Origin of the sequence: Gordonia sp. NPDC003585 (assembly GCF_040610755.1) — a bacterium.
Classification (GTDB): Bacteria; Actinomycetota; Actinomycetes; order Mycobacteriales; family Mycobacteriaceae; genus Gordonia.
In genome coordinates this window covers 1-57,671 of sequence record NZ_JBEXMX010000004.1, presented here as the reverse complement: position 1 = coordinate 57,671, position 57,671 = coordinate 1, and the positions used below count along the sequence as shown (strand labels likewise).

Sequence of the window (57,671 nt, the reverse complement as noted above, 5' to 3'; positions counted from 1 at the left end):
GTTCGTCGAAGACGTAGGTGACGTCGGTCAGCGATGACCCGAGATGGCGGATCAGCTTGGTGCGCTGGGCTTCTCCCCCGGACAGTGTGCCGGCCGGACGTTCGAGGGACAGATATCCCAGACCGATGTCGACGAAGGAGTCGAGGGTGGCCTGCAGGGTCTCGATGAGCGGTGCGGCGGACGGCTCGTCGAGGCCGCGTACCCATTCGGCGAGGTCGCTGATCTGCATCGCGCACACGTCGGCAATGCTGACACCCCCGATCTTCGACGACCGCGCCTCGGCGGACAGCCGACTGCCGTCGCATTCGGGACAGGTCGCGAACGTGATCGCCCGGTCGACGAAGGCCCGGATGTGCGGCTGCATGGCGTCGCGATCCTTGGACAGGAACGACTTCTGAATCCGCGGGATCAGCCCCTCATAGGTGACGTTGATGCCCTCGACCTTGATCTTGGTCGGTTCCTTGTAGAGCAGATCGTTCAACTGCTTCTTGGTGAACTTGGCGATCGGCTTGTCCGCGTCGAAGAAGCCACACCCCCGGAAGATCCGCCCGTACCAGCCTTCCATGCTGTAGCCGGGGATGGTGAGAGCGCCCTCGTTGAGCGACTTTTCGGCGTCGTACAGTGCGGTCAAATCGAAGTCGGAGACCTCACCCCGGCCCTCGCACCGGGGACACATTCCGCCGGTGATGCTGAAACTGCGGCGTTCCTTGACCTTCTGGCCGGCGCGTTCGATGGTGACGGCCCCGGCTCCGCTGATGGATGCGACGTTGAAGGAAAACGCCTGCGGGGATCCGATGTGCGGTTTTCCGAGGCGGCTGAACAGGATTCGGAGAAGTGCGTTGGCATCGGTGGCGGTGCCCACGGTAGACCGCACATTGGCGCCCATCCGTTCCTGGTCGACGATGATGGCGGTGGTGAGACCTTCGAGGACGTCGACGTCGGGCCGCGACTGGCTGGGCATGAAACCCTGGACGAAGGCGCTGTAGGTTTCGTTGATCATCCGCTGGGATTCGGCGGCGATCGTGGCGAACACCAGGGAACTCTTGCCCGAACCGGAAACCCCGGTGAACACGGTGAGCCGACGCTTGGGCAGTTCGACACTCACATTCTTCAGATTGTTCTCCCGGGCGCCGTGCACCCGGATCCGATCATGCGAGTCTGCGACGTGGTCGCTCTGTGCCACAGCGGATTTGGAAGTTCTTGCAGGCATGTGTCGATGGTCCTGTCGGGTCTGCGGAACGGTGGGCTTCAGGGGCGCTGCTGGATGCGGATCATGTTGCCGGCCGGGTCACGAAAGGCGCAGTCGCGAACACCGTAGTCCTGGTCGGTGGGCTCCTGTACCACCTCGGCCTCGCGGGCCGCGATGCGTTCGAAGGCGGCGTCGACGTCGGCGCTGGCAAGGAGCAGACTGCCGTAGGTGCCCTTGGCCATCATCTCGGCGATGACGCGCTGCTCGTCGTCGCCGATACCGGGAGTCGCGGTCGGCGGATACAGGACGATCGAGGTGTCCGGCTGGTCGGGCGGTCCGACGGTGATCCACCGTAAATCGTTGTAGCCGACGTCCATTCGGATCTCGAAACCGAGTGTGTCGCGGTAGAAGGCGATCGCGGCCTCTGGGTCGTTCTGTGGGAGGAAACTGGCGTGAATGGTGATGTCCATGTCTGCCACGCTAGCGACCGGGGAGATTCGACGCTTCTCGATTCCTGATCGGTCTGCCGACCTGCTTGGCCACGCACCCGGGCAGGTCTCCGACGCCCGTGGTGTGCTCGCGGCGATACGTGCTGGGCGACATGCCGACCAGTTCGGTGAACCGCGTACTGAAGGTGCCCAGCGACGAGCAGCCGACGGCGAAACACACCTCCGTGACGGTCATGTCGTCGCGCCGCAGCAGCACCATGGCCCGTTCGATCCGCCGCGTCATCAGATACGAGTACGGGGACTCGCCGTAGGCGGCACGGAACAGACGACTGAGGTGTCCGGCCGACATGTGTACGCCGCGCGCAAGGGCTTCGACATCGAGGGGCTGCTCGTAGTCGCGGTCGATCCGATCACGGACCCGGCGCATCGCCGTGAGATCGCGGAGACGTTGCTGCGAGCCGGTGCTGGTCACAATTTCGATCGTGCCATGCGATCGGGGGCTTCGGAACAGGTGCGCTCACAGGTCGAGCGCCGCGGCGACATCGCGCCGAAGGGTCGCGAGCCGATTATGGGCCGCGGCAAGCGGAATCGGCGCGGCAGCGTCGTCGCAGGGCCGCACGACCTCGAGATAGCACTTCAACTTCGGCTCGGTGCCCGACGGGCGAATGATCACACGATCGTCGTCTGCGGTGTGAAAGACGAGCCCATCGGTAGGCGGTAACGAACCGCCGTCTGCCAGATCCACCACCTCGGTGACCGCTGATCCGGCGAGTCGGTCGATGCCGTCGCGCCGGAGCCTGCGCATCACCTCGGTGATGGTGTCGGTGTTCTCCACTCGAAAACTCAACTGCCCGGTGGCATGCACACCGTGTCGGCGGGCGAGATCGTCGAGGAGGTCGTCGAGGGCGCGCCCGCCGGCGGCCGCAGTCTCCACGAGCGTGAGGACACGGATCATCGTGCTGATCCCGTCCTTGTCTCGCACCGCGTCCGGGTCGGTGCAGTACCCGATGGCCTCCTCGTACCCGAACCGCAGGCCGGGCGTACGGGCGATCCACTTGAAGCCGGTCAGCGTAACCGCGTGGCGCAAGCCGTGGGACTCGGCGATGTGCGCAAGCAGGCGGCTCGAGACGATCGAGCAGGCCAGAGTGTCTCCGGCTCGGTCGGGATCGGTGGCCGCTTGCTCGGCGAGCAGCGCACCGACCTCGTCGCCGGACAACTGCCGCCATCGGCCGTCTCGACCGGGAATCGCGACCGCGCAGCGATCCGCGTCCGGATCCAGCGCGACAACCACATCGGCGACGGTCTTGCGGGCCAGGGCGATGGCGGCGTCGAGCGCGCCGGGCTCTTCCGGATTCGGGAAGGCGACGGTTGGGAAGTCGGCGTCGGGATTGAACTGCGTGACAACCCGGTGGACATCGGCGATACCCGCCTTCGTCAGAACCCGGGTGGCGATCTCTCCCCCGACGCCGTGCAGGGGTGTCAGCACCACACGCACCGGTGAGGGTGCGATCGCGGATCGCAGGCTGGCGACGCGGTCGATGTATGCGTCGACCACGTCATCGGCTACCTGCGTTCTCGACGCGGCGTCGCTCATGGGCACCTTGTCGGCAGGCGGCGCGGCGTGGATGTGTCGCGCGATGTCGGCGTCGGCGGGCGAAACGATCTGGACCCCGCGGCCGGCGGCGTCGGCCGCCCGCCCACCGAGGTACACCTTGTAGCCGTTGTCGGCGGCGGGATTGTGCGATGCGGTGATCATGATCCCCGCGTCGCAGTTCAACGCTCTGGTCGCGTACGCGACCACCGGCGTGGGCAACCGCGGTGGTAGTGCGATGACGTCCACACCGGCGGCATCGAGCACGCCGAGCGCCGCATTCCGGAAATCGGCCGAGCCGTGGCGCGCGTCGCAGCCGACCACCACGCGGGCGTCGTCTCCGGCCACGTCGCGCAGGTAGCTCACCAAGCCCGCCGTCGTCCGCACGATCACCGCCACATTCATCCGGGATTCACCTGCGCCGACGGCCCCGCGCAGTCCGGCCGTGCCGAACTCCAGGGGGCCGGAGAAGCGGTCGGCGAGGTCGGCGGCAGCGTCTGCGTGTCCACGAGTCGCCGCGTCGATCACAGTCGCGAGTTCGGCCCGCGTGGCGGGATCGGGATCGTGTGCCAACCATTGCTGCGCGCGTTCGACGACGCCATTCACCGAATGAATCCTCTCGTCAGCCAGATCGACCCGCCGACCGTATCAATGCCCGCAGACGCCCGCGCATTCAGTGAACAGATGTACACTCAGAAGTATGTCGCAGCTGCGCAAGGATGCCCGCCGGGCCGAGGTACGGGCCGTCGGCCGTCTCGGCTTCACCGAACTGGGCCGAGCCACCCGGGGAATCGCTGCGGTCCATCGCTTGGTATCCGACGGAGTCTTCTCGGGATTCGCGCGAACACCGCTGCGCGCGTGGACGCAGCCGTCGCATCGAGCTCACGACGCGGTGGCGGGCGGTGTGTACACCGCAGTCGCGAGCAGCCTCGAGGTCGCCGCCGACATCGCCGGCGGACTGCTCGACACACCCGGGCGGGCGCCGTCGGCCACACCTCGCGGTGCGGCGATGATCGGCGTGTTGAACGGACTGATCGGTGACGAACTCGAAGCTGCGGGATCTCCGCTCGCCCCGGGCATGGATGTACGCGTCCACGGCGAGCCGGTCGCGGTGTCGACGGATGCGCTGGTGCGAGCGTTTCCGGACCCCACCGGCCACCTCGTCGTCTTCCTCCACGGGCTCATGGAGACCGAGCATGCGTGGCGCCGCGAGGCCCGCGCCACCTATGGCCGACGACTCCAGAGCGACCTGGGCGCGACACCGATCTTCGTGCGGTACAACACCGGTCGGCACATCAGCGACAACGGACGCGACCTCTCGGAGTTGTTGAATCGGCTCGTGCTGTTGTGGCCGACCCCGGTCACCACCTTGACGCTGGTCGGTCATTCCATGGGCGGGCTCGTGATTCGCAGTGCGTGCCACGCCGCGAGTGAGTCGGGCGCGTACTGGCCCGAGGTACTTCGGCACACCGTGAGCCTCGGGACGCCGCATCACGGAGCACCACTGGCGCGCGGTGTGCATGCTGCCACCGCAGCGCTGCGTTCGGTGCCGGTGACGCGTCCGTTCGGCGAGTTGCTCCGCCGACGGAGTGTCGGCGTGCGAGATCTGTTTCACGGCAACCTCATCGACGACGACTGGCGATGGGCGGAGCCCGATGTACTGCGGCAGGCACCCGGCGCCGACATACCGTTGGCGCCCGGCGTACGGCACCTCTATGTGACGGCTTCGGTGACGCGTGATCCTCGACATCCGGTGGGCCGAGTCATCGGTGACGGGTTGGTGCTGATCCCGAGCGGGCGTGGCGAAAGCCGCACCAGGCGTAGGGGATTTCGCGTCGACGACGGACTCCATGTGGGCGGTGCGCATCATTTCACGCTGCTCAACAACGAATCGATCTACCGCTGGATGCGTGCGCAACTGGCACCGCGGCCGCAATTGCCGGTGGGGAGAACCGCCTGAGAAGATGACGCCGTGGAACGGGTGGATTGCCTTGTCGTCGGAGCCGGCGTCGTCGGACTCGCCATTGCGCGCAGGCTCGCTCAGTCCGGGCTCGAGGTGGTGGTGGTCGAGGCCGCCGACGACGTCGGAACGGGTACGAGCGCACGCAATTCGGAAGTGATCCACGCGGGGATCTACTACCCCGCCGAGAGCCGCAAGGCTCGACTCTGCGTCCGCGGACGCGAGTTGCTCTACCGGTACTGCGCCGACCGGGATGTGCCCTACCGGCGGGTAGGCAAGCTGATCGTGGCCGCGACGCCGGACCAGATTCCGGCGCTCGACAGTGTTCGTCGTCGGGGCGTCGACAACGGGGTCCACGACTTGCGACAGATCGACGTGGCCGAGTTGCGCGACCTCGAACCAGCGGTGTCGGGGGCGGGCGCGTTGCTCTCCGGATCGACCGGCATCGTCGACAGCGCCGGTCTGGTGCACGCATTGCGACGCGACCTCGAGGACGCCGGCGGCGCGGTCGCCTTGCGGACCCGGTTTCTGCGCGGTTCGGTGGCCGGGTTCCGGATCACCGTCGAATTGTCTGGGACGCAACAGGTGTCGTGCGGCATGGTGATCAACAGCGCCGGACTGGGCGCCTGGGACGTGGCACGCTCACTGTCCGGTGCGCAACTACCGATCCCACCGAGATATCTGGCCAAGGGGAACTACTTCCGGCTCGAATCGGGTCGCGCGCCGTTCTCACATCTCGTGTACCCGCTGCCCGTCGACGGCGGACTCGGTGTGCACTACACGCTCGACCTCGGGGGTACCGGGCGGTTCGGTCCCGACGTCGAATGGACCGACGCGGTCGACTATGTCGTCGACGACACGCGCGCACGCGCGTTCGAGGATGCGATCATCCGGTATTGGCCTGCGCTGCCCCGCGATTCGCTGACACCCGATTACGCGGGCGTTCGACCCAAGATCAGCGGGCCCGGTGAACCCACCGCGGATTTTCTCGTCCAGGGTCCGCGCACGCACGGCGTCGAGGGTCTGGTGAATCTGTTCGGTATCGAGTCACCAGGCCTGACGTCCTGCCTCGCCCTCGCCGACGACGTCGCAGACGAGTTGACCGCCTCCTGACGTGATCCGGCGGTAGGGCGTCGGCGAGCGACCCCCCGCTGGTCGATCCGACTCACTCAGGCGGGGACGTCCGCTGCCTTCACGCGGCGGCCAGGGTGACGCGAACGGTCACCTGACCCTTCTCGTCGCGGGTGCTCACCGCGTGGCCGCTGTGCTCTTCACCCTCGAGCGTCAGGGTCAGTGGTGCGCCCTCGCCGGTGAAGTTGCGCCACCAGTTCTTGCGGTCGGGCATCGCAACGCCGATGTTGACTTCGTCGCCGTGACGTCGATAGGCAACGGGCAACTCGAAGGATTTGCCCGACCGTCGTCCGGTGTATCGCAGCACGGTGATCGTGCGTGCCGCTCGTTCGCGGATGAAGGGCAGCTTCAGGATCGGGATCGTGATCGCGTTGTTGACCCGGGCAGCTTGCTGAAAAAGGCTCACGCCGGATTCGTATCACGCATGCGGGTCGGGTGCATCCCCGCTGGGCTTGATGAACGCCGCACCCTTCTGTTCGCGACGCTTCATCGCCTGGATCGCGGCGTGCTGCCGGCGGGCGTGATACGCGAGCGGGAAGTACGTGAGACGCTCGGGCAGCACGCGATACGACCCACGCAGGACGGTGTGCATCCGCTCGAGTTGCTTTTGCTCACGATCGCTCCAGGACAGGCCCAAGATCTCGCGCACACGCGGATCCATCACCCCCACCGTCGTGAGGTAGTTGAACTTCTGCATCGGAGCGGCAGCGGTCGTCGCAACCCGCTTCACCGCGGGCCGCATCGCGCGCGGAACCGCGCGCGGCACGGGCGGCGCTGCGCGCATCTGCTCGATGAGCTCGACCGCCACCGGATGCCGGGTCAGCTTGTTCTCGATGAAGTCGTCGAAGTATTCGTCGAACTCCTCGACCGTCTCGGGATACCCGCGCATCGGGACCTGCACGATCTTGGCGATGCGCCGGTTGTCGACGAGTAGCTCACGCTGCTCGTCGCGGCTGAACTCCCGGCCCACCAGCAGCGGTGCGGCGCTGAGCAGCGTCGGGAACGCGGTCGCGATGACCCACTGGTAGGCCTCGGGATTCAGTGCGCTGATGTGCTTGCCCGCCTTGTTGCGCATCTGCAGGGGCTGATGCAGCTTTCGGAGCCGTTTGCCCTCTTCGATCGCCTCCTGGCCACCGTAGATCCAGCGCATCACCGAGTCCGTCGAGCGGATGGCCCGCCCGAGTGGGTCGGTGCGAAAGACCGAGTACTTGTCGACCACATCACCGATGACCGGATGCATCACCTGCATGACGAAGGCAGCGCCGTTCACCGGCAGAAAGGTCAGGTGACCGGCGAGGTCCGCGGTCAACGAGTCGGCAGGCACCAGCTCGATCTCGTCGTCGCGGTTGTTGATGAGGTGGTCGCCACCGGCGAGCCGATCGTCGGTGCTGGGCGGTGACGCGACAGCCTCGTCGGCGCTGGACTGCTCGTGAACCGCGGTCATGATGCTCCCTTGGCGATCGGACAACGAATGTAGTCAGATTACATGACCCGTCAGTTAATGAGAACGAATTCTCGTATTCGAGAGTGTTTCCCGTATCAGGCCGGGCCGATGACCACGGTCCGAGTCCCGAGATCGGGTTCGGACACGGTAAAGATCCTGGTAGCGGGTTTGCGTCCCGGGCGGACCTCGGTCACCTCCATGCCGGCGTCGGCGAGGCGTGCGTGGCTGCGTTCGATGTCGACCGATCGCCACGCGAGCCCCCACAGCGAAACCGGTGCCTCGTCGACGGCACCCTCTACGGCATCGGCGGCATCGAGCGGTGCGCCGTCGTTCGCGATCACTTCGAACACGAGGTCCGACGCGCGGAAGAAGAGCTGATGCACGTCCTCGGCGATGGCTCGGTCGAGCCGGAGATCGAGACCGAATGTCGCGCCGAAGAGTGCCAGCGCCCGATCGCGTCCCGTACACATGAACACCAGGTGGTCGAGACCCGAGATGTCATCGTCGGCAGCGGTCACCGGACGTGGAACGAATGTGGTGATGCCCAACGGAAATCCCACGGCTCGTTGCGAGTTGTCCGCCGCCTCGAGCGCAAGCCCACGACGACCGAGCTGCCGCGCAGCCGGGTCGACGTCATCGACCTCCAGCATCACCGCATGTGTCGACGTCGCCGGCACCGCCTGGATTCTCGTGTTGCCACGCACGAGACGCTCGGTCTCGGTCGCGAGCAGTGTCGCGTGGGCAGCTGCGCACGGTGCGTTCGCGTGCGCGAGATCGACTCGGGCCCCCCTGATCTCGAGTGGGTTCATCGCCTGCGCCCGCCCTTGCGTCCGGAGCTCTTTCGGCCGGTTCGCCGCGCCGTCGGGTCGTCGAGTGCCGGACGTGGTGGCGAGCTGGTGATGTGCCACGCGCCGCAGACACAGTGATACGACCGCAGGTCGGGTCCGCGCGGCCGTTCGCGCCGGGCCCGATCAAGGGCGTCGGCAACCTCCGTCGAGGAGGAAAAGTCGCTCTTGTCAGGAGTCGGACACGGTATGTGGGTGGGCTGCGGAACACGAGGCCGCCGCGGCGGGCGTTCACCGGCGGTGCGTCGTTCGATGTCGCGGTAGAACTCCCCGAGTTCGTCGTCGGAGAACGGGGTCACCGCTCAGCGGGCCATCCACAGGCGCCGCCGGATGACCTCACGCATCCGCCGAAGTTCGGACCCGCTCAACGCTTCTGGCGGTTCTGTCTCCACGAGCCGGCCGACCTCGGAGAAGAAGTCGCGGTCAGACAGACCGAATTGTTCGCCGATCTCACGCGACGACCCACCGCCGAGCGGGTACCAACTCGTCTCGAACTGCAGCATCTGCTGCTGCTTGTTGTCCATTGTCACCGTGCGCCACCGCCAGAGTTGTTCCGAGCACCCGATCTTCCGGTGCTGTTGGGACCGGCGTCGCCTCGTCGCAGTCGAGTGTCACGGCCCCATCGACGTCCTTTGTACACCCGTCGGGCACAGGAATACAGGCGACAACCCACACTGATCTCAAACGTGTCGAAGCGGTGATGAACGGACGGCGAAAAGCCCGCGATCTCAGTCCGAATAGCGCGGAATGACCGAGAAAACCTCCAGGTCCGACGGCACACCTTTCGCCTTGAAACGACGACGCCGCTTGACGTAGTTGTCGTCGTCGGCGACGGCCAGCGTGTCGGCGCTCACGAGCAACTCCCCGGCACCGGCAGCCGCGGCGACTCGTGCCGCGATGTTGACGTCGACACCCAGATAGTCGTCGCCGACCGCGCGAGGTTCGCCCGTGTGCAGGCCGGCCCGCAACTGCGGCCGGTACCCGTCGATCGTCAGGGCACTCACCGCGCAGATCGCCTCATATCCCGCCTCGATGGCCTGGGTGCCGTCGGCGAACACCGCCATCGCGCCGTCCCCGAGGTGCTTGACGATCTTTCCGCCCCGTCGGACCACCACCTCCCGGGTCGCCTCGTTGACCTCGGCCAGCAAGCGGAGGACCTGCTCGTCGCCGACCCGCAGCGCCCAGGTGGAGAATCCGACCAGATCGGTGAACAGAATCGTCGCCGACACCGGACGGTCGTCGCTTCGCATTCCCCGACGCACCAGCGCCTGCCAGATCTGGACGGAGGCCAGGCCCAGCTCCCGTACCGCGCTGGGACGATCGGCCCCCGCCTCTGCGATGAGGCGCGCCAGGCGAGCCGACGCACGATCGCCGGAGACCGGTGGCGGGGCGTCGGGAAGAAGCCGTCGGACCGCTTGCGCCGCCTTGACCGCTCCCCCGCTGGAATTGGTGCGCGCCAAGAACTGTGCGGCTCGACGGGCCGGACCCGGTTCGTCGGAAGCCCCAGCAGGCGGGGCATCGGATCGCCGACCGAGATCACGGTTGTCGCGCGTCGGGGGCTCGTCGTTGGCGACCACGCACCGAAGTGTACGGATATCCGACGAGGACGTGTCCGGCTGTGGGCGCAACGTTTCAGCCGATCGAGCCCGTGGTGGCATGAACCGTCTGGGCCTCACGCCGATTGGCGCGAATGCTGCTGAAGAGCGAAGCGCCGATGAAGGCGACGCCGATGAGTCCCGTGACCAATTCGGGAATGTGCACCTTGACGCTGAGCAGAAGGATGACTGCGAGAGCCCCGATCGCCCAGTGGGCGCCGTGCTCGAGGTAGCGGTACTGCGCGAGCGTGCCCCGGCGCACCAGGTAGATCGTGATCGACCGGACGAACATCGCGCCGATGAAGCCGAGGCCGAGGGCGATGAGGATCGGGTCGGAGGTGATGGCGAACGCGCCGATCACGCCGTCGAACGAGAACGAGGCGTCGAGGATCTCGAGATAGAGAAAGAGAAAAAAGCCCGCCTTACCGACTGCCCTGGTGACCGCAGTGGGTGGGGCGGTCCCGTCGTGGTCGGGACCGTCGATCGCGAACAACGAGCTGAGGCCGTCGACGAGGATGTAGGTGATCAGGCCGAGCAGTCCGGCCACGAGCACGGTGGCGACCTTGTCGTCGGGTGCCAGGAATTCCGCGACGGCGAGCAGCGTCGCTGCCGCGATGACCACGGCGAGTTGGTCGAGCTTTCCGATCGCCGCCAGTGGCCGTTCGAGCCACGTCAACCAGGTGCGCTCGCGGTCGCTGAACACGAAGTTCAGGAAGAGGAGCAGCAGAAACATCCCGCCGAAGGCGGCGATCTGCGGATTCGCCTCCTGCAGAATGACCTCGTAGCTCGGGCTGCCGTCGGCGAAGTGGTCGGCGCCGTCGGGCGGCGGATTCATGGCCAGCCGGAATGCCTCGGCGGGAGCGAGTCCCGCCGTGGCCCAGACGACCGCCAGCGGGAAGAACAGCCGCATCCCGAAGACCGCGATGAGCACGCCGACCGTGAGGAACATGCGCTGCCAGAAGTCGCTCATGCGCTCGAGGACCGTTGCGTTGATCACCGCGTTGTCGAACGAAAGCGAGACCTCCAGGATGCCGAGGATCGCGCACAATGCGAGGCCGGTCCAGCCGCGGTAGGCGAAGGCCGCCGCCAGCGACGCCAGGGTCACCAGTGCGGACAACCCGAAGACGCGAACGATCAACGCAATTTCTCGGCTTCTCGCGCGAGGTTCAGCACCTCGGCGGCAAGTTCGGCCAGTGTCGCGTGATCGGCCCGCTCGGCGAGGGCGGTGCCGAGGTCCTCGGCGGCACACCGCAATGCGAACAGCCGATCCCCCAGCTCAGCCCCTTCGGCCGCCGACAAGATGATCGCGTCGGCGGGAATAGCCGTGCCCTCGACGAGCGTTCTCTGTTCGTAGGCGCGCTGCCGACACGACCGCTTGCAGTACTTGCGGCGTCGGCCCATCTCGGAATCGACCATGCTTCGACCGCACCACGCGCACGCGTACGGACGTTCACGGCGTCGGACGGATTCCACCCGGCAAACGTACCGCGGATGGCCGGGCCTGCGCGCCCGACGTTCGACGGAGTGTCGGGCGGGTAGAATGGGCCTGTTGACGTCCGTCGCAGCGGCCGATGCCGCCTGCGACCCCCGCTGGGACGGATTCCAGGCGGAGCAGAAGAGAACCAGAAACAGCCGACGACGAAAGCTGGAGGACAATTCCATGGCAGATCGAGTACTTCGGGGTAGCCGCCTCGGTGCGGTGAGCTACGAGACCGATCGCGACCACGACCTCGCGCCCCGTCGCATTGTCCAGTACCGCACCGACAACGGCGAGATCTTCGACGTGCCTTTTGCCGACGACGCCGAGGTGCCGTCGAAGTGGCCCTGCAAGAACGGCATGGAGGGCACCATCCTCGAGGGCGCCGAGCCCGAGGAGAAGAAGACCAAGCCGCCGCGCACCCACTGGGACATGCTCCTCGAGCGCCGCAGCGAAGAAGAACTCGAAGTGCTGCTGAACGAGCGCCTCGAACTGCTCAAGCAGCGTCGCAAGGGCGTCACGAACTAAGTGGTGGCCGCCGGCGAGCTCAGGGCCGGCGGCCGACACCCCATCGCTCGAGACGGCTCTGGATGCCCCAGCGCGCGACCATCGTGAACGCCTCGGTCATCACACCGCCGCTCATCTTGGACTCGCCGACTTCCCGTTCGGTGAAGGTGATCGGAACCTCACGCACGTCGAACCCGGCGCGTACGGATCGCCACGCGAGGTCGATCTGGAAGCAGTAACCGGCCGACTCCACCGTGTCCAACTGGATCTTCTCCAGCACGATGCGGCGATAGGCACGGAAACCCGCGGTGATGTCATGCACCCGGGCCCCGAGCGCCAACCGCGCGTAGGTGTTGGCGCCGCGCGACAAGAACTCCCGGCGCCGCGGCCAGTTCACCAGCTTGCCGCCCGGCACGTAGCGTGACCCGATCACCAGGTCGGCGCCGTCGTTGATGGCGTCGAGCAGCCGCGACAACTGCTCAGGGGCGTGACTGCCGTCGGCATCCATCTCGACGATCACCTGGTAGTCGCGATCCAGTCCCCACGCGAAACCGGCCAGGTACGCACGCCCCAGACCGTCCTTCTCCACACGATGCAGCACCTGGATTCGAGACTTGTCGTCGCGCGCGGCCAGATCGTCGGCGACGTCACCCGTGCCATCCGGGCTGGAGTCGTCCACCACCAGAACGTGGATGCCCGGCAACGCAGTGCGGAGCCGGCCGACGATCAGCGGGAGGTTGTCGCGCTCGTTGAACGTGGGTATGACCACGAGCGCACCCGCACCGTCGCTCCCGACGACTTGCCGGGATGCGTCGTCGGGACCGTTGCGCCCGGACGTTGCATCAGTCCCCGCTGCCATCAAGCTCCTTTGTTCCCGACGCCGTATGTGCGTCCTCGTGTGGTCGGCGGACAACTCCGTTCCCGACAGTGAACCTAGTACGCCATCCGATCGCGAACAAAAGCCCCACCAGCGCCACGATCACGGCCACCGCCTGTGGCCAGGCACCCAGCCTTGTTGCCATCGTCTTTCCCTCGTGCAGTGGTAGACGACTCGCCAAGATGGCGGGACGGAAGATGCCGGACTGTGACGCGACTGTGCCGTCGGGTTCGACGAGCGCGCTGACCCCACTTGTCGCAGCGACCACGACCGCCCGACCATGCTCGACAGCGCGCAACTGCGACATCGCCAGCTGCTGGTAGGTCATCGTCGACCGCCCGAATGTCGCGTTGTTGGTGGGCACGAACAGGATCTGCGCCCCGTCGTCCACCGCGTCGCGCGCGGCTCGGTCGAAGGCCACCTCCCAGCAGGTCGCGATGCCCACGTCGACCGTCCCCGATGCGGTGGGCACCGTGACGGCAGAGCGGCCCTCGCCGGGGCGGAAGTTGCCCGCCAGGTCGGCGTAGGACGAGAACATGCGGAAGAACGGCCGCCACGGGAGATACTCGCCGAACGGCTGCACGATGTGCTTGTCGTACCGGTCGACCGGACCTCGCTGCTGATCCCAGACCAGCACGGTGTTGGTGGGCCGACCATCTCCGTTGCGCAACAGGGTGCCGACCAGGATGGGCGCACCGACGGCGACGGACGCCGCGGTGATCTCGGCAGCCGCGTCGGAGTTGTCCAACGGCGAGATGTCGGAGGCGTTCTCGGGCCAGAACACCATGTCGGGACGTTCGGCACGGCCCGTGTTCACCGCCTGCGCCAGGGCGAAGGTGGTACGCACGTGGTTGTCGAGGACAGCGCGGCGCTGCGCGTTGAACTCCAGCCCGAGCCTGGGCACATTGCCCTGAATCGCCGCGATCTTGGTCGACGACGATGACACGTTCCGGTCGAGAGTGGCCGGGGTCAGCGCGATCGCGGCCATCGGAGCAAGCAGTGCGACGACAACAGCGAACGCCGCCACTCGGATGCCCGGTCCGTCGGTACGGCCGTCGGCGCGATACGCGCGGATCAGCACGGCCACCAGCCACGCCACACCGGATCCGAAGAGCGCCACGGCACCCGACACACCCGGGGCCCCGAACACCGACGCGAGCGGCAGCAGCGGGCCGTCGACCTGGCTGAAGGCCACCCGACCCCAGGGGAACCCGCCGAACGGGAATCCGGATCGCAGCGCCTCCACCAGCAGCCACGATGCCGTGAACCAGATCGGCGGACACGGCAGCCGAGTGGTGAGGACTGCGATCGCACCGAAAAGTGCCTGGTAGACCGCAAGTACGGTGGCCAGGGCCAGCCACGGCAGCGGCCCGACGTACTCACCGATCCACGGCAACAAGGGCACGAAGAAGCCGAGTCCGAACACGAATCCGAGCCACGCGCCGGTACGTACTCGCGGACGGCCGATCGTCAGGACCATGTACAGCAGGGCGATGGAGATCACCGCACAGAACCACCACGATCGCGGCGGGAACGCGCCATACATCAGTACACCGGCAACCGCCGAGAGCACCGTGCGCGCGGCCCAATCCATGCGGGCCGAGGTGGCGTGGTCGTAGTCGTCGGTTGAGTGATCTCGACACGGTGCCTCGCTGCGCTCGGTACCGGCTCGATCAGCGGGAGGGCCAGCTCGATCAGCGGGGGTCGCGGCTCGATCAGCGGGAAGGTCGGCTCGATCAGCGGGGGCGCTCGGTTCGGTGCCGGTCATGTGTCATCCCCGGCGTACAACACCCGTCCACGGTGGACGGTGCGGACGCACTCCGGCAGCCGGGCGCCCGGGGACACGTCAGGGAGTGCGGGTACGCGCGAGCGAGGATCGGTGGACCAGCGCTGCACCCCGGCGTGGGAACCGGCGACCACCAGGTGATCGGCCTCCCAGATGGCGTAGCTTGCCGGTGCACCCGGTTCCAGCGTTCCGGTGAGACCGTCGTTGATGCCACCGGCCCGCCAGCCACCCCGGGTGCACGCAGCAAACGCGCCTCGAGCCGAGATCGCGTTGTGGTCCTGGTGATGGTGGACGGCCGCCCGAATTGTGGACCACGGATCGATCTCCGTCACCGGCGCGTCCGACGAAAATGAAAGCGCGACACCCGTTTTCGCCAGCATCGCAAAATTGTTGAGGCCGGCGGCGCGATCGGGGCCGAGCCGCTGGTCGTACAGGTCACCCGTCCCGCCCCACGCCGCGTCGAAAAGCGGCTGCATGCTGGCGATGACACCGCACCGCGCCAGCACCGCGGCTTGTTCGACCGACACCATCTCGGCGTGCTCGATCCGGTGGGCGCATCGCGCGATCGCTGGGGTCCCCAGTTCGTCGGCGAGGGAATCGAGCGCGTCCACCAGCGTCTGGGTACCGGCGTCGCCGATCACATGGAAACCCGCCTGGATGCCGGCAACGGTGCACGCGGCAAGGTGCGCACGTATCTGTGCGTCATCGAGGTAGCAGTTGCCGACGGCCGACGGATCGTCGGTGTACGGCGCTGAAAGCCACGCGGTGCGCGACCCGATCGCACCGTCGATGAACAGGTCTCCGCCCAGTCCATCCGCGCGGCTGATCGCCGCCAATTCGGCAGCGTGGTCGGCATCGGTCACCGACTGACCCCAATAGCGGCGCACTTGCACCTCATGATCGAGATCGGCGAGCCCGAGGAAGTCGTCGAGCCCGCTGATATCCGGCCCCCCGTTCTCGTGCACGGCCACCACCCCGTGGGCTGCGGCGAGGTCGAGCGCCCGACGCTGCGCGCGGGTACGGGTGTCCGGTGTGATCAGCTGGCGGGCCGCCCCGCGCACGAGGTGGTGGGCGTCGGCGGTCAACGGTTCTTCCGGGTGGAATCCGGGAGCGTCGGCGAGGTCGGGAACGAGCCGTCGCAAAGCTGTGGAGGCGACCGCAGAATGCTCGTCGATCCGGGTGAGATATACCGGCCGATTGCCGACCGCCTCGTCGAGCTCGGACGTGGTGGGGAATCGGCCGTCTGCGCGTTCGGCACCGTCCCACGCCGAGTCGTCCCAACCGAGGCCCCACAGCACTTCGCCCTCGTCGAGACCGGACACGGCCTGGACCACGCGGGCGAGGCAATCGCGTCGATTGACGGCGTCGTTGAGGGTCAGACCCAGCAGCGCGAGGCCCGTGGAGGTGAGATGCACGTGGGAATCGACGAATCCCGGAGCCACAAAGCGCCCGTCGAGTTCGGTGATCTGGGCGTCCGGGTGCAGTGCCCGACCGACGTCGTCACTGCCCACCCAGACCACGACGCCGTCGCTGACCGCCAGCGCGGTCGCGTCGGGCGCGGAAGCGGAGTACACGGCTCCGCCGAGGAGCAGTTCGGTCGCCACGATCGTCAAGTGTGCCCTGCGCCGAGGCGGCGACGGTCAGCGGCCCTGCGGCAGCTGACGGTCAAACCTCTCGTTGGGAAAGCGCTCGTCGGCATAGCTCGCGTCGACGACCGTCCCGTCGATCACGTCGGGACCGGCGTACCTACCACCCGCGTAGACACCGGTCGCGTAGATACCGGCTCGGTCCATCGCGGTGGCGGCACGCCGCGCACCCAGCGCGACGACCGCCGGCCGGGCCAGCTTGCGCAGCGGCGGCGCCAGCATCAGCACGCCGGCGACGGTGGTCACCACCCCGGGCACGATCAGCAGGATGGTCGCGAGGGCGAGCAGTGCGCTGTCGGCCAGCGGTGCGGCGGGATCGACCTCGTTGCGGGTGGCGCGGCGAAGCTCGCCGAACACCTTGCGGCCCTGCCACTGGAGCATGACCAACCCGAGCACAGCGGCGCCCAGGCTGATGAGCACCGCCCAACCGAAGCCGAGTGTCAACGCCATGGCGACGAACGCCGCCAACTCGACGAGGACGTAGAGGAAGAACATGTGACGCAGGCGCATGATGGTCCTGCCTTTCTGCGACTCTGGGGCGTCGGCACGCGGTGTGCCGAGATCCGATCGCATTCGAGTCTCCCCCGGTGAACGAACGACCGCCCGGTTTTGCTCCCGAACGGTGTCAGTCGGCTCCCCGACCCTCGATATCGCCTTCGGTCTGCAGATACACGGCCCGTAGCTGGTCGAGCATCTCGGCGGGCGGTGCGGCCCACATGTCGCGTTCGGCGGCTTCCAGAAGGCGCTCGGCGATGCCGTGCAGCGCCCACGGGTTCGACTGCTGCATGAACTCCTGATTGGTCTCGTCGAGCACGTAGGCCTCGGTCAGCTTCTCGTACATCCAATCGGCGACCACGTCGGTGGTCGCGTCGTATCCGAAGAGGTAGTCGACGGTCGCGGCCATCTCGAACGCCCCCTTGTAACCGTGGCGCTGCATCGCCGATATCCACCGCGGATTGACCACCCGGGCGCGGAACACCCGGCTCGTCTCCTCGGACAGCGTGCGCGTCCGGACCGCGTCCGGGCGGGTGCTGTCGCCGATGTAGGCCTCGGGTGCGGTTCCGGTGAGCGCCCGCACCGTGGCGACCATGCCGCCGTGGTACTGGAAGTAGTCGTCGGAATCGGCGATGTCGTGCTCGCGGGTGTCGGTGTTCTTGGCGGCCACCGCGATGCGTCGGTAGGCCGCTCGCATGTCGTCGACGGCCGGCACGCCCGCGAGATCGCGGCCGTAGGCGTACCCGCCCCACTCGGTGTAGACGCGGGCCAGATCCTCGTCGCTGCGCCAATCGCGCGAGTCGATCAACTGAAGAAGTCCCGCTCCGTACGTACCGGGTTTGGACCCGAACACTCGGGTTACCGCGCGACGGTGGTCGCCGTGATCGGCCATCGAGGCGCGCACGTGGGCGGCGACGAAGTTCTGATCGTCGGGTTCGTCGGCCGCCGCGGCGAGCGCGACCGCGTCGTCGAGCATGGTCACCACGTGCGGGAACGCGTCGCGGAAGAAGCCGGAGATCCGCACGGTCACGTCGATGCGCGGACGACCCAGTTCGTCGAGGCCGATGAGTTCGAGACTGGTGACCCGCCGCGACGCCTCGTCCCACACCGGCATCACCCCGAGCAGCGCAAGGACCTCGGCGACGTCGTCGCCCGAGGTGCGCATCGCGCTCGTCCCCCACACCGACAGGCCCACAGACGCCGGATGGTGACCGTGATCGTTCACGTAGCGTTCGAGCAGCGAGTCGGCCATGGCCCGGCCGGTCTCCCATGCGAGCCGCGACGGGACCGCCTTGGGGTCGACGGAGTAGAAGTTGCGCCCGGTGGGCAGCACGTTGATCAGACCGCGCAGCGGCGATCCGCTCGGTCCGGCCGGGATGAAACCGCCACCCAGGGCGTGCAGAACCCGCGGCACCTCGTCGGTGGTCTGCCGCAGCCGGGGCACCACCTCGTGGGCGGCAAAGCGCAGTACGTCGGCCACGGCCGGCGGATGATCCGCGGACACCAGAGCGACCGTGTCGTCGCTCCAGTCGCCCTTCGCGCAAGCGGCAACCAGCTCGCGTGCCTGCGCCTCGACGGCGTCCACGTCACCGCGCGCGGATGCGCCGTCCTCGGTGAGGCCGAGGGCCTCGCGCAGTCCCGGCAGTGCGCTGGTGCCGCCCCAGAGTTGGCGCGCACGCAGCATGGCCAGCACGAGATCGACCTCGGCGTCGCCCTGCGGGGGCTCGCCGAGCACGTGCAGGCCGTCACGGATCTGGACGTCCTTGATCTCGCACAGCCATCCGTCGACGTGCAGGAGCATGTCGTCGAAGACCTCTTCGTCGGGCCGTTCACTGAGCCCGAGATCGTGATCCATCTTGGCGGCGGTGAGCAGGGTCCAGATCTGCTGGCGGATCGCGGGCAGCTTCGCCGGGTCGAGGGTGGAGATGTTGGCGTGCTCGTCGAGAAGCTGTTCGAGACGGGCGATGTCGCCATAGGACTCGGCGCGTGCCATCGGTGGGATCAGATGATCGACGAGGACGGCGTGGGCGCGCCGCTTGGCCTGGGTGCCCTCGCCCGGGTCGTTCACGAGGAACGGGTAGACGAGCGGCAGATCGCCCAGCGCCGCATCGGTGCCGCATCCGGCCGACATGCCCAGCGTCTTGCCGGGCAACCACTCAAGGTTGCCGTGCTTGCCGACGTGCACGATCGCGTCGGCCGCAAAACCCGCACCCTCGGACTGCGATGCCAGCCAGCGGTAGCTCGCCAGGTAGTGATGCGACGGCGGCAGGTCGGGGTCGTGGTAGATGGCGACCGGGTTCTCGCCGAAGCCGCGCGGCGGCTGAACCATGATCGCGATGTTCCCGAACGTCAGTGCCGCGATCACGATGTCGCCGTCGGCGTTGTGGGAGCGGTCGACGAAGAGGTCGCCGGGAGCTGGCCCCCAATGCTGCTCCATCCCGGCACGCAGTTCTTCTGGCAGGGTGCGATACCAGTCGTGGTAGTCGGCTGCCGACATACGAATCGGGTTGGCGGACAACGCTTCTTCGGTCAGCCAGTCCGGGTCCTGACCGCCCGCCGCGATGATCGCGTGGATCAGGGCGTCCGAATCGTCTTCGGCGAGACCGGGAATCGACGACTCCCCGCGCTCCGGCCCGATGTCGTACCCGGCGTCGCGCAGGGCGGTCAGCAAACGCAGGAGGCTTCGGGGGGTGTCGAGGCCGACGGCGTTGCCGATGCGGGCGTGCTTGGTCGGGTAGGCCGACAACATGATCGCGATGCGACGCTGCGCGGGCACGATGGACCGCAGGCGGGCGTGCGCAACGGCGATACCTGCCACGCGGGCGCAGCGTTCGAGGTCGGGCTGATACCAGGGCAGCCCGTTCTCGTCGAACTCCTTGAAGGAGAACGGCACCGTGATGATGCGGCCGTCGAACTCGGGAACCGCGACCTGGGTGGCCACGTCTAGGGGCGAGAGGCCGTCGTCGTTGTCTGCCCAGTCCGCGCGCGAACCCGTCAGACACAGCCCCTGCAGGATCGGGATGTCCAGCGCGGCAAGACGTTCGATGTTCCAGGCCTCGTCATCACCGCCGGCCGACGCAGTGGCCGGGGTGGCACCGCCTGCCGCGAGGACCGTCACCACGAGCGCGTCGGCGGTACCGAGCAGATCGATGAGATCGTCGGGCGCGGTACGCAGCGACGCGCAGAAGACGGGCAGGGCGTGTGCTCCGCGTTCCTCGATGGCGCCACACAGCGCATCGATGTAGCGGGTGTTGCCCGCGAGGTGTTGCGCGCGGTAATAGAGCACTGCGATCCGCGGGGCGTTCTCGGGCAGATCGGACCGGGCCGAGCGGTCGAGCACCCCCCACGCGGGCGTCTGCTGCGGCGGCTCGAACCCCAGCCCGGTCAGCAGCACGGTATCGGACAGGAAGTTGTGCAGACCCACCATGTTCTCCACCCCGCCGAAGGCGAGATAGTTGTGGGCTTCGGCGACCACACCCGACGGGACCGTCGACTGCGCCATCAGATCAGGGTCCGGTTGTTGCTCTCCCGAACACACCACGAGGGGTTTGCCGGTCGCGGCCACCGCGGCGAGGCCGTCCTCCCAGGCTCGTGTCCCGCCCAGGATGCGCACGACCAGAAGATCGGCGTCTGCGGCCAGGTCCGGGATGTCGTCGGCGAGGATGCGCGACGGATTCGCGCCGGCGATGTCGACCCCGTCCCGTTCGGCAGCCGCGGCGGCGGTGAGCAGATCGGTGTCCGAGGTCGAGAGCAGCAGGATCATCAGATCTCCTCGCCGGGATGTCGCGCCCGGAGCGTGTCGTAACGGTTGTGTCGTGATGCGGTGACCGGGGGCGCAGGTCTGACTTCGGTGCCGCGGAGTCGCTCTCACGACGCAGGGCTACCCGTCACAGTGGCGCGACCGTGCCGGACTCACACCGGCTTCTGTGCTCTCGGTGCATCGAGACTACCGAACCCGCAATCGCGAGCCGACCGGTGTAGAGCAGGGCATGCTGCGCGCGGTCGTACGCTGGACTGGTGAGCCAGCCTGCCGGACGATCCGCCGCCGACCGCTGCCCCGGGGTGTTCAGCACGCACCCGGCCGCCGACGGTCACCTCGCGCGCATCCGGCTCCCCGGCGGAGAGATCACCGGCCCCCAACTCGAGACCCTGGCCCGCGTCGCAACCGAGTGGGGCGACGGCCATCTCGAGCTCACGGCGCGAGCCAATCTGCAGTTGCGCGGCATCACCGATGTCGAGGCCGTCGCCGCCGCTGTCACCGGCGCAGGGCTGGTCCCGAGTGCGTCGCACGAGAAGATCCGGAACATCGAGGCAAGCCCGCTGTCGGGCCGCATCGGCGGTGTCGTAGACGTACGACCGATGATCCGGCTTCTCGACGAGCGGCTGCGAGCCGACGATCGATTCGCGGCGCTGTCCGGGCGATTCCTCTTCGGTCTGGACGACGGTCGCGGCGACATCACCCGACGCTCACCCGATGTCCACGCGGTGGCTCGCGCGAGCACCGACCATCGATCAGCCCGGCCCGGCCCGCTCGCCGACATAGTCGTCGGCGGTGCGACGCTCGGGTCGGCCACCGGGGCGGAATCGATCGTCGACGCGCTCCTCGTGGTCGCCGACGCGATGCTCGAGGTGGCGCCGACCGCGTGGCGGTTCGCCGACCTAGACGCCGCAGATCAGGCCCGCGTCGTCGAACGCGCTGGTAAAGGCCTAGATCCGGTCGGTGATGGCTACCCTCGGCCGGAAACCGAGACCGAACCGATCGTCGGGTGGTTCGAGCAGGACAACGGGATGGTGCTGCTCGGGTCGGTTGTCGAACTCGGCAGGCTGCCGGCCCGATTGGCCGAATTCCTGGCCGCCATCGGCGCTCCGATCATCTTCACGCCCGATCGCGAGATCCTGGTCTGCGACCTCACCGAGGGCGTCGCGGAGACCGTGGTGCGGGTGCTCGCACCGATGGGGCTGACCTTCGACGCGTCGTCGCCGTGGGCAGCGGTCAGCTGCTGTGCGGGAGCACCCGGCTGCAGCAATGGGCTGGCCCCGGTACGCGAGGATCTGCTCGCCCGTGTGGCGTCCGGGCAGGAGGTCACCGAGCGAGAACACTGGGTCGGGTGTGGCCGCGGGTGCGGTTCCCCGGTCACGCCACACCTGCGCGTCGAGGCCGGTCCGGACGGATATCGCACGACCGAACGCGGGCAGTAGCCGTCGAGCCCGGTGCGGGCGGCTCGATACACTGAGCCCACCATGACCGACTACCTGCGTGACGGCGCCGCGATCTATCGACAGTCATTCGCCACCATCCGCGCCGAATCCGACCTCACCGCATTTGCCCCCGACGTCGCCACGGTGGTGGTTCGGATGATCCACGCCTGCGGACAGACCGACCTGCCGGCTGACGTCGTGGCCACCGACGGGGTGGTCGAGGCGGCGCGGGCCGCGCTGGGTTCCGGCGCACCGATCCTCTGCGACGCCTCGATGGTAGCCGCCGGGGTCACCCGCAAGCGCCTGCCCGCCGACAACGACGTGCTGTGTTACCTGGGCGAACCCGGGCTGCCGGAACTCGCCGAACGAATGGGCACAACGAGAACTGCTGCGGCGCTGCAGTTCTGGCTTACACGCCTGGAAGGATCGGTGGTGGCGATCGGCAACGCGCCGACTGCTCTGTTCGCGCTTCTCGATCTGATCGACGACGGCGCACCTCGGCCCGCGGCCATCGTCGGCGCCCCGGTCGGCTTCGTCGGCGCCGCCGAATCGTGTGCGGCCCTAGCGGAACGGACCGATCTGGAATTCATCACGGTCACCGGTCGCCGGGGTGGGTCGGCGATCACGGCCGCCGCCCTCAACGCCCTCGCGTCGGCCCAGGAGTGAGCGTGACCGGCAAACTGTGGGGCGTCGGACTCGGCCCCGGCGACAGCGAACTCGTGACGGTGAAGGCTGCGCGGGTGATCGGCGCGGCCGATGTCATCGCGTATCACTGTGCGCGACATGGCAACAGCATCGCTCGGACGGTGGCGGAACCGTACTTCAGCGATGGTCAGATCGAAGAACGGCTGATGTATCCGGTGACCACCGAGACCACCGACCATCCGGGCGGCTATCAGGGAGCTCTTGACGACTTCTATTCCGCCAGTGCGGATATCCTCGCCGCGCATCTGCGGGAGGGTCGCAGTGTCGCACTGCTCGCCGAAGGCGATCCCCTCTTCTACAGCTCGTACATGCACATGCACAAGCGTCTCGCCGACGAGTTCGATGCCGAGATCGTCCCGGGCGTCACGTCGGTGAGCGCTGCGTCGGCCGCGACGGGCGTCCCGCTGGTGGAAGGCGACGAGACCCTGACGGTGGTGCCGGGTACGGCTGACGCCGACGAGTTGCGTCTGCGCTTCGCCTCGGCCGACGCCATCGTGGTGATGAAACTCGGCCGCAATTTCGAACGCGTCCGACAGGCTCTCGCCTACGCAGGCCGCCTCGACGAGGCGTGGTACGTGGAGCGTGCATCGACCACCGTGGAGCGGGTGGCACCGGCTGCGGAGGTGGATCCGGCGCAGGTGCCGTACTTCTCGATCGTCGTCGTACCCGGTCGCCGCAACAACCCGCGGTATGCCGAGTCTGCGTCGACTGCAGGCGAAGTGGTGGTCGTCGGCCTCGGACCCGGCCGGGAGTCGTGGACCACCCCGCAGGTCCGTGCGGAACTGGCCGCGGCGACCGATCTCGTCGGCTACACCACCTATCTCAAGCGGGTCACGCCGCGGCCCGGCCAGCGGATGCACGCCAGCGACAATCGGGTCGAGGCGGAACGTGCAGAGTTCGCGCTCGATCTTGCGCGGCGCGGTGCTCGGGTCGCGGTGGTCTCGTCCGGTGATCCAGGGGTATTCGCGATGGCCGCGGCGGTGGCGGAGGTGGCGGCCGAATCACGTTGGCAGGATGTCCCGGTTCGCGTGGTGCCCGGGATGACTGCGGCAACCGCCGTGGCGGCCACGGTCGGGGCTCCGCTCGGCCACGACTTCGCGATCATCTCGCTTTCGGATCGGCTCAAGCCGTGGGAAGTCATCGAACGACGGATTCGCGCGGCGGTGGACGCCGATCTGGTGATCGCGATCTACAACCCGGGATCGGCGAGCCGCGCCTGGCAGGTGGGCGCGCTCAAAGAGATTCTGGCCGAACAGGTCTCACCGGACCGGGTAGTCATCGTCGGACGCGACGTCGGCGGGCCGGACGAGTCGGTGACGGTGACGACGGTCGGCGATCTGGAAGCGGCCACCGTCGACATGCGTACGTTGCTCATCGTCGGATCGTCGTCGACGACGGTCGTCGATCGCGCGGCCGGGCCGCTCGTCTACACACCGCGTCACGCGTCGGAGTAGGCCGGGACCAGGCCGCTATCCTTGTGCGGCCGTGCACGATCAACGATTCGGGACGCGCGGTCAACGGTTTTCGACGCACGGTCAACGTGGGCCAGGAGTCGGGAACTTCCGACGAAGCCACGTCATGGCGTCGGCGACGTCGGACACGGTGTCGAGACCGTCGGGTTCGGCGGGGCGATCGACCATGATGACCTCGACGCCCAGTTCCCGGGCCGCGTCGAGCTTGGCGTGTGTGAGCGCTCCCCCACTGTTCTTGGTGACCAGCACATCGATTCGATTGTCGTGCAGCAACTGTCGCTCGCCGGCCAACTCGTACGGCCCGCGCGACCGCAGAATCTCGTGGTGCGGTGGCAGCGCGACCGTCGGGGGATCGACGACGCGGATCAAGAACCATGCGGTGTCGACGCCGGCGAACGCCCCGACGTCTTGACGACCGGTCGTCAGGAGAACCCGCCGAGGTGATGTCCCGATCGCGCCTGCGGCGGCGTCGATGTCGGTGACCCGCGTCCAGCGGTCATCGGGACCCGGCGTCCAGGCGGCGCGACGCAGCGCAAGCAGCGGGAGATCGAGTGCCCTCGTCGCCGTAACCGCATGTGCGGTGATGGTGGCCGCGAAGGGGTGGGTCGCATCGACAACCACACCGATCCCATTGTCTGCGCACCAACTACGCAATCCTTCGGTCCCACCGAACCCGCCGATGCGGACCTCTCCGACGGGCAGGCGGGGGTTACGGACACGCCCGGCCAGCGAGCTGATGATCGGGATTCCGGCTCCGGTGGCCGCCGCCGCCAATTCCCGGGCCTCCCCCGTTCCGCCGAGGATCAGCAGACGGTCTGTCCGGCTCACCGATCGTGTCCGGGTTCGGAACGCAGCTTGCTCATGCGGGCTCGCGAGTACAGGTAGCTGTCGGTGACAGACGGATCGGAATGAGGGTCGAGGACTTTGCCGACGAAGATCACGGCTGTCTTGCGGATGGCTTCCGCGGCGAGCGCTTCCGGCAGCTCCCGAAGTGCACATCGGACGATCTTCTCACCGGGCTGACTCGCGAAGGCGACTGTCGCGGTTGGGCATTCGAGACCGTAGTGCGGGGCGAGCGCGGCCACGATCTCCTCGGTCCGGTGTGCGGCGAGATGCAGTGCGAGTGTCACCCCGCACGACGCGAGACTGGCCAGGTCCTCACCGTCGGGCATGTCGGTGGACAGCGTCGACACCCGAGTGATCAGCAGACTCTGCCCGACGCCAGGGGTGGTCAATTCGATGTCGAGAGCGGCGGCCGCGGCGGCGAAGGCGGGCACACCGGGCACGATCTCGTGATCGATCCCCCGCTCGGTGAGCTCGCGGCACTGCTCGGTGAAGGCCGAGTAGATCGACAGGTCACCGGAATGCAGCCGGGCGACGTCGTGCCCGGCCTCGTGGGCGGCCACCATGTGGGAGATGATGTCCGGCAGCGGCATTCGCGCGGTGTCGATGAGCGTGGCGCCGGGCGGACACAGGTCCAGAAGTTCGCGGGGCACGAGAGACCCGGCGTACAGACAAGTGCGGCAGCGGCCGAGAATGCGGGCGCCGCGGATGGTGATCAGGTCGGCTGCGCCGGGTCCGGCACCGATGAAGTAGACGGTCACGGTTGTGGCTCGTTCAGATCGGTGGCCTTCCCCTTGGCGGCCTTGACGTGAATCCACTGAACGATCGGCAGTGCGGGTCGCCACGTGGTCATCGAGCCGAGCGGTTCGGCGGACTCGATCATCACCCTGCGCATCTGCCCCCCGTGCGTCCGGTGCCACTCGGCGAGAAGAGTCTGACTCTCCACTGTCACCGCATTGACGACGAGACGGCCACCGATTCGGAGTGCATCGTAGGCAACTCGCAGGACGTCCCCGGTGAGTCCACCACCGATGAACACCGCGTCGGGTGTCGGTGCGCCCGAGAGGGATTCGGGTGCGCAACCATGAACCGAGATCGCCGCGCCGACCCCGTGCCGGTGAGCATTCTGCGCAATACGCTCTGCGCGTTGGGGATCGCGTTCGAAAGCGACGACGCGTCCGCGAGGGTCGGCGCGCACCCATTCCACTCCGACACTCCCCGACCCCGCGCCGATATCCCAGAGCATCTGTGCGCCTGCGGGTTCCAATGCGCAGACGGTGAGTGCCCGATGCGCGGACTTGGTGATCTGCCCGTCGTGGACGAAGTCGGTGTCGGCGCGGCCGGGAACCGTCGTCCGAGGTGGCCCGACGCACTCGACCGCGATCACGTTGAGCGGATCGCCGGGTGCATGCGCCCAGACCCCGGCCGTTCCGCTGATCACCCGCTCCCGGGGTCCGCCGAGCTGCTCGAGCACTGTCAACGTCGACGAACCGAAACCGTTGTCCCCCAACAGCGCCGCGACGGCAGCGGGCGTGTGTGCGTCCCGGCTCAGGACCAGCAGGCGCTGCCCGTGGGTGCTTTCGGTGAGCAACGACGCGGGGTCGGCCGTGACGAGGCTGACGACACGGACAGAGGTGAGGTCCCACCCGAGGTGAGCGCACGCCAGACTCGCGCTCGACACCGCGGGTAACACCCGGGTGCGTTCGGCGCCGACGCCCTTCACGATCGTCGCACCCACACCGTGGAACATCGGGTCGCCACTGGCGAGAATGTGCACCACCGGGTACGCGGGTTCATCGAGCACCCGGGCGAGATGTGCCGACATCGGTGAATCCCACGCGATCAGCTCGGCGTCGACGTCGTCAAGCAGATCGAGCTGGCGTCGGGCGCCGTAGATCACCGTAGCCGTCACCAGTTCGTCCTGGGCCCGACGGCCGAGACCCGCCCAGCCGTCGGCACCGATCCCCACGACGACGAATTGTGGCCGGACACTCACCTCGCTCACCGGCTCAGTCGTCGCCAGATCGGGCGTGGAATCATCCGGAGAGCGACGGAGAGCGGATGCAGCGCCCACGGAATCCAGACCTCGCGTCGGCCCTTGCGGTAGGCGCGTGCCACGTCGTCGGCGACCCGATCGGCATCGATCGACAGCGGCGCGGGCTTCACACCCGATTCCATCAGGTCGCGGGTCATCTGACCGATGACGAACCCCGGCCGGACCAGGAGGAGGCGAACTCCGCTGCCGTGCAGGGCATCCGAGAGTCCACTGGCGAAACCGTCGAGGCCCGCCTTGGTGGACCCGTACACATAGTTGGCCCGCCGGACGCGCACTCCGGCGATCGACGAGAACACGATGATGGTGCCGCTGCCCTGGGTGCGCAAAGCTGTGGCCAGCGGCGTGAGCACGCTGATCTGGGCGAGATAGTCGGTGTGCGCGATCGCAAGCGCATGCTCGACCTCGGTTTCGGCACGGGTCTGGTCGCCCAGAATGCCGAATGCGACGATCGCCGCCTCGACGGGGCCGAAGTCGGTGACGATGCGTTCGATCAGTCCGGGATGCGAGTCGGTGTCGTCGGCGTCGAATCCGACCGTGTGCACCCTTCTCGCCCCGGCGTCGGTCAGCGCCTGCACCTGGTCGGCGAGGTCGTCGGGCCTGCGAGCTGCCAGAACGACGACACGGCCGGGTGCCAGACGTTGTGCGAGTTTGACACCGATCTCGCTGCGACCGCCGAGTAGGACGATGGTGCGGGCCGAATCAGGCATGTGCAGCAGTATCCCATCCGCCCGTTCGGTGGCTGACTCGGCGGGTGTGCGGTTGATCTGCGGGAACCGATACCGTTGCCGCATGACCGAACCCACCACGAAGCCCCGACTCGGACCCACCGCGTTGGAGTTCCTTTCCGAACGGCACCTGGCGACGATGAGCACCGTTCGCAGCGACGGCACCCCGCACGTGGTCGCGGTCGGATTCACCTATGACCCCGAGACGGGCATCGCGCGGGTCATCACCGTCGACGGCAGCCAGAAGGTACGCAACGTCGAACGAGCCGGCTACACGGCGTTGACCCATGTCGACGGCCCGCGCTGGATCACGCTGGAAGGCCCGGCCACGGTGCATAGGGAGCGGCCGCGCGTCGCCGAGGCGGAACGGCGCTACGCGGCACGCTACCGCGAGCCGAAGCCGAATCCGCGGCGAGTTGTTGTCGAGGTGCAGGTACGGCGGGTACTGGGATCGAAGACCTTGCTGGACTGAGTCAGCATCCCACTGTCCGGAAAGCTGGACCTGGGAGACCGACGAGATGCACAGTGCATTTCGGTGGGTTCCCAGGTACAGATTCCCGCAGGCCAGACTTCAAATCGGGTCAGAGAACCGTCAGCCCGTGTGGTCGGGTGTTGAGCGCCTCGCAGCCGTCGTCGGTCACCACCACGATGTCTTCGATCCGCGCACCCCACTGCCCGGAGAAGTAGACGCCCGGCTCGACGCTGAAGGCCATTCCGGACCGGAGCTCGATGTCGTTTCCCGCGACGATGTAGGGCTCCTCGTGGACGGAAAGGCCGATGCCGTGCCCGGTGCGATGGATGAACTTCTCTGCCAGTCCCGCGCCACGGAGCACGTCGCGCGCGGCGGCGTCGACGGACTCGGCGGTGACCCCGGGACGAACCGCTGCGACTGCCTGCTGCTGAGCACTTTGCAGCGCTGCGTAGGCGTCGGCGATCTCGCCGGATGGTTCGGCAAAGCTGTAGGTCCGCGTGGAGTCGGAGTTGTACCCGGGCTCGACGGGACCGCCGATGTCGATGACGACCACATCGTCGGCCGTGATGGTGCGGTCGGAGTACTCGTGGTGGGGGTCGGCGCCGTTGGGTCCCGAGCCGACGATCACGAACTCGGCACCCGTGTGGCCTTCGGACACGATGGCGTCGGCGATGTCGGCGGCCACCTCCCGTTCCGTTCGGCCGACCCGCAACCATTCACCCATCCGGGCGTGCACCCGGTCGATCGCTGCGCCGGCCTCGCGCAACGCATCGATCTCGCTGGTGTCCTTGATCATTCGCAGCTCACGCAGCACCGCGGTGGCCAGTGCGGGGGTCGCGGACGAACGCTGCGCGATCGGCACGACGTGCAACGCGGGCATCGCGTCGGAGACAGCCAGGCGGGGTCGCGCGCCGAGACCGTCGAGCGCGAGCGCGTAGGCGTCCTGACCGTCCACCCAGTCGCATACCTCGATACCGAGATCCCCCACCGCGGAGGCCTTCAGCGACGGCACCTCGAGGCGCGCCACCACGATTCGCGGTGTGCCGCTTGCAGGTATCACCAGGGCCGTCAAACGCTCGAATGTGTTGGCCCGAGAGCCGGTCAGGTATCGCAGATCGGGTCCGGGGCTGACGACGAGCGCGTCGAACCCCGCGTCGGCGGTGAGCTGTGCGGCCCGTGACACGCGGCTGGCATAGACATCGGAGGTGAAGCGCGAATCCCCGGTCGTGGTCATGTCGCAGAGCCTACGCGGTACGTGCGTGACGGATGGTGCCCGTCGATGCGAGAGTGTGGGGGTGACCGATTCGCTGATGCTGCTCGACGGTGCGAGCCTGTGGTTCCGTTCCTTCTACGCCCTGCCGGAAAAGCTGACGGCACCTGATGGCCGCCCGGTCAACGCGGTACGCGGGTTTGTGGACACCATCGCCAACCTGGTGACCCGCGAGCGACCCACCCGGCTGGTCGTGTGTCTGGACCTGGACTGGCGACCCGCCTTCCGGACCGACCTCATTCCGTCGTACAAGGCGCATCGCGTCGCGACCACCGACACCGCCGGCGGCGATCCGGTGGATGTGGAGGAAGTGCCCGACACGCTCACTCCGCAGGTCGACATGATCATGCGCGTGCTGACGTGCGCGGGCATCGCAAGTTCCGGTGCCCTGGGCTGCGAGGCCGACGACGTGATCGGCACGCTCGCCTACGAGGAGGCGCGCGACCCGGTCGTGGTGGTCAGCGGCGACCGCGACCTCCTGCAGGTGGTCGCCGACGATCCCGTCGCGGTCCGCGTCCTCTACGTCGGCCGCGGACTCGCGAAGGCCGAGATGATGGGGCCGGTCGAGGTCGGCGAACGTTACGACCTGCCCACCGACCGCGCGGGTATGGCCTACGCCGAGATGTCTATGCTGCGCGGGGACCCGTCCGACGGTCTCCCTGGTGTCAGTGGCGTCGGCGAGAAGACCGCGGCCAAACTGATCTCCGAATACGGCAGCCTTGACGCGCTCGAAGCGGCCGCTGCCGATCCGGCGTCGAGCATCCCCACACGGGCGCGCAAGGCGATCCTCGCGTCGGCCGACTACCTGTCGGCAGCGCGGACGGTGGTGCTGGTCCGGACCGACGCCGACACCATCGACAGCTGGGCCCCCGACGATGGTTCGAACACCGACGACGCGTCGAACGCTTCCGATGCACTGCCGAGTGAACCCGCCGATCCCGAAGGCCTGGCCGAGCTCATCGTCGAACTCGGGATCGGCGCGTCGGTGAGTCGGCTCGCCAAGGCTCTCGACTGGGACTTCTCCGCGCCCTGATCCAGAGACCTTCTAGGTCTTGGGCCCGGGCCGCGACACCTCGTACTTGCCCTCGTCGTCAAGGACGGTGACGGTGACCTGCTGGTTCTCCTGATCGCCGACGGTCAAGGTGCAGGTGAACGAGGCGCCCTGCTCGATCTTCTGACCCGACGGGCACGACACGTCCTTGACCTCGGTGGCCTGGTAATCCTCGGTCAGCACCTTTTCGACGCCACTTTCCACGGCGGCCTGGTCGAGGGTCTTCGGTGCCCACCCGGGCAGCCAGAATGCGGTCACCACGATCACGATCGCCGCGAGAAACAGCACGGCGCCGCCGATGATCATGGCGAGACGCAGGCCCTTACCCGACGAACCCTGCTTGGCCATCGATGCGAACTGGTCGCCGCCGAACTGTCCGGGGGGCTGCTGGCCCGGCTGGCCGTATGGCTGCTGCCCGTAAGTCGGCTGTCCGAATGACGCCGCGCCATAGCCTGGGGCGCCCTGCGGCTGTCCGGTGCCTTGTGGGCCGGACGGCTGACCGTAGCCTCCGCCCACGTGCTGGGTCGCGTTCGGATCGGTGCCCGGTTGAGCACCGGGGTACTGACCCGAGCCGTACTGTCCCGGCGGAATCTGCTGAGTCGATCCACTCGGTCCCCCACCTTGCGGCGGGGCACCGAAGGTTCCGGGTGCCTGGCCCTGGTGGTACTGACCCGGCATCTGTGTGGGCGCGTACTGTCCCGGAATCTGGCCGCCCGGACCTGCTTGCGGTGGCGGAGGCGCCTGCGGTGCTCCATAACCCGGTTGCTGCGGGTATCCAGGCGGCGGTGTCTGCGATGTCGTGGTCGGCGGGGCCACCGAACCGGGTGCGGGACTCACCGTCGTCGGGTCAGCCGGCGGGCCCTGGGGCGCCGCGGGTTTCGCTCCCCCGACGTTCACGACCTCCGTCTTGCCATCAGTGTTCCCGCCATCAGCGTTGTCCGGACCCGGTTGCCCGCTGCCCGGAACATTCGACCCTCCGGCTGGTGGGTTGTTCGGCTCGCTCATGAGTCTCTCCCCGCTGGCCGCGTCCTCCGACGCCCGTAGTTGCGCGTCGTCCGACGCCTGTGTTTTGACAGTGCACTTCATCCGTGCCACGGATCGCCAAGAACGTTACCCCAGCGCGACACCGCAATCAGCCAAGGACGTCATGTCGGAGGGCAACGTCGTTCAACCGAGTTCGACCGCCACGACCCCGCGCCGGATAGAAGTGACTGCCGAGCGCGCGGTCGATGCAAGTGGGGTGTCGGGTCCGGCGCCGAGCCGTATCTGCTCCAACAGATCGACGACCTGGCGATTCCATCGGACGAAGTCACCGGGCGACAGCAACTGCCCGCGTTCACCCGCGGCCGCCAGCGCCTCGGTGAGCGATCGGCCCATCGCCCACATCGACACGGCCACACTGAAACCCGTGTCGGGTTCGCGGGTGGGTGCGACCTGATGCCGTCGTTCGACATCGGTGACCTGCGACCACACCTCGGCGGTCGCGGCCATCGCGTCGCGCACCCCCGCAGTGCCGGGCATCGAGTCGATGCCGCGGTAACTGTCGCGCCGACTCTCGTACACCAGCGATGCGACGACTGCGGCCAGCTCGTGCGGTGCCAGCCCCTCCCACACACCGGCCCGCATACATTCGGCGACCACCAGATCGCTCTCGCTGTAGATGCGTCCGAGCAGACGTCCGGCGTCGGTGACCCGCACCGTGTCCGGCCCCTTCGCGCCGGCATCGCGATGATCGTCGAGATAGCCGAGCTCGCGCAGCACCGCGACGATGCGATCGAAGGTCACACCGAGCGTCGACGTACGTTCACCAATGGCGCGCTCGGCGTTGACGATGTCGCGGACGAGTCGGTTGCGGCGTTCCGCGAGCCGGAAGAGCTCGTCACCGGGCGGCAGTTGATGGGCAGGATGCGATCTCAGGTCGCGGCGCATCTGTGCCAGCTCGGTGTCGTCGGCCGCTTCCGCGCGACGTTTCTGGCGTCCGCGGGGCGCCTCGATCCCCGTCGACCGAAGAGCCGACGCGAGGTCGCGGCGTCCGCGTCCCGTACGCCGATCGGCGTTCTTCGGCAGCCGCATGTTGCCGAGCACGTCCGGCGGATTCACGAAGTCGCGGATCCCCACCCGGCCGCACCAGGCATCCTCGCTCAGTACCAGTGGTTTGGGGTCCTGCGCTTGCGACGCGGGTTCGATCACCACGGCGAGACCGCGATGGCGACCGTTGGGCACGCCGATCACATGCCCGCGTTTGAGCGCCGCGAGGTCGGCGGCGATCGCGTCGTGGGTGGTGTTGCGCCGCCGGAACTTGAGGTCGCGTTCCCGTTGCCGGATGTCTTCGCGCAACGTCACATACCCGAGGAATCCCTGATACGGGTCGGCGGCACCCTCATCGTCGGCTTCGACCCCGTCCGCTTCGACTGTTCCCGGGTCGATACCGCGCTTGGCCGCCGCCCCGGCCAACTCGACGTCGAGCTTGCGCAGCGCCCGATAGGCGTCGTCGACCTTGCGTGCCTGCCCGACCACCGAACGGTCTGCCTGGAACTGAGCGAACGAGCGGTTCAGCAGTTCCCGCGACCCCGCCATCCCCAGGCGCCCGATCAGGTTGACCGCCATGTTGTATTCGGGCGCAAACGAACTGCGCAGTGGGAAGGTTCGGGCGCCCGCGAGGCCGGCCACCTCCTCGGGGGCGACTTCGGGCGTCCAGACCACCACGGCATGCCCTTCGACGTCGATGCCGCGCCGGCCGGCCCGTCCGGTGAGCTGCGTGAACTCCCCCGGGGTGAGATCGACGTGCGACTCGCCGTTGTACTTGACCAGACGTTCCAGGACCACCGACCGGGCCGGCATGTTGATCCCGAGCGCCAGGGTCTCGGTGGCGAACACCATCCGCACCAGACCCCGCACGAACAACTCCTCGACGGCGTGCCGGAATGTCGGCAGCAAGCCGGCGTGGTGGGCGGCAAACCCGCGTCGCAATCCCGCACGCCATTCGTCGACGCCGAGTACATCGGCATCCGCCGGCGACAGCTCGGTCAGGTGAGCGTCGACCACCGCGTCGACCTGCATCGACTCCTCCGGGGTGAGCAGTGTCAGGCCAGACCGGAGGCATTGCGCCAGTGCTGCATCGCAGCCGACGCGCGAGAAGATGAACCCGATGGCGGGCAGCAGCCCTTCCCGGTCGAGGCGGGCGACGAGATTCGGCCGCGACAGCGCTCGATCGCCGCGACGCTGACGGGTCCGGCCGGAACGACCACCACGACCACGCCGGTCGTGGCCACGGCTGTCGTCGTCGGCAAGCAGGATGCGGTGGCGGATGTACCGTTTGAGCTCCGGATTCACCTGATGCCGACCGGCCCGGGTCGATCCGCCGGGAGATCCGCTGTGTGAACCGTCCGGCGCGAACAGATCGAACAGTCGCGAACCGACGAGCATGTGTTGGGACAGCGGTACGGGCCGGTGCTCGTCGACGATCACCGAGGTGTCGCCGCGTACGGTCTGGATCCAGTCGCCGAACTCCTCGGCGTTGCTGACGGTCGCCGACAGGCTGACCACCCGCACGGACGGCTCGAGGTGCAGGATGACCTCCTCCCACACCGCACCGCGGAACCGATCGGCAAGGAAGTGCACCTCGTCCATCACCACATGCGACAGCCCTTGCAGCGCACGAGAATTCGCATAGATCATGTTGCGGACCACCTCGGTGGTCATCACCACGACGGGGGCGTCGGGGTTGATCGAGCTGTCGCCGGTAAGCAGGCCCACCCGGTCGTGTCCGTGCACCGCCGCCAGATCCGCGTACTTCTGATTGCTGAGGGCCTTGATCGGGGTGGTGTAGAAACACTTGGTCCCGCCCGCCAACGCGAGGTGGACGGCGAACTCTCCCACGATCGTCTTGCCCGCCCCGGTCGGCGCGCAGACCAAGACCCCGTGTCCGGCCTCGAGCGCCTCGCAGGCACGGGTTTGGAATTCGTCGAGGCGAAAGTCGAGTCGCGACGTGAAGTCGTCGAGTTCGGTCACAGGACGTCGTCGAAGGTCTCGGTCGCACGGGTCGACGACCTGCCGGCGACGGGCCCGGCCTCCACACGCGTCGGCCGATCGATCGCCGACCCCGCCGGCGTGTCCTGGGAATCGGGCAGTGCGCTGGCCTCGTCGTCCGACGCCGAGAGCCACTCGGGTCGCTTCTTCGCGCGCCGCTTGTCGGTGATGCGGGCGAATTGGATGGAGAACTCCAGGAGCACGGTGAGAGCGAGGGCCAGTGCGCACATGCTGAACGGGTCGGAACCGGGTGTGGCGAAGGCTGCGAAGACGAACAGGGTGAAGATCAGGCCGCGTCGCCAGGCCTTCAGACGTTGGTAGCTCAGGACGCCGATGAGATTGAGCGCGACGATGAGGAGTGGGAGTTCGAAGCTGACTCCGAAGATCAGCAGCAGGTGCAGCATGAAACTGAAGTACTGGTCACCGGCCAGCGCGGTGACCTGCACATCGTTGCCGACGGTGAGGAGGAACTCGAACGCCTTGGAGACCACCAGGTAGGCGAGGACGGCACCGGTGACGAACAAGACGGCACCAACGGACACGAAGCCGACGGCGTAGCGCCGCTCGTTGGAGTGCAGGCCGGGGGTGATGAACTGCCACAACTGATACAGCCACACCGGGCACGCCAGAACGATTCCGGCCGTCAATGCGACCTTCAGGCGAAGCATGAACTGGTCGAACGGACCGGTGGCCAGCAACCGACACGAATCGTCCGGTGTCAGGGACGCGCGCGAGGAGGCCGGCAGATCGCAATACGGCTCACGAAGAAGATCACCGAGCGACGGCACGAAGAGGAAGCCGTGCGAATACCAGATGAAGCCGATGATCGTGGTGAACACGATCGCGATCGAGGAGATGACCACTCGCGTGCGCAGCTCATACAGATGCTCGACCAACGACATGGTGCCGTCGGGATTGAGCTTGCGTTTGCGGTATCTGGGGTCGAAGGGAATGCGCACTCAGGACCCTGGGATGGACACGGCGGCGTGGCGTGCGCCCAGCCCTATGCCGACTTCTTCACGTCGTCGGTGGTGGTCTTGCCCGCCGCGTCGTCGGTCGCCGCGGGCAGTTCGCGCTGCGCCTCCTTGGTGGATGCGGTCTCCGACGGCTCGTCCTTCTGCATCTCCTTCATCTCGCTCTTGAAGATGCGCAGGGAGCGGCCGAGGCCACGTGCCGCGTCCGGGAGTCGCTTGGATCCGAAGAGGACAAGGATGACCACCAGCAACACGATGAGATGCCAGGGCTGAACTGCGTTGAACATGGTTGTGAACCTCCCGATCCAGGTCTGTTCGCCATGCTACCCGAGGTGGCGTGTCCGCCGACCCGGTCGGGTGAGGACCGACAGATGCGGCAGTCCTCACATCACCGGTAACGCGCCCGAGCAGCGCCCGCCGCGGTCCGGATCCTGGCCGCCGTCGGCTCGTCGTCGAGAAGCCGCACCGCACCGCCGAACCCCAGGAGGAATCGGCTGAGCCACTCCGGTGACCCGTAGACCAGCCGACCGCGCACCGGCAGGGCCGGGTCCGGGCGATTGGCGATGTCCTCGTCGGGTTCGATGAGGTAGTAGTCGAAGACCCAGAGGTGGTCGGCGTCGATCTCGATGTGCGCCTGCGGGAGGTCGGGGTCGTCCTGCAGGACGGGCGAGGAACTCTGGCCCGCCGCCTGCGGTGGCGGCGCGCTCTTCTCTTCCAGTTCCGTCGCGGCGTCGACCCGGTCGAATCGGAACAATCGCACCCCCTCGGACAACCGGCACCAGGCCTCGAGGTAGGTGTGCTGGTCCATGACCTGCAGGCGAATGGGGTCGACCACTCGGTCGGCAACACTGTCCCGGGTGGCCGAGTAGTAGCGCAGCCGCAGCGCGCGGCCATGTTTGACCGCGTCCCGAATGGCTGCGTAGGTGGGGTTCTCCTCGGAATCGGTGTCGACCTCGGCACCCGCCGCAACGGCCGGCCCTGCGGCACCCACGGCCTGTTCGATCTTGGCGATCGCCCGGCGCGCGGCATCCCGGTCGACGACGCCGGGGGTGTCGACGAGTGCCCGCAACGCCACCAGCAGGGTGCTCGACTCCGTCGTGGTCAGACGCAGCGGACGATCCATGCCCGCGGTGAATCCGACGTGGACATGGCCCTCGCTGAATTCGAGTTCGATCAGGTCGTCCGGGTAGTAACCAGGCAAGCCGCACACGAACAGCAGCTCGAGATCCTTGGTGAGCTGTTTGGGGGTGACGCCGAGATCGGCGGCGGCCTGCTCGATCGCGATGCCCCGATGCGCCTGGAAGTACGGCACCATCGCGAGCAGGCGGGACAGCCGAGAGGGTTGAGCCGACATCACGCACTCACCCCCGACAGCCGATCGAGCCCGGCGACCACCTGGTCCCGCAGTTCCGGCGGTTCGAGGACCACAGCACCGCTGCCGACCCCCAAGACCATCCGCGTCAGCGTCGACAACGACCGGATGTCGACGGTCAGCACATCCCCGGGTTCGCCGTCGTAGTCCCCCGGTTCGCTGCCCACCGCGAGCCTCCGCAGGCCCGCTGCACGGTCGGTGGCCACCCAGATCCGCGCGGTGCGGCCGTCGGTTCCGGCGGCGGCGTCGACCGCCGCGCTGACGATCTGCTGCAGATCGGTTCCCGCGGGGACCTTGACCGCGCCGGACGGCCCAACGGAACGCAGATCCGAAATCCGCGACAGTCGAAAGGTTCGGGTGGCGGCCCGGTCCCGATCGTGCCCGACGACATACCAGCGGCCGCGGTGCGTGACGACACCCCAGGGCTCCACTGTGCGCGTGGCGGGCGCAGACGCCGAGCCCGAGCGGTGTGTGAACTCGACCGCCTGCCCGGCGTCGACCGCGGCCAGGAGTGCACCGATCACGACTTCCGAACCCATCGATCGGGCGGCGCCGCCACTGCTGATGCCCAGCTCGTCCTCGGTGCGTACCGGAATGCCGGCCGCCCGCAGTTTGAGTACCGCGGTCTGCGACAGCGTCGAGACCTCGGGGGTGTCCCACAGCGCGGCAGCCATCGCGATGGTGGCCGCCTCCTGGGCGTCCAAGCTCACCTCCGGCAGCTCGTAGCTGTCCCGGTTGATGCGGTAACCCTCGGCGCTGCCCGACATCGGCGATCGCCCGGTGATCAGTGGGATACCCAGGTCGCGGAGCTCGGTCTTGTCACGCTCGAACATCCGGTTGAAGGCCTCGGGCGACTGACCTTCGTCGGAGTAACCGGCGACGTTGTGCCGGATGTACTCGGCGGTGACGAACTGGCGGGTGGCCAGCAGACAGATCACCAGGTTGAGGAGACGCTCGACTTTCGCAGTTGCCACCGGGTCAGGATAGAACTCACATGGAGGCGATCAGTCGATCGACGCGCTCGTCGACGCTGCGGAACGGGTCCTTGCACAGCACGGTGCGCTGCGCCTGGTCGTTGAGCTTGAGGTGTACCCAGTCGACGGTGAAGTCTCGTCCGGCCTTCTGTGCGGCCGAGATGAAATCGCCGCGCAGCTTGGCCCGCGTCGTCTGCGGCGGCTCGTTCACCGCGGTGGCGATGGCCTCGTCGGTCGTCGCCCGGGTGACCAGGCCCTTGCGCGACAAGACGTCGAACACGCCGCGGCCGCGTTTGATGTCGTGGAACGCGAGGTCGAGTTGCGCGATCTTGGGATCGGACAGCTCCATCGAGTACTTGTCCTGATACCGCTGGAAGAGTTTGCGTTTGATGACCCAGTCGACCTCGGTGTCGACCTTGGAGAAGTCGTCGCGCTCCACCGCGTCGAGCATGCGGCCCCACAGGTCGACCACCATGTCCATCTCGGGATCGGGGCGCCGGTTGGTCATGTGCTCGACGGCACGGGCGTGGTATTCACGCTGGATGTCGAGAGCGCTGGCCTGCCGACCGCCCGCCAACCGCACCGGCCGGCGTCCCGTGGGATCGTGGCTCACCTCTCGGATGGCCCGAATCGGGTTGTCCAGCGCGAAATCACGGAAGACGACGCCCGCCTCGATCATCTCGAGCACGAGCGCGGCCGACCCCACCTTCAGCAGGGTGGTCATCTCCGACATGTTGGAGTCACCGACGATGACGTGCAGGCGGCGGTACTTCTCGGCGTCGGCGTGCGGCTCGTCACGGGTGTTGATGATGGGCCGCGACCGGGTGGTCGCCGACGACACGCCCTCCCAGATGTGTTCGGCCCGCTGCGACAGGCAGAACGTGGCGGCCTTGGGCGTCTGCAGCACCTTGCCGGCCCCGCAGATCAGCTGGCGGGTGACCAGGAACGGGAGCAGCACATCCGAGATCCTGGAGAACTCGCCGGCGCGGACCACCAGATAGTTCTCGTGGCAGCCATAAGAGTTGCCGGCCGAGTCGGTGTTGTTCTTGAACAGGTAGATGTCCCCGCCGATCCCCTCGTCGGCGAGACGCTGTTCGGCGTCGACCAGCAGATCCTCGAGGACCAGTTCACCTGCCCGATCGTGGTTGATCAGCTGGATGAGGCTGTCGCACTCGGCGGTCGCGTACTCCGGGTGCGATCCGACGTCGAGGTAGAGCCGAGCGCCGTTCTGCAAGAACACATTCGACGACCGACCCCACGACACCACCCGACGGAAGAGATATCGGGCAACCTCGTCCGGGCTCAGTCTGCGATGACCGTGGAAAGTACACGTGACACCGAATTCGGTTTCGATGCCCATGATTCGACGCTGCACCTGCTCAACCCTACCCGTGCGTGCGGTCGCCGGGGCGGTGCGACGTCACGCCGACTCGTCCGGTGTCGGCGAATCCGCGGCGTCGGTAGACGTCTGGTCCTCGGTCGGTGCTTCCTCGGACTTGTCGCCGGGCAACAGCGCGTCGACCGCTGACGATGTCAGTCGTTTGAACGCACGACGCGGACGATTGCGATCAAGGATCGCCACCTCCAGGTCACCCGCAGCGAGGACACGCGGTTCCGCGGGAGCGCCGTTGCCCGAGTCGGCCGGCGTGGCCAGCGCGCCGACGGCCACCGCCACCGCACCGGCCAGGTCGAGGTCGGGCTGATAGCTCTCCTTGAGCGCGGCCGCGATCGGTTCGGTCGCACCGCCCATGACCAGAAATCGTGTCTCGTCGGTGATCGAACCGTCGTAGCTGATGCGATACAGCTGCGACGGTCGGGGTTTGCCCGGCTTGGCGACCTCCGCGACGCACAACTCGACCTCGAAAGGCTTTGGCTGCTCGGTGAACACACTGCCGAGGGCATTCGCGTAGGTGTTGGCCAGCGACAGCCCCGACACGTCGGCGCGGTCGTAGCTGTAGCCGCGCATGTCGGCGAGCTGGATACCGGCTTTGCGCAGGCTCTCGAACTCGTTGTACTTGCCCACCGCCGCAAACCCGATGCGGTCGTAGATCTCGCTGGTCTTGCGCAGCGTGTTGGACGGATTCTCGGCGACGAACAGCACGCCGTCGGCGTAGGTGAGGATCACCACGCTTCGTCCGCGAGCGATTCCCTTGCGCGCCAACTCCGAGCGGTCGCGCATGATCTGCTCGGCACTGGCGTAATACGGGAACGTCATCGGGCACCCCCTTCATGCTCGGCTGCACGCCGTTCGACGATCGCCCGGGCCGCCGACTCGATGGCCGCCGCGTCCACTTCGCGTGCACCCTGGGCATCGACGACCGTCGCCAGCGGGAAGATCTTGCGCACGATGTCGGGCCCACCGGTCGCCGAATCGTCGTCGGCAGCGTCGTAGAGCGCCTCGACCGCGATCGCCAGCGCCGACTCCTCGTCGAGGTCGTGTCGGTAGAGCTTCTTCAATGACGACTTCGCGAAGACCGAGCCCGAACCGATGGCCTGATAGCCACCGAACTCCTCGTGCCGATCGCCCGCGACATCGAAGGAGAAGATCCGGCCACGCTCGGACGGGTCGTCGTGGTCGATGTCGTAGCCGACCAGCAGCGGCACCGCCGCGAGTCCCTGCATCGCCGCACCCAGGTTGCCCCGCACCATCGTGGCGAGCCGAGAAACCTTGCCGTCCAGGGTGAGTGGAACGCCTTCGATCTTCTCGTAGTGCTCGAGTTCGACGGCGAACAGCCGCACCATCTCGATCGCGATGCCGGCTGTACCGGCGATACCGGCCGCCGAGTACTCGTCGGTGATGTAGACCTTCTTCACGTCGCGCGTGGCGATGAGATTGCCCATCGTGGCGCGGCGGTCACCGGCAAGAACAACGCCGCCCGGATAGGAGACGGCGACGATCGTGGTGCCGTGTGGGATGTCGTCGGTTGCGCCGGTGAATCCACCCATCGCTTCAGCCCTGGACTGCGGCAGCTGATCCGGCGCGTGGGCACGCAGGAACTCGGTGAACGACGAGATGTCGGCCCCCAGCGACAGACCTGAACGAAGTGAAGACGACCGTGAAACCGAACCGCGTGAAAACCAACCGGGGTTCTCGCTCACTGGCCGCCCTTCTGCACATATGCGCGCACGAAGTCCTCGGCGTTCTCCTCGAGCACGTCGTCGATCTCGTCGAGCAGGTCGTCGGTGTCCTCGGCCAGCTTCTCGCGACGCTCTTGACCCGCACCACCCTCGGGACCCAGATCACCGTCGTCGTCGCCACCACCGCGCTTGGTCTGTTCCTGCGCCATCTGCCACTCCTCACTCCGGCCCCGGCTTCGCCGCGGCGTAAATCCACCCTACCGGTGGCCGCGGCGTAACGGCGCCCTTAACACGAGCGTTGGGTTCGTCTCGGTTACGTGGTCAGCTGATCGACGAGTTCGGATGCGGAATGGACCGAATCCAGGAGCGCTCCGACGTGGGCCTCGCTGCCCCGCAACGGTTCGAGAGTGGGTATCCGGACCAGCGAGTCGCCGCCGAGGTCGAAGATCACCGAATCCCAGCTCGCCGCGGCGACATCGGCACCGAACCGGCGCAGACATTCACCGCGGAAGTAGGCGCGGGTGTTGCGCGGGGGTTCGGTGATCGCGGCGAGCACCGCGTTCTCGTCCACCAGACGCTTCATCGAACCCCGCGCCACCAGCCGGTTGTACAGACCCTTGTCGAGCCGGACGTCGGAGTACTGCAGGTCGATCAGCTGGAGACGCGGTGCCGACCACGACAATCCCTCGCGCTGACGGAACCCCTCCAGGATCCGCAGCTTCGCCGGCCAGTCGAGGATGTCGGCGCATTCCATCGGATCGCGTTCGAGACGGTCGAGGACGTCGGCCCACGTCGCCAGGACGTGCGCGGCCCGTTCGTCGTCGGAATGCTCACGGTCGTGGAAGGCCTGGCAACGCTGCAGATACTCGCGTTGCAGTGCGAGCGCGGTGACCTCGCGGCCGTCGGTGAGCGCTACCGTCGTCGTGAGCGTCGGGTCGTGACTGATGGTGTGCACGGCTTGCACCGGGCGGGCGAGTTCGATGTCGGAGAAGTCGACACCCGCCTCGATCAGATCGAGGACGAGCGCGGTCGTGCCCACCTTCAGATAGGTGGCGGTCTCGGCGAGATTCGCGTCGCCGATGATCACGTGCAGGCGGCGGTATCGCTCCGGGTCGGCGTGCGGTTCGTCGCGCGTGTTGATGATGCCCCGCTTGAGGGTGGTCTCCAGACCGACCTCGACCTCGATGTAGTCCGCACGTTGCGACAGCTGATATCCGGCCTCGTCGCCGGACTGCCCGATGCCCACCCGCCCCGATCCGGTGATCACCTGCCGAGACGCGAAAAAGGTGGTCAATCCGGCGATGACGGCGGTGAACGGCGTCTCTCGCGCCATGAGGTAGTTCTCATGAGTGCCGTACGACGCGCCCTTGCCGTCGATGTTGTTCTTGTAGAGCTGGAGGCGGGGTGCCCCCGGCACGCTCGCGACGTGGCGTGCCGCAGCCTCCATCACGCGCTCGCCCGCCTTGTCCCAGATCACCGCGTCGAGCGGGTCGGTCACCTCGGGAGCCGAGTACTCGGGATGCGCGTGGTCGACGTACAGGCGCGCCCCGTTGGTGAGGATCATGTTGGCCGCGCCGATCTCGTCGGCGTCGATGATCGGGGCCGGTCCCGACCCTCGCCCGAGGTCGAAACCGCGCGCATCACGAAGCGGCGACTCCACCTCGTAGTCCCAGCGCGTCCGCTTCGCGCGGGGCACACCGGCGGCCGCCGCATAGGCAAGAACGGCCTGTGTTGACGTCATGATCGGATTCGCGGTCGGGTCGCCCGGCGCCGAAATTCCGTACTCGACCTCGGTCCCGATGATTCGCTGCATGCCAAGAGCCTAATTGTTCATCTCGGTGCGTCGAATCTTAACCCGTCGCTACGCTCGTCCCGGTCGCAGGGACCGTCTGACCTGGGTACCGTCTACGCCGTGAAAGCATTCCGCCGGTTCAACGTTCGCGTGCCCCTCCCCCCTCAACTCGCCGACCTGGCCGGCCTCGCCAACAACCTTCGATGGGTGTGGCACACACCGACGCAGGAGTTGTTCGCCACCATCTACCCGGAACGCTGGGCTGCGACCGGTGATCCGCTCCGGGTGCTCGCCGACGTCGACACCGAGCGCCTGCACGAACTGGCCGCCGACACCGAGTTCTGCGAACGGGTCACACAACTGCACGCCGACCTCGACGACTACATCGCCGCACCTCAATGGTTCGGTGACTATCGGTCGGCGGGAAACACTGTGCCGGAAGGCATTGCCTACTTCTCGATGGAGTTCGGCATCACCGAGGTGCTGCCCATCTACTCGGGTGGCCTCGGCATCCTGGCGGGTGACCACCTCAAGGCAGCATCCGACCTCGGATTGCCACTGATCGGCGTCGGCCTGTTCTACCGCTCCGGCTACTTCCGGCAGAGCCTGTCGCACGACGGCTGGCAGATCGAGCGCTACCCGGTCAACGACCCCGGGGCCCTGCCGCTGACGCTGCTGGCCGACGATTCCGGTCCGGTCATCGTCCGCGTCGCCATGCCCGGCGATCGCGCCCTCCACGCACAGGTGTGGATCGCGACCGTCGGTCGGATCCCGCTGTTGCTGCTCGACTCCGACATCTCGCTCAACGACGAAGAGCTCCGCGCCGTCACCGACCGCCTGTACGGCGGCGACCAGGATCACCGCATCAAGCAGGAGATTCTGCTCGGCATCGGCGGCGTCCGGGCGCTGCGCGAGTACGTCCGCATCACCGGTCGCGCAGAGCCGACGGTGTTCCACATGAACGAGGGCCATGCCGGTTTCCTCGGCGTCGAACGGGTGCGAGAACTCGTCGACGGCGGTGCGGGCCTCGATTTCGACACGGCGGAGGCGGTGGTCCGGGCGTCGAACATCTTCACCACCCACACGCCCGTCCCCGCGGGAATCGACCGCTTCCCCACCGACCTGGTTCGGTACTACCTCGCCGTCGGCCCCGACGGGCAGTCGCGACTGCTGCCGGGTCTCGACGTCGGCACCGTCCTCGAACTGGGCGATGAGTCCGATCCCGGTGTCTTCAACATGGCGCACATGGGATTCCGGCTCGGCCAGCGCAGCAACGGGGTGTCGCAGTTGCACGGCGAGGTCAGCCGCGAGATGTTCGCCGACCTCTGGCCCGGATTCGACGCCGCCGAGGTGCCGATCGGGTCGGTCACCAACGGCGTCCACGGCTTCACCTGGGTATCGCGGGCATGGCGGGAGCTGGTCGGCGCGGACGAGGACTCGGCCGGCGACCAGTACGCGGCGCTCAGTGTCGCCGACCTGTGGCAGACGCGGGAAGAACTGCGCGGCCAACTCGTCGACGAGGTACGCCGCCGTGCGCATGCCAGTGGCCGCGACCGTGGGTTCATCGACGCCGAATTGGGTTGGACCGCAGACATCTTCGACCCGTCCGCGCTGACGATCGGTTTCGCGCGCCGCGCCGCCACCTACAAGCGGCTCACGCTGATGCTGCGCGATCCCGACCGTCTGCGACGTATCCTGACCGACCCGGAGCGCCCCGTTCAGTTGGTCATCGCCGGCAAGGCGCATCCGGCCGACGATGGCGGAAAGGCGTTGATCCAGCAGGTCGTGCGTTTCACCGAGGACCCCGAGCTGCGCGACAAGATCGTCTTCTTGCCCGACTACGACATCTCGATGGCCCGGCACATCTACGCCGGCTGCGACGTGTGGCTCAACAACCCGGTACGCCCCATGGAGGCGTGCGGAACGTCGGGCATGAAGTCGGCACTCAACGGCGGACTCAACCTGTCGATCCTCGACGGCTGGTGGGACGAGATGGCCGACGGCGAAAACGGTTGGGCCATCCCATCGGCGGAAGGCGTCACCGACGAGTACCGTCGCGACGACCTCGAGGCAGAGGCACTGTATTCGCTGCTCGAGGAGTCGGTGATCCCCCTCTTCTACAACCGCACCACCGACGGTGTCCCCGAGCGCTGGGTGGAGATGGTCCGGCACACGCTGAGCAAACTCGGCCCCAAGGTGCTCGCCTCCCGCATGGTGCGCGACTACACCACCCAGCTCTACTGCCCGGCCGCCGCGTCGTTCACGGCAGTGTGCGCCGACGACTACAAGGTCGCCGCCGACCTCGCCGCGTACCGGTCACGTCTCAATCGCAGTTGGTCGTCGGTCATGATCGCCGGCGTCGAGGACGACAAGGCCGACGACGGTCTGCTCGTCACCGCGCACGTGGCGTCGGGGGCACTGTCTCCCACGGAGGTCAAGGTCGAGGCGATCCTCGGCCGGGTCACCGACGAAGGCGACATCGTCGACCCGCACTTCGCGATCATGTCGCCTGCAGCCCAACCCGATTCGTCGGGGCGGTCGGTGTTCTCGGCCACCTTGGAACCACGCTCGTCGGGGCTGATCGGCTACACCGTGCGTGTCCTGCCCGCTCATCCGGCATTGAGCGACGACGCCGAACTCGGATTGGTGCGCTATCCCGAGGTCTCCGCAGGCGTGACGACCTCGTTCACCATGCCGTCCTGACGGGAACAGTCACCCGGCGGAATGACCGCCGGGTGACTGGACCGACTGATCAGCGGGCCTTCTTCAGGCGCAGCTTGGAGTAGGTGATGCCGGCCAGGATCGCGCCGATGATCACCAGCACGAGCATCGCCAGCGCGAAGTTGGCGAAGGTCGACTCCCACAAGCCGTTGCCGGCGGCCTGGGGTGCGTAGGAGTTGATGTAGGTCAGGTCCACCGAGGCTGCCGACGCCACGTACCCCCAGAAGGACGGGAAGATCCACGAGATCTGTTCCAGGCCCGGCTTGTCGAGAGCGAACAGGCCACCGCAGAACACCAGCTGCACCATGATCACGATGACCAGCGGTGGCATCACCTGCTCATTGGACTTCACCATCGACGAGATGGCCAGTCCGACAAGGGTCGACACGCAGGCCAGCGCCGCGATCGAGATCACCAGGTCTATCGGCGGGCTGATGAACGGTCCGCCGAACTCGGGTATGCCGCGGCCCGCAAAGCAGATGGCGACCATCACGATGCTCTGCAGAACGGCAGCAGTGAAGAACACGAGGATCTTTGCCCACAGGTAGGCGCCCGGTCGGAGGCCGACCGCGCGTTCGCGTTCGAAGATGTCGCGCTCACCCACCAGATCGCGCACGGTCAACGCGGCGCCCATGAAGGCAGCCCCGACGACGAGCACGACCAGGATCTGCACCGCCTCACCGGCATCCTTGGGCGGCGGCACGCCCGGTGGATGGTTGGGATCGCCGACGAGCCCAAAGCCGTTCGAGCCGGGAATCACCAGAGTCAGCGCACCCAGCACCACCGGCAGCAGAACCAGGAATGCGAGATACCCGACGTCGGCGAAGATCAGTCGGACCTGTCGGCGCGACACGGTGCTCGACTGACGCAGGAAACTGGTGTGCGGTATCGGGATCGGCGGTCCGGGTGGACGCATCGGTGGCGGAGGTCGGCGGCGGCGGCGATTGCGGTCGAGGAACCGCATGTGGGCGGTGTCGGGTTGATCGGCGACAAAGGAGAAGATCTCGGCCCAGTCGTCGGTGCCCATCGCGCCGCGGACCTGTGCCGGCGGTCCGCAGAACGCGGTCTTGCCGCCCGGGGCCAACAGCAGCACCTGGTCGCACATCGACAGGTAGGTCAGCGAGTGGGTCACCACCAACACCACGCGGCCGGCATCGGCGAGGCGGCGCAGCGTCGCCATCACCTGACGGTCGAGCGCCGGATCGAGCCCCGACGTCGGTTCGTCGAGAATCAGCAGCGACGGACCGGTGAGCAACTCCATTGCCACCGAGGCACGCTTCTGCTGGCCACCGGAGAGTTTCTCCACCCGGGTGTCGACGTGCTCGGTGAGTTGGAGCTCGGACAGGACACCGTTGATGACGTTGTCGCGGTCGGCCTTGCTGAGGTCGGGTGGCAGTCGCAGTTCTGCGGCGTAACGCAGAGCCTGACGCAGGGTCAGTTTGTGGTGCAGCACATCCTTCTGCGGCACCATTCCGATACGGGTGCGCAGGGCGTCGTACTCGGCGTGGACGCTGCGGTTCTCGAAGGTCACCTGACCACTGGTGGGCGCGTTGAGACCGGCGACGATCTTGGACACGGTGGACTTACCCGCGCCCGACGGTCCGATGATGGCGGTCAGCGTGCCCGGGCTGGCGCTGAACTCGACGTCGGCCAGCAATTGCTTCCCGCCGTCGACCACCAGACTGACGCCGTGCACATGGACACCGCCGGCCACCGCTTCGCGAGCCTGACCGCGGATGAGGGTGCCGCCGGACACCACGAAGTCACTGTTACCGATGGTCACCACGTCGCCGTCGGTGAGCTGTGCCTGGCCCACCCGTCGCCCGTTCACGAAGGTGCCGTTGACGCTGTTCAGGTCGGCGATGACCAGCCCGGACTGCCCGGTACTCACCCGGGCGTGGTGGCGGGAGGCCAGCACGTCGCTGACGACGATGTCGTTGTCCGGGGTACGACCGATGGTCTGGACACCGCGCAGCGAGATCGACTCACGAGCGGGCGGGGTGTCGGCGCCCGGCAGTCGGTACACCGCCGACACGTTCTGTTGGAGTGACTGCAGGTGTGGTGCGTTGCGCAGTTCCTGCGGCATCGGTTCGACGCCGTTGTCGCGGGAGTACGTTCCGGGCGCGGGAACGCGCATCGGCATGCTGCCCGACCCCGGGCCGGCCGGCGGACCGGGACGAAACCCACCGGACGGCGGGGGCGGGCCGCCAGGCCCGACCGGGTCCAAGGCGAGATCGAGGACCGGGCCGGTCACCGCGTCGCCGATACGCACCTGAACCGGGCCAGACACGGTCAATTCCGGGATGCGTCGACCGTTCAGATAGAAGCCGTTGGTCGAACCGGTGTCGACCAGACACCACGCAGTGACGCGCCACTCGAGCGCCAGATGATGCCGCGACACCATCGGGTGGTTGATCACAATGTCGTTGTCGGGGGTGCGGCCGATCGTGATCCGTTGGCGGTCACCGATCGGGTGCACCTGACCGCCGTCGACGGTCACGCGCCCGCGCGTCATGGACATACTGTTCATCACCGAATGACTCTAGTGCCTGATCGCGAGGTCCACACCGCACCTGTCGGCCGGTCGGCCGACCCGCGTGTCGCGCCGCTCGACTACAAGTACTGGCCGGTGTTGGTCTCGGTGTCGATCGCGCGGCTGGCACCCGAACTCTTGCCGGTGACCAGGGTGCGGATGTACACGATCCGCTCACCCTTCTTGCCCGAGATACGGGCCCAGTCATCGGGATTGGTGGTGTTCGGCAGGTCCTCGTTCTCCGCGAACTCGTCGAGGATCGAGTCGAACAGGTGCTGGACCCGCAGTCCCGGCTGACCGGTCTCGAGCTGCGACTTGATCGCGTACTTCTTGGACCGGTCGACCACGTTCTGGATCATGGCGCCCGAGTTGAAGTCCTTGAAATACATGATCTCCTTGTCGCCGTTGGCGTAGGTGACCTCCAGGAACCGGTTGTCGTCGCTCTCGGCGTACATGCGCTCGACGACCCGCTCGATCATGGCGTTGATGCAGGCCGTCCGGTCGCCGCCGAACTCGCCCAGATCGTCGGCGTGCACGGGCAGTTCTTCCACCAGGTACTTGGAGAAGATGTCCATCGCCGACTCCGCGTCGGGGCGCTCGATCTTGATCTTGACGTCGAGGCGGCCGGGCCGCAGGATCGCCGGATCGATCATGTCCTCGCGGTTGGAGGCGCCGATGACGATGACGTTCTCCAGGCCCTCGACACCGTCGATCTCGCTGAGCAGCTGCGGCACAACGGTGGTCTCCACGTCCGACGAGACGCCGGAACCGCGAGTCCGGAAGATCGAGTCCATCTCGTCGAAGAACACGATCACCGGAGTGCCTTCCGAGGCCTTCTCGCGTGCCCGCTGGAAGATCAGGCGGATGTGCCGCTCGGTCTCGCCGACGAACTTGTTGAGGAGCTCGGGACCCTTGATGTTGAGGAAGTAGGACTTCGCTTCCTTCGCGTCGTCGCCGCGCGCCTGCGCGATCTTCTTGGCGAGCGAGTTGGCCACTGCCTTCGCGATGAGGGTCTTGCCGCAGCCGGGCGGGCCGTACAGCAGGACGCCCTTGGGCGGACGCAGCGCGTAGTCGCGGAACAGGTCCTTGTGCAGGAACGGGAGTTCGACGGCATCACGGATCTGCTCGATCTGGCGGCCGAGACCACCGATGTCCTCGTAGCCGACGTCGGGAACCTCCTCGAGGACCAGGTCCTCGACCTCGGCCTTCGGGACGCGCTCGAACGCGAATCCGGCTTTGGTGTCGATCAGCAGCGAGTCACCGGGACGCAACTTGCGCCGCTTGCCGTCCTCGCCGTCGACGTCACCGAGCAGCGGTTCGGCGAGCCAGACCACGCGCTCCTCGTCGGCGTGCCCGACCACCAGGGCCCGCTGGCCGTCGCCGAGTACCTCGCGCAGTGTGCTGATCTCGCCGACCGTGTCGAACTCACAGGCCTCGACGATGGTCAGGGCCTCGTTGAGGCGCAGCGTCTGACCCCTGTGCAGGGTCTCGGTGTCGATGTTGGGCGAACACGTGAGCCGCATCTTGCGCCCGGAGGTGAACACGTCGACCGTCGAGTCGGCTTGCACCTCCAACAAGATCCCGTAGCCGCTCGGCGGCTGTCCGAGGCGGTCGACTTCCTCTCGGAGCGCCACCAACTGCTGGCGGGCGTCCTTGAGGGTGTCGAGAAGTTTGGCGTTGCGCACGGTGAGGTTGTCGACACGTTCCTGCAGCGCGTGGACATCCCCGGCGGGTGTGTCGGCTGCAGGCCTGCCGAACGGCGCGCGCTCGCTCCCGCTGCGTGGCAGCGGCGGGGTGTAGGCAGGAGTGAAATCCTCGTCGGATGCACTTGCGCTCTCGGGAACCCTGCGGTCACCCGTGGGGGCATCGTGGCGGTCAGATTCGGTCATTGCTGACTCCTCTCCCCGGCAATCATCCGATCCCTCGATCGAATGCTTGCGCCGTGTCTCCACGCTACCGGGAGCGCTCGTAAATCGCCCTCCACCGCGCGAATGGTGATGTTGACGGTGTGTTAAATATGCGTCTTCTCAACGTATTCGCGATGTTTCGACGCGTAAACCGATTTCCCGGTCACCCCTTGCTGGGACGCCGCTGCGGCCGCAAGGTGGTGGTGCCGTCGGCAAGTCGCCGAGCGGTGATGAGAAATGCCGTATGGCCTTGCATTTTGTGCTCCGGACGCACCGCGAGACCCACCGCGCTCCACTCGCGGACCAGCGATTCCCACGCCCGGGGCTCGGTCCAGCACTCCTGATCGCGCAGGGCCTCGACGATTCGCGACAACTGGGTGACCGTTGCCACATAAATCGTTAGTACTCCACCTGGTTTCAAGGCCGTTCGAACCACGTCCAGCGGCTCCCAGGGCGCCAACATGTCCAGAACGATGCGATCGAATCGCTCGTCGGCGGGGAGATTTGCGAGGTCGTCGACGATCAGTGTCCAGTTCGCGGGCCGCTCACCGAAGAAGGTGTCGACGTTGCGCACCGCATGCTCGGCGTGGTCGGCGCGAACCTCGTAGGACACGACCTCACCCTGCGTACCGACAGCACGCAGCAGCGAGCACGTGAGCGCACCAGAGCCGGCACCGGCCTCCAGAACCCGCGCACCGGGGAACACGTCCCCCTCGACGACGATCTGCGCCGCGTCCTTCGGGTAAATGACCTGGGCGCCACGCGGCATCGACAGCACGTAGTCGACGAGGAGTGGGCGCAGCGCGAGGTACTGCGTCCCGCTGGTGGCCGAGACGATGCTGCCCTCGGGCGCGTCGACCAGGTCGTCGTGGGCGATGGCGCCGCGATGGGTGTGGAAGAGCTTGCCGGCCTCGAGGTGGACCGTGAACTTGCGACCTTTCGCATCCGTGAGCTGTACGCGGTCGCCGATGGCGAACGGGCCGGAGGTGGGCACGTCAGGTCCTTCCCGACTCGTGAAGTGCGCTCGCGGTGGTGTCGCGGCGCGAAACTGTCTGTACGGCGTCTTACCCTGCCAAATGTGAGTACAAGTGTTGAAGCCGGGTCTGAGCAACGTGGACTGGTCGGCCGCCCGTTGGCACTGTCGCCGTCGCGTGCGTCCGATTTCAAGCAGTGTCCCCTGCTGTACCGGTACCGCGCGATCGATCGCTTCGCCGAGACGCCCACCCCGGCGCAGACACGCGGCACGGTGGTCCATGCTGCGCTCGAGAACCTCTTCGACATGCCGGCCGCGCTGCGCACCCGTGAATCCGCGGATTTGCTGGTCGAAGGCGCCTGGGCCGCGCTGTGCGAGGCCGACCCCGAACTCGCGCAGGTGGTCGCCCATGGTGACGACACCAAGTTCCTGGCCGATGCGCACAAGCTGATCGCGACCTACTACACGATGGAGAATCCGACCGCCTTCGACCCGGACGCCGTCGAGCATCACATCGAGATCGAGTCGGGGCAGGTCCGGATGCGGGGATTCATCGACCGGATCGATGTCGCGCCCACCGGTGAGATCAGGGTGGTGGACTACAAGACCGGACGCTGCCCGGGTGAGGCGTTCGAATCCGCAGCGCTGTTCCAGATGAAGTTCTATGCCCTCGCGATCTTGCGCACCCGAGGTGTGGTGCCGCACCGACTGCAGTTGATGTACCTGTCCGACGGTCAGCAACTCACCTACACCCCCGACCGCGACGAACTCGAACGATTCGAACGCACCCTGGTGGCGATCTGGAAGGCCATCCGGGTGGCGGTGGCCACCGGCGACTTTCGGCCGAAGCGGTCGCGGCTGTGTTCGTCGTGCGAGCACCGCGATCGCTGCCCCGAATTCGGTGGAACCATCCCGCCCTATCCGGGACCACCAGTCGGATTCACGGCCGACTGACAAGACCGATTTCGGCACCCGGTGACACACGACTATGACGACCCCCATAAAGTGACGACGTGGAGTATTCGTCCTACTACGAACCGATTGCCGCACCGGACTACGAGGCCGACGGTCACGAGTATTACCAGCCGACGCCGGCGACCCTGAGCGTCTGGGCCCCGGAGATCCAGCACGGCGGCCCACCCGCAGGCCTCCTGATGCGCGCCATGCTCCGCTGTGCGCCCGACCCCGACCAGCACTTCACGCGCGTCACCACCGAGATCCTCGGCCCGATCGGGCTCGGCGTCAACAGGATTCGGGCGCGCGTACTGCGTCCGGGACGACAGATCACGCTGATCGGCGCCGATCTGGAAGTGCAGCAGCCCGACGGTGGTTTCCGGACAGCGGCGCAGTCCGTGGGCTGGCGCATGCGGCTCGCGGACTCCGCTCCGATCGAACGAATTCCATTGCCCGCCTTGGCCACAGGTCCCGATGACGTGGATTCAGTGATCGGAGTGACTGCCGACGAATCGCTCGGTGTCGACTGGGGCACAACCGGTTTCATCGGAACCGTGGAATCGGCCCGCGTGGAGGGACGCACCGGCGACACACCCGCAGTGTGGCTGCGCCCGGCCATCGACCTCGTCGCCGATGAGCCGATTGCCGACCTCGAATCGATCTTCACCGTCCTCGACGTGGCCAACGGGCTCGGCACCCGGCTGCGGCCCGACGAGTGGACCTGGATGAACACCGACACCACTGTCCACCTGACCGCCGCGCCCCGCGGACACTGGCTCGGCATCGACGCCGACATGGCCACCGGGCGCCACGGCTTCGGCGCCACCTTCGCCGACCTCTACGACGTCGACGGGTTCATCGGCCGGTCGGCGCAGACCGTGCTGCTCAATCGCAACGCGTGAGCAAGACACTCCGAGCCGGACCTGGAAGCAGGCAGAGCTCGGCCTCGTCGCAAACCGCACGTGGTGCCAGAAACCGCGGGTGGTGCCAGAAACCGCTGGCGCGCCCCTGGTTTCTGGCCAGACACGCGGTTTCTGAAATCGCGACACGCCCAAAGGTCAGCGAGCGGCTCGCCAAACTCGTCGGCTATCTGTACGCCCCAGCCCGACCACGTGCACTGTGCATTTGACTGGGCTCCCAGGTACAGATTTCCGCAGTTCAGGAGGCCGAAGACAGTCTCGTCGACTCAGAAGCGACAGGACCGGATGTCGGTGGCGAGGATCGCCTTCGCGCCGAGTTCGGAGAGCTTATCCATCAGGTTCTGGTGGTCCTTGCGCGGCACCATGGCCCGGATTGCGACCCAGTCGGGATCGGCCATCGGAGCCACCGTCGGCGACTCCAGGCCGGGGGTCAGCTTCGACGCCTCGGCGAGCAGCGAACGTGGGCAGTCGTAGTCGATCATCACGTACTGCTGACCGAAGACGACGCCCTGCACGCGCGCGACGAACTGCCGGGCGGCCTTGCCCCGCTCGGCGCCGGACCGCGAGATGAGGACCGCCTCGGAGTCGCACAGCGTCTCGCCGAAGGCGACCAGCCCGTGCTGGCGCAGCGTGCGTCCCGAGCCCACCACGTCGGCGATCGCGTCGGCGACGCCGAGCTGGATGGAGATCTCGACCGCACCGTCGAGCCGGATGATCTCGGCCTCGATTCCCCGCTCGGCGAGATCGGCGCGCACCAGATTCGGGTACGACGTCGCGATCCGCTTGCCGGCGAGGTCGTCGACAGTCCAGGTCTGATTGCCGGGAGCGGCGTAGCGGAAGGTCGACGAGCCGAAGCCCATCGACAATTCCTCGTCGACCGCGGCACCGGAGTCACCGGCAAGGTCACGGCCGGTGATGCCGAGATCGAGGGTGCCCGCGCCGACGTAGATGGCGATGTCCTTGGGGCGCAGGAAGAAGAACTCGACGTCGTTGGCGTTGTCGAGAACGGTGAGGTCCTTGGCGTCGGAACGCTTGCGATATCCGGCCTCGGCGAGCACCGCCGACGCCGATTCGGAGAGCGCACCCTTGTTGGGAACGGCTACGCGCAACATGATGTGGTCCTTAATGATTGCCGGGATGAGTGACGTGTGCGCCGGGAGTCGGGTGCGTGCACCGACTCCCTACAGATGGCGGTAGACGTCTTCGAGCGACAGTCCTCGTTTGATCATCATCACCTGCGCCCAGTACAGGAGCTGTGAGATCTCCTCGCCGAGCGACTCATCGGACTCGTGCTCCGCGGCGAGCCACACCTCGCCCGCCTCTTCGAGGATCTTCTTGCCGAGCGTGTGCACACCGGCATCGAGGGCCGCGACGGTGCCGCTGCCGGCCGGCCGGGACTGTGCCTTCTCGGTGAGCTCGCCGAACAACTCCTCGAATGTCTTCACGGTCTCTCAGTGTTTCATGCCCGGTCACGACACCTCTGCGCAGGTCGCCTCAGAAGGCTCGCGCCTCCTGCATCGACAGGACGAAGCCGCGCGCGGAACGTGCAAAGCACGTCATCCCGGTGACACGCGACACGCACAAGTAGCCGTGGGCCGATATCGAGTGGTCGTACGGCAAGGCCCTCGCTTCGTAGCCGACGAAAACGCCCTGATTGAAGCATGCGGGCATCACGGCGGCGCCGCGCAGGAAGAAGCCGCGGCTGAGCGTGTGGGCCGGATACATCGAGTTGCCGCGACAATCGGCACCGGCGGGTATCGGGGCGTTCTTGGCCTGACAGCCGGCGCTGTAGTCCACCGAGCCAAAACGACACCAGATATTGCCGGTGGGCGAGGTGAAGTAGACGTCCTCACCGTTGCGTTGTCCGCTTCGGAACTGAGACGGGTCGACGGGTTCCGGCGTTCGCTGTTGGCGCTGCGGGTTCGGGGACGCAGTTCGGGTCGTCGACGCAGACGACACCCCCGGGGGCTGCGACGCGGTGACAGTGACCGTTGCGGTCGAAGTGGCGCTGGTTGTCTCCGATGTCGGCGTGCACCCCGCGAGGACGACGCAACCCATCAGCCCAGACATGGCCAGCACACCCGCGGATTTCACCCATGAACCACGTCGCATGTCTCGCTCCGATCTGTCCGGCTCCTGCCATGGTCGTCGGATCCGCGAGAAGAATCGTTAGCAGTTCGAATCAGCTGGGCCGCGTCGTCACTCCGTGGAATGCGTCGGTCAGGTCATGGCCGGACAACCCCACGAGAGATTCCCGGAAGCGACGCAACGCCCCGTCGGGGACCGGCGCGGCCGAGGGCACCACAAGTGTCGGGCAGCCTGCCGTGGTGGCCGCGTCGGTGCCCGCAGGCGAATCCTCGACCGCCAGACATTGGTCGGGCCGACGCCCCAGGAGTTCGGCCGCGCGCAGATAGGGATCGGGCGCGGGTTTGCCCCGTTGCACCTCGTCGCCGCAGACGGTCACCGCAAACCGGTGACGCCCGATGGTGTCGAGGGCGACCTCGGTGAGTTCACGCACCGTGTTGGTGACCAGGGCCATCGGAATCCCGGCGTCCCGAACCAGATCGAGCGCTTCCGTAGCGCCGGGACGCCACGGGAGATCCTCCTGAAACAGGACCGCGACCGTGTCGAGCAGCCATCGGGAATCACCCGGGACGTCCCGGTCGGAGACCGCGACGTCGGCCGCCGCATAGATCTTGCCCATGGCGTCGGGCAGTGAGTTGCCGAGTGTCGACTCGCGCAGCGCGGGACTCATGACTATGCCGTTGCGCAGCGCGAACCGTTCCATCGCGATGTCCCAGATCGGTTCGGAATCGAGCAGCGTCCCGTCCATGTCCCAGAGGACCGCGTGCGGGCCGGTCGGCCGGTCGGCGTCAGAGGTGGTCACCTCTGCATCATCGCAACCCACGATTCGGTCGTCGCGTCGGCGGGGTAGAACAGTTCGATCGTCATCTCCTCGAGTGTGATGTCCCGCGGAGAGCCGAAGGTCGTCAGCGTGGAGAAGAACGAGAGGACGACGTCGCCGAGTTCGAGTTCCAGGGGAACGATCAGCATCGGGTCGGGCGCCGGCGATGCGTCGCGGTCCAACGCCCGCACCGTCGAATAGGTGCCGATCTCATCCTCGAGGTCTGCCAGGCGCGGATCGCCGGTGACGCGGGTCAGCCGATGGAGCAGATCGACGAGGTAACGGCCCCAGACGTCGAAATTGCGTGTCATCCCGGCAAATCCGTCCGGATGCAACGAGGCACGGAACAGGTTGAACGGCGGGCCCTGGAGATGTTCGGGCAGCGACGCCGTCAGGACATTCGCAGAGTCGTTGGCCAGCACCACATTCCATGTCCGGTCCAGTGCCACACCGAAATTGGGGTTGTGCGCGTCGAGAACCCGCTGCACCGAGTCACGTACTCGGGTCATCGCATCGGCGGTGATCGGTTCCTCCGAGTACCGCGGCGCATGACCCGCGGCCAGCAACAACGAATTACGTTCCCGCAGTGGAATGTCGAGCCGGTCGGACAGCGCATCGATGAGCGACGGACTCGGTCGCGATTTGCCGGTCTCGACAAAGCTCAGATGGCGAGGGGACACCCCGACGTCATAGGCGAGATCGAGCTGACTGATCGAACGATGCGCACGCCAGCGCCGCAACATCGATCCCACGGGATTGGCCCCACCGGTCACCGTGTGCATGGTGGCCATCGTAGGCGGCCGAGGTAGCGGGTTCGACTACCTCGCAGGTAGTGGACTCGGGGACACCATGGCAGCACGCTCGGCGCATGAACCCCGAGAACGCTCCACACGTCGTCGTCTCCCCCGCCATGGGCGTACGCGCCCGCTTCTATCGGCCGCTGATCGACGCCCTGGTCGAGCACGGCTGGACTGCGAGCGTCGCACCGCGCCGCGGCATCGAATCCGGTGACGTCGGACCGGCCCGCCGCCGTGACTGGTCCTACGCCGACGAGGCTCACGACCTCGGCCGCAAGGTTGCCGACTGCCGTGCTCTGCACCCGGACCGACCCATCCTTGTGCTCGGCCACAGCATGGGCGCGCAGTTGTGCGCACTGGTCGCGGCCGGTCGGGGTACCGATGGTTCCCTGCTTGACGGATACGTGATCATCGCCGGATCGTTGCCGTGGCGCCGGTACTACCCGCGCGGCGGGATGGTCGAATACGCCGTTGCGGCAACCGTTCCGCCGACCACGGCGATACTCGGGTACTGGCCCAAGGCAGGATTCGGCGGGCCCACTCCGCGGACGCTGATGCGTGAGTGGGCCCGGATGGTCCGATCCGGTCGCGTTCCGTGGACCGCGGCTGCGCAGCTGGCCGGACCGGTACTCGCGGTGCGTCTCGACGGCGATTCGCTGGTGACACCGGATGCGGCGTCGGCCCTCGAACGTCACTTCGACGCCGGGGCCCGAACCGTCTGGACCTACGGCACTGACGCCTGCCCGCCCGATGGATCCCTCGACCATCTCCGCTGGGTGCGGACCCCGGAACCGGTGGTCGAGCGCATTGTCGCGTGGTGGTCGATCAGTCGCGGATCGACCGCGCAGTACGACGGAACACGCTGAGGACCGCCGAGACCACCCCGAGCACCGCGAGACCCATCATCGACGCATAGACGGCGAGTGCGCCGTCGCCACGGCCCGAGGTGTAGCCGTC

52 protein-coding genes and 1 riboswitch (1 of these 53 running past the window's edge) are annotated in these 57,671 nt (G+C 67.2%); of the genes, 12 read left to right on the top strand and 40 right to left on the bottom strand.

The window, feature by feature from the left end:
* From ABZW74_RS01825 to ABZW74_RS01810, 4 genes are all read right to left on the bottom strand, one after another.
* Positions 1–1,210, bottom strand: partial view of an excinuclease ABC subunit UvrA gene (locus tag ABZW74_RS01825; protein ID WP_355273322.1) — the 5' portion only. Its footprint begins 1,193 nt before the window's first position; only the first 1,210 of its 2,403 coding nucleotides appear in the window; its start codon is at positions 1,208–1,210; its stop codon lies off the left edge, out of view.
* A 38-nt stretch (positions 1,211–1,248) separates the two neighbouring features.
* Complete coding sequence (locus tag ABZW74_RS01820) at positions 1,249–1,659, bottom strand: VOC family protein (protein ID WP_240857260.1); 411 nt, start codon at positions 1,657–1,659, stop codon at positions 1,249–1,251.
* Between the two features lie 10 nt (positions 1,660–1,669).
* Positions 1,670–2,065 (bottom strand): helix-turn-helix transcriptional regulator, encoded by a 396-nt coding sequence (locus ABZW74_RS01815; RefSeq protein WP_240857336.1) that lies wholly within the window; start codon positions 2,063–2,065, stop codon positions 1,670–1,672.
* Between the two features lie 90 nt (positions 2,066–2,155).
* On the bottom strand, positions 2,156–3,835 hold the full coding sequence (locus ABZW74_RS01810; protein WP_355273319.1) for a phospho-sugar mutase: 1,680 nt from the start codon (positions 3,833–3,835) through the stop codon (positions 2,156–2,158).
* A 94-nt stretch (positions 3,836–3,929) separates the two neighbouring features.
* On the opposite strand from ABZW74_RS01810, the gene ABZW74_RS01805 reads away from it, so the two are divergent.
* Entirely contained in the window at positions 3,930–5,189 is a 1,260-nt protein-coding gene (locus tag ABZW74_RS01805) for an alpha/beta hydrolase (RefSeq protein ID WP_355273316.1), read from the top strand.
* 12 nt (positions 5,190–5,201) lie between these two features.
* Positions 5,202–6,302: an NAD(P)/FAD-dependent oxidoreductase gene (locus ABZW74_RS01800; protein ID WP_355273313.1), complete on the top strand. Its 1,101-nt coding sequence runs from the start codon at positions 5,202–5,204 to the stop codon at positions 6,300–6,302.
* 79 nt (positions 6,303–6,381) lie between these two features.
* Here ABZW74_RS01800 and ABZW74_RS01795 read toward each other — a convergent pair whose 3' ends face one another.
* The 7 genes from ABZW74_RS01795 to ABZW74_RS01765 all read right to left on the bottom strand — a co-directional run bounded on the left by ABZW74_RS01795 (position 6,382) and on the right by ABZW74_RS01765 (position 11,620).
* On the bottom strand, positions 6,382–6,726 hold the full coding sequence (locus ABZW74_RS01795; protein ID WP_355273310.1) for a nitroreductase/quinone reductase family protein: 345 nt from the start codon (positions 6,724–6,726) through the stop codon (positions 6,382–6,384).
* A 12-nt stretch (positions 6,727–6,738) separates the two neighbouring features.
* Positions 6,739–7,764: an oxygenase MpaB family protein gene (locus tag ABZW74_RS01790; RefSeq protein WP_240857265.1), complete on the bottom strand. Its 1,026-nt coding sequence runs from the start codon at positions 7,762–7,764 to the stop codon at positions 6,739–6,741.
* A gap of 95 nt (positions 7,765–7,859) precedes the next feature.
* Positions 7,860–8,672: a VOC family protein gene (locus ABZW74_RS01785; RefSeq protein ID WP_355273307.1), complete on the bottom strand. Its 813-nt coding sequence runs from the start codon at positions 8,670–8,672 to the stop codon at positions 7,860–7,862.
* Between the two features lie 239 nt (positions 8,673–8,911).
* A complete protein-coding gene (locus tag ABZW74_RS01780) occupies positions 8,912–9,133 on the bottom strand; it encodes a DUF3263 domain-containing protein (RefSeq protein ID WP_240857267.1) in 222 nt (73 codons plus the stop codon).
* Between the two features lie 204 nt (positions 9,134–9,337).
* Positions 9,338–10,186 carry an adenylate/guanylate cyclase domain-containing protein gene (locus tag ABZW74_RS01775; RefSeq protein WP_355273304.1) on the bottom strand — a complete coding sequence of 283 codons (849 nt, stop codon included), beginning with the start codon at positions 10,184–10,186 and terminating at the stop codon, positions 9,338–9,340.
* Between the two features lie 55 nt (positions 10,187–10,241).
* Positions 10,242–11,342 (bottom strand): DUF475 domain-containing protein, encoded by a 1,101-nt coding sequence (locus ABZW74_RS01770; RefSeq protein ID WP_240857269.1) that lies wholly within the window; start codon positions 11,340–11,342, stop codon positions 10,242–10,244.
* Entirely contained in the window at positions 11,339–11,620 is a 282-nt protein-coding gene (locus ABZW74_RS01765; RefSeq protein WP_240857270.1) for a hypothetical protein, read from the bottom strand. The genes ABZW74_RS01770 and ABZW74_RS01765 overlap by 4 nt, the downstream gene beginning before the upstream one ends.
* Positions 11,621–11,864: 244 nt before the next feature.
* Here ABZW74_RS01765 and ABZW74_RS01760 point away from each other — a divergent pair, with 244 nt between their 5' ends.
* Complete coding sequence (locus ABZW74_RS01760) at positions 11,865–12,209, top strand: RNA polymerase-binding protein RbpA (RefSeq protein ID WP_160902307.1); 345 nt, start codon at positions 11,865–11,867, stop codon at positions 12,207–12,209.
* A gap of 19 nt (positions 12,210–12,228) precedes the next feature.
* On the opposite strand, the gene ABZW74_RS01755 is transcribed toward ABZW74_RS01760, so the two are convergent.
* The 5 genes from ABZW74_RS01755 to cobN all read right to left on the bottom strand — a co-directional run bounded on the left by ABZW74_RS01755 (position 12,229) and on the right by cobN (position 20,755).
* Positions 12,229–13,047, bottom strand: coding sequence for a polyprenol monophosphomannose synthase (locus tag ABZW74_RS01755; RefSeq protein WP_240857271.1), 819 nt, complete (start codon positions 13,045–13,047; stop codon positions 12,229–12,231).
* Positions 13,031–14,659 (bottom strand): apolipoprotein N-acyltransferase, encoded by a 1,629-nt coding sequence (gene lnt / locus ABZW74_RS01750; protein WP_355273386.1) that lies wholly within the window; start codon positions 14,657–14,659, stop codon positions 13,031–13,033. The genes ABZW74_RS01755 and lnt overlap by 17 nt, the downstream gene beginning before the upstream one ends.
* Before the next feature lie 170 nt (positions 14,660–14,829).
* Entirely contained in the window at positions 14,830–16,455 is a 1,626-nt protein-coding gene (locus tag ABZW74_RS01745) for an amidohydrolase (protein WP_240857272.1), read from the bottom strand.
* 36 nt (positions 16,456–16,491) lie between these two features.
* Positions 16,492–17,007 carry an FxsA family protein gene (locus tag ABZW74_RS01740; RefSeq protein WP_240857338.1) on the bottom strand — a complete coding sequence of 172 codons (516 nt, stop codon included), beginning with the start codon at positions 17,005–17,007 and terminating at the stop codon, positions 16,492–16,494.
* A gap of 115 nt (positions 17,008–17,122) precedes the next feature.
* On the bottom strand, positions 17,123–20,755 hold the full coding sequence (cobN, locus tag ABZW74_RS01735; protein WP_355273299.1) for a cobaltochelatase subunit CobN: 3,633 nt from the start codon (positions 20,753–20,755) through the stop codon (positions 17,123–17,125).
* 51 nt (positions 20,756–20,806) lie between these two features.
* A riboswitch (cobalamin riboswitch) is annotated at positions 20,807–20,966 on the bottom strand.
* Between the two features lie 43 nt (positions 20,967–21,009).
* On the opposite strand from cobN, the gene ABZW74_RS01730 reads away from it, so the two are divergent.
* Genes ABZW74_RS01730 through ABZW74_RS01720 form a run of 3 tightly spaced genes read left to right on the top strand, consistent with a single transcriptional unit; the run spans position 21,010 to position 24,350 of the window.
* Positions 21,010–22,191 (top strand): precorrin-3B synthase, encoded by a 1,182-nt coding sequence (locus tag ABZW74_RS01730; RefSeq protein ID WP_355273296.1) that lies wholly within the window; start codon positions 21,010–21,012, stop codon positions 22,189–22,191.
* 42 nt (positions 22,192–22,233) lie between these two features.
* Entirely contained in the window at positions 22,234–22,857 is a 624-nt protein-coding gene (locus ABZW74_RS01725) for a precorrin-8X methylmutase (RefSeq protein ID WP_240857275.1), read from the top strand.
* A 2-nt stretch (positions 22,858–22,859) separates the two neighbouring features.
* Positions 22,860–24,350 (top strand): precorrin-2 C(20)-methyltransferase, encoded by a 1,491-nt coding sequence (locus ABZW74_RS01720; RefSeq protein ID WP_240857276.1) that lies wholly within the window; start codon positions 22,860–22,862, stop codon positions 24,348–24,350.
* 81 nt (positions 24,351–24,431) lie between these two features.
* Here ABZW74_RS01720 and ABZW74_RS01715 read toward each other — a convergent pair whose 3' ends face one another.
* The 4 genes from ABZW74_RS01715 to ABZW74_RS01700 are packed head-to-tail and all read right to left on the bottom strand — an operon-like array spanning position 24,432 to position 27,974.
* The gene (locus ABZW74_RS01715; protein WP_355273292.1) at positions 24,432–25,196 is read right to left on the bottom strand and encodes a cobalt-precorrin-6A reductase; all 765 of its coding nucleotides are present in this window, start codon (positions 25,194–25,196) and stop codon (positions 24,432–24,434) included.
* Positions 25,193–25,972: a precorrin-4 C(11)-methyltransferase gene (cobM, locus tag ABZW74_RS01710; RefSeq protein WP_355273289.1), complete on the bottom strand. Its 780-nt coding sequence runs from the start codon at positions 25,970–25,972 to the stop codon at positions 25,193–25,195. The genes ABZW74_RS01715 and cobM overlap by 4 nt, the downstream gene beginning before the upstream one ends.
* On the bottom strand, positions 25,969–27,207 hold the full coding sequence (gene cbiE, locus ABZW74_RS01705) for a precorrin-6y C5,15-methyltransferase (decarboxylating) subunit CbiE (RefSeq protein ID WP_355273382.1): 1,239 nt from the start codon (positions 27,205–27,207) through the stop codon (positions 25,969–25,971). Before cbiE ends, cobM begins: the two co-directional genes overlap by 4 nt.
* A 5-nt stretch (positions 27,208–27,212) precedes the next feature.
* Positions 27,213–27,974, bottom strand: a complete 762-nt coding sequence (locus ABZW74_RS01700) for an SDR family NAD(P)-dependent oxidoreductase (RefSeq protein WP_355273286.1) — start codon at positions 27,972–27,974, stop codon at positions 27,213–27,215.
* Positions 27,975–28,056: 82 nt separating this feature from the next.
* Between ABZW74_RS01700 and ABZW74_RS01695 the strand changes: the two genes are divergently transcribed.
* Positions 28,057–28,464 carry a TIGR03618 family F420-dependent PPOX class oxidoreductase gene (locus ABZW74_RS01695; protein ID WP_355273283.1) on the top strand — a complete coding sequence of 136 codons (408 nt, stop codon included), beginning with the start codon at positions 28,057–28,059 and terminating at the stop codon, positions 28,462–28,464.
* 109 nt (positions 28,465–28,573) lie between these two features.
* On the opposite strand, the gene ABZW74_RS01690 is transcribed toward ABZW74_RS01695, so the two are convergent.
* Positions 28,574–29,698 carry a Xaa-Pro peptidase family protein gene (locus ABZW74_RS01690; protein ID WP_355273280.1) on the bottom strand — a complete coding sequence of 375 codons (1,125 nt, stop codon included), beginning with the start codon at positions 29,696–29,698 and terminating at the stop codon, positions 28,574–28,576.
* Positions 29,699–29,774: 76 nt separating this feature from the next.
* Between ABZW74_RS01690 and ABZW74_RS01685 the strand changes: the two genes are divergently transcribed.
* Positions 29,775–30,767: a 5'-3' exonuclease gene (locus tag ABZW74_RS01685; protein ID WP_240857340.1), complete on the top strand. Its 993-nt coding sequence runs from the start codon at positions 29,775–29,777 to the stop codon at positions 30,765–30,767.
* A gap of 12 nt (positions 30,768–30,779) precedes the next feature.
* On the opposite strand, the gene ABZW74_RS01680 is transcribed toward ABZW74_RS01685, so the two are convergent.
* The 11 genes from ABZW74_RS01680 to dop all read right to left on the bottom strand — a co-directional run bounded on the left by ABZW74_RS01680 (position 30,780) and on the right by dop (position 43,025).
* On the bottom strand, positions 30,780–31,790 hold the full coding sequence (locus tag ABZW74_RS01680; RefSeq protein ID WP_240857282.1) for a DUF4333 domain-containing protein: 1,011 nt from the start codon (positions 31,788–31,790) through the stop codon (positions 30,780–30,782).
* A gap of 162 nt (positions 31,791–31,952) precedes the next feature.
* Positions 31,953–34,796, bottom strand: a complete 2,844-nt coding sequence (locus ABZW74_RS01675) for a DEAD/DEAH box helicase (RefSeq protein WP_240857283.1) — start codon at positions 34,794–34,796, stop codon at positions 31,953–31,955.
* Positions 34,793–35,773 (bottom strand): twin-arginine translocase subunit TatC, encoded by a 981-nt coding sequence (tatC, locus tag ABZW74_RS01670; RefSeq protein WP_240857284.1) that lies wholly within the window; start codon positions 35,771–35,773, stop codon positions 34,793–34,795. Before tatC ends, ABZW74_RS01675 begins: the two co-directional genes overlap by 4 nt.
* 44 nt (positions 35,774–35,817) lie before the next feature.
* A complete protein-coding gene (gene tatA, locus ABZW74_RS01665; RefSeq protein ID WP_240857285.1) occupies positions 35,818–36,075 on the bottom strand; it encodes a Sec-independent protein translocase subunit TatA in 258 nt (85 codons plus the stop codon).
* Between the two features lie 101 nt (positions 36,076–36,176).
* On the bottom strand, positions 36,177–37,145 hold the full coding sequence (locus tag ABZW74_RS01660; protein ID WP_240857286.1) for a WYL domain-containing protein: 969 nt from the start codon (positions 37,143–37,145) through the stop codon (positions 36,177–36,179).
* Entirely contained in the window at positions 37,142–38,134 is a 993-nt protein-coding gene (locus tag ABZW74_RS01655; RefSeq protein WP_240857287.1) for a WYL domain-containing protein, read from the bottom strand. Before ABZW74_RS01655 ends, ABZW74_RS01660 begins: the two co-directional genes overlap by 4 nt.
* Positions 38,135–38,150: 16 nt before the next feature.
* Entirely contained in the window at positions 38,151–39,509 is a 1,359-nt protein-coding gene (gene pafA, locus ABZW74_RS01650) for a Pup--protein ligase (RefSeq protein WP_240857288.1), read from the bottom strand.
* 45 nt (positions 39,510–39,554) lie between these two features.
* The gene (gene prcA / locus ABZW74_RS01645) at positions 39,555–40,349 is read right to left on the bottom strand and encodes a proteasome subunit alpha (RefSeq protein WP_355273273.1); all 795 of its coding nucleotides are present in this window, start codon (positions 40,347–40,349) and stop codon (positions 39,555–39,557) included.
* Positions 40,346–41,167, bottom strand: a complete 822-nt coding sequence (gene prcB / locus ABZW74_RS01640) for a proteasome subunit beta (RefSeq protein ID WP_240857341.1) — start codon at positions 41,165–41,167, stop codon at positions 40,346–40,348. The genes prcA and prcB overlap by 4 nt, the downstream gene beginning before the upstream one ends.
* A 62-nt stretch (positions 41,168–41,229) precedes the next feature.
* Positions 41,230–41,421: a ubiquitin-like protein Pup gene (locus tag ABZW74_RS01635; protein ID WP_240857290.1), complete on the bottom strand. Its 192-nt coding sequence runs from the start codon at positions 41,419–41,421 to the stop codon at positions 41,230–41,232.
* 104 nt (positions 41,422–41,525) lie between these two features.
* Positions 41,526–43,025, bottom strand: a complete 1,500-nt coding sequence (dop, locus tag ABZW74_RS01630) for a depupylase/deamidase Dop (protein ID WP_240857291.1) — start codon at positions 43,023–43,025, stop codon at positions 41,526–41,528.
* A 99-nt stretch (positions 43,026–43,124) separates the two neighbouring features.
* On the opposite strand from dop, the gene glgP reads away from it, so the two are divergent.
* On the top strand, positions 43,125–45,707 hold the full coding sequence (gene glgP, locus ABZW74_RS01625) for an alpha-glucan family phosphorylase (RefSeq protein ID WP_240857292.1): 2,583 nt from the start codon (positions 43,125–43,127) through the stop codon (positions 45,705–45,707).
* Between the two features lie 49 nt (positions 45,708–45,756).
* On the opposite strand, the gene ABZW74_RS01620 is transcribed toward glgP, so the two are convergent.
* From ABZW74_RS01620 to ABZW74_RS01610, 3 genes are all read right to left on the bottom strand, one after another.
* Positions 45,757–48,240, bottom strand: a complete 2,484-nt coding sequence (locus ABZW74_RS01620) for an FHA domain-containing protein (protein ID WP_355273378.1) — start codon at positions 48,238–48,240, stop codon at positions 45,757–45,759.
* A gap of 98 nt (positions 48,241–48,338) precedes the next feature.
* Positions 48,339–50,147 (bottom strand): proteasome ATPase, encoded by a 1,809-nt coding sequence (gene arc / locus ABZW74_RS01615; RefSeq protein ID WP_240857294.1) that lies wholly within the window; start codon positions 50,145–50,147, stop codon positions 48,339–48,341.
* Positions 50,148–50,328: 181 nt separating this feature from the next.
* The gene (locus ABZW74_RS01610) at positions 50,329–51,159 is read right to left on the bottom strand and encodes a tRNA (adenine-N1)-methyltransferase (protein ID WP_240857295.1); all 831 of its coding nucleotides are present in this window, start codon (positions 51,157–51,159) and stop codon (positions 50,329–50,331) included.
* A gap of 84 nt (positions 51,160–51,243) precedes the next feature.
* On the opposite strand from ABZW74_RS01610, the gene ABZW74_RS01605 reads away from it, so the two are divergent.
* Together ABZW74_RS01605 and ABZW74_RS01600 are read left to right on the top strand one after the other, a co-directional pair.
* Positions 51,244–52,092: a RecB family exonuclease gene (locus ABZW74_RS01605; RefSeq protein WP_355273266.1), complete on the top strand. Its 849-nt coding sequence runs from the start codon at positions 51,244–51,246 to the stop codon at positions 52,090–52,092.
* A gap of 59 nt (positions 52,093–52,151) precedes the next feature.
* Positions 52,152–52,994, top strand: a complete 843-nt coding sequence (locus tag ABZW74_RS01600) for a thioesterase family protein (protein ID WP_240857297.1) — start codon at positions 52,152–52,154, stop codon at positions 52,992–52,994.
* 284 nt (positions 52,995–53,278) lie between these two features.
* On the opposite strand, the gene hisG is transcribed toward ABZW74_RS01600, so the two are convergent.
* The 5 genes from hisG to ABZW74_RS01575 all read right to left on the bottom strand — a co-directional run bounded on the left by hisG (position 53,279) and on the right by ABZW74_RS01575 (position 56,708).
* The gene (gene hisG / locus ABZW74_RS01595; protein ID WP_355273263.1) at positions 53,279–54,124 is read right to left on the bottom strand and encodes an ATP phosphoribosyltransferase; all 846 of its coding nucleotides are present in this window, start codon (positions 54,122–54,124) and stop codon (positions 53,279–53,281) included.
* A 69-nt stretch (positions 54,125–54,193) separates the two neighbouring features.
* Positions 54,194–54,457 carry a phosphoribosyl-ATP diphosphatase gene (locus ABZW74_RS01590; protein ID WP_240857299.1) on the bottom strand — a complete coding sequence of 88 codons (264 nt, stop codon included), beginning with the start codon at positions 54,455–54,457 and terminating at the stop codon, positions 54,194–54,196.
* A 49-nt stretch (positions 54,458–54,506) separates the two neighbouring features.
* Positions 54,507–55,124: a hypothetical protein gene (locus ABZW74_RS01585; RefSeq protein WP_355273259.1), complete on the bottom strand. Its 618-nt coding sequence runs from the start codon at positions 55,122–55,124 to the stop codon at positions 54,507–54,509.
* Between the two features lie 70 nt (positions 55,125–55,194).
* Positions 55,195–55,899, bottom strand: a complete 705-nt coding sequence (locus ABZW74_RS01580; protein WP_308221027.1) for an HAD family hydrolase — start codon at positions 55,897–55,899, stop codon at positions 55,195–55,197.
* Positions 55,896–56,708 carry a helix-turn-helix transcriptional regulator gene (locus ABZW74_RS01575; RefSeq protein WP_355273256.1) on the bottom strand — a complete coding sequence of 271 codons (813 nt, stop codon included), beginning with the start codon at positions 56,706–56,708 and terminating at the stop codon, positions 55,896–55,898. The genes ABZW74_RS01580 and ABZW74_RS01575 overlap by 4 nt, the downstream gene beginning before the upstream one ends.
* Before the next feature lie 77 nt (positions 56,709–56,785).
* Here ABZW74_RS01575 and ABZW74_RS01570 point away from each other — a divergent pair, with 77 nt between their 5' ends.
* Complete coding sequence (locus ABZW74_RS01570) at positions 56,786–57,580, top strand: alpha/beta fold hydrolase (RefSeq protein WP_355273253.1); 795 nt, start codon at positions 56,786–56,788, stop codon at positions 57,578–57,580.
* The last annotated feature ends 91 nt before the right edge of the window (positions 57,581–57,671 follow it).

What these genes read in the sequence shown, in the direction of transcription:
- ABZW74_RS01820 (WP_240857260.1), bottom strand. Translation starts at nt 1,659, where the DNA reads ATGGACATCACCATTCACGCCAGTTTCCTCCCACAGAACGACCCAGAG.
- ABZW74_RS01815 (WP_240857336.1), bottom strand. Translation starts at nt 2,065, where the DNA reads ATGCGCCGGGTCCGTGATCGGATCGACCGCGACTACGAGCAGCCCCTC.
- ABZW74_RS01805 (WP_355273316.1), top strand. Translation starts at nt 3,930, where the DNA reads ATGTCGCAGCTGCGCAAGGATGCCCGCCGGGCCGAGGTACGGGCCGTC.
- ABZW74_RS01790 (WP_240857265.1), bottom strand. Translation starts at nt 7,764, where the DNA reads ATGACCGCGGTTCACGAGCAGTCCAGCGCCGACGAGGCTGTCGCGTCA.
- ABZW74_RS01780 (WP_240857267.1), bottom strand. Translation starts at nt 9,133, where the DNA reads ATGGACAACAAGCAGCAGCAGATGCTGCAGTTCGAGACGAGTTGGTAC.
- ABZW74_RS01765 (WP_240857270.1), bottom strand. Translation starts at nt 11,620, where the DNA reads ATGGTCGATTCCGAGATGGGCCGACGCCGCAAGTACTGCAAGCGGTCG.
- ABZW74_RS01760 (WP_160902307.1), top strand. Translation starts at nt 11,865, where the DNA reads ATGGCAGATCGAGTACTTCGGGGTAGCCGCCTCGGTGCGGTGAGCTAC.
- ABZW74_RS01755 (WP_240857271.1), bottom strand. Translation starts at nt 13,047, where the DNA reads ATGGCAGCGGGGACTGATGCAACGTCCGGGCGCAACGGTCCCGACGAC.
- lnt (WP_355273386.1), bottom strand. Translation starts at nt 14,659, where the DNA reads ATGGATTGGGCCGCGCGCACGGTGCTCTCGGCGGTTGCCGGTGTACTG.
- ABZW74_RS01740 (WP_240857338.1), bottom strand. Translation starts at nt 17,007, where the DNA reads ATGCGCCTGCGTCACATGTTCTTCCTCTACGTCCTCGTCGAGTTGGCG.
- cobN (WP_355273299.1), bottom strand. Translation starts at nt 20,755, where the DNA reads ATGATCCTGCTGCTCTCGACCTCGGACACCGATCTGCTCACCGCCGCC.
- ABZW74_RS01725 (WP_240857275.1), top strand. Translation starts at nt 22,234, where the DNA reads ATGACCGACTACCTGCGTGACGGCGCCGCGATCTATCGACAGTCATTC.
- ABZW74_RS01700 (WP_355273286.1), bottom strand. Translation starts at nt 27,974, where the DNA reads ATGCCTGATTCGGCCCGCACCATCGTCCTACTCGGCGGTCGCAGCGAG.
- ABZW74_RS01695 (WP_355273283.1), top strand. Translation starts at nt 28,057, where the DNA reads ATGACCGAACCCACCACGAAGCCCCGACTCGGACCCACCGCGTTGGAG.
- ABZW74_RS01690 (WP_355273280.1), bottom strand. Translation starts at nt 29,698, where the DNA reads ATGACCACGACCGGGGATTCGCGCTTCACCTCCGATGTCTATGCCAGC.
- ABZW74_RS01685 (WP_240857340.1), top strand. Translation starts at nt 29,775, where the DNA reads ATGCTGCTCGACGGTGCGAGCCTGTGGTTCCGTTCCTTCTACGCCCTG.
- ABZW74_RS01680 (WP_240857282.1), bottom strand. Translation starts at nt 31,790, where the DNA reads ATGAGCGAGCCGAACAACCCACCAGCCGGAGGGTCGAATGTTCCGGGC.
- tatA (WP_240857285.1), bottom strand. Translation starts at nt 36,075, where the DNA reads ATGTTCAACGCAGTTCAGCCCTGGCATCTCATCGTGTTGCTGGTGGTC.
- prcA (WP_355273273.1), bottom strand. Translation starts at nt 40,349, where the DNA reads ATGACGTTCCCGTATTACGCCAGTGCCGAGCAGATCATGCGCGACCGC.
- ABZW74_RS01635 (WP_240857290.1), bottom strand. Translation starts at nt 41,421, where the DNA reads ATGGCGCAGGAACAGACCAAGCGCGGTGGTGGCGACGACGACGGTGAT.
- dop (WP_240857291.1), bottom strand. Translation starts at nt 43,025, where the DNA reads ATGCAGCGAATCATCGGGACCGAGGTCGAGTACGGAATTTCGGCGCCG.
- ABZW74_RS01620 (WP_355273378.1), bottom strand. Translation starts at nt 48,240, where the DNA reads ATGACGCGCGGGCGCGTGACCGTCGACGGCGGTCAGGTGCACCCGATC.
- arc (WP_240857294.1), bottom strand. Translation starts at nt 50,147, where the DNA reads ATGACCGAATCTGACCGCCACGATGCCCCCACGGGTGACCGCAGGGTT.
- hisG (WP_355273263.1), bottom strand. Translation starts at nt 54,124, where the DNA reads ATGTTGCGCGTAGCCGTTCCCAACAAGGGTGCGCTCTCCGAATCGGCG.
- ABZW74_RS01585 (WP_355273259.1), bottom strand. Translation starts at nt 55,124, where the DNA reads ATGCGACGTGGTTCATGGGTGAAATCCGCGGGTGTGCTGGCCATGTCT.
- ABZW74_RS01575 (WP_355273256.1), bottom strand. Translation starts at nt 56,708, where the DNA reads ATGGCCACCATGCACACGGTGACCGGTGGGGCCAATCCCGTGGGATCG.
- ABZW74_RS01570 (WP_355273253.1), top strand. Translation starts at nt 56,786, where the DNA reads ATGAACCCCGAGAACGCTCCACACGTCGTCGTCTCCCCCGCCATGGGC.